Source organism: Brevundimonas sp., from assembly GCF_004210735.1.
In the GTDB taxonomy this organism is placed as follows: Bacteria; Pseudomonadota; Alphaproteobacteria; order Caulobacterales; family Caulobacteraceae; genus Brevundimonas.
Window position 1 is genome coordinate 1 of record NZ_SDZL01000019.1, and the last position, 46,426, is coordinate 46,426.

A 46,426-nucleotide genomic window follows, 5' to 3' on the forward strand; every position below is an offset into this window, starting at 1 on the left:
GGCGTCCTGCCGGGCGAGGCGCCGCTGGACTTCGCCTATGTCGCCGTCGGGGCGCGGGACGACCGGCTGGCCGTCGAGGGCTTCGCCGCCGCCGACCGGGCCACGCCGCTGCGCGGCGCGCAGGCGCTGGACGCCGCCTATGCCGCCCGCCGCGCCGGGCAGGACGCCGAGGCCATCAATTGGCTGGAACAGGGGGCGCGCACCCTGCCCGCCGAACAGCTGACGCCGCAGCGCCGCCATGAGATCGGCCGCGAACTGCAGACGCTGGAACACCGCTGGGGCGGCACGGCCACCGTTTCGACCGGCCCGGCGGACAGCGCCATGACCCTGCTGAACAACGGCGGGGATCAGGTGACGCAGGTCGGCGGCGAGGTCTGGGCCCGCGTCGGCGGCGACCACAACGGCCGCCCGGTGCAGGTCTTCGCCCGCGCCTATCAGACGCTGGACGCCGACACCGGTCCGACCGGCGGGGACAGCACCCAGGGCTGGGTGGGCGTGCGCTGGAAGCCGCTGACGCAGACCAATCTGGTGCTGGAGGCCAGCCGCCTGATCGCCATCGGCGAAGCGGCGCGGGACGACACCATGCTGCGCGCCGCCTGGTCGGCGGACGTGGGCGGCGACCTGCGTTACGACCGCGACAGCTGGCCCTCGGCCCACGTCTATGTCGACGCGGCCCGCCTGATCGAGGACGAACAGACCTATGTGGTGGCCGACGCCAACCTCGGCTGGACCTGGGTCGCCAGCGAAAGCCGCCGCGACACGGTGACGGCGGGCGTCGGCGTGAGGGCCGACTACGACAGCCTGCGCGATGAAGACTGGGCCGTCGCGGCAGGCCCGCGCGTCGCCTGGCGCCACTGGATGGGCGGCGACGATGTGCGGGCGCCGGGGCGGTATCTGGATCTGTCGCTGGGGTATTATGCGCCAATCGGCGACGGCCCGCGGGATGCGGGGGTGGTGGCGGCGGTGACCTTCGGGTTTTAGGTCAACAGCTCGGTTCGACCACAGACCTTACGCGGGGATGGCGGCCGCGCGGTCCACTTCTCGCGCCGCGTAGGCGAGGCAGGCGGAGATATCCTCCGGCTGGAGGTCCGGATGATGTTCGAGGATCGCGGCAGGCGCTTCGCCCGCCGCCAGCATGCCCAACACATCGCTGACACGCATCCGCAGGCCCCGGATGCAGGGCCGGCCACCGCACTGGTCAGGCCGGATCGTGACGCGCGTCAGGAGCTCGGACATAGCGGGAATGTAGCGGAAATGCGGGCGCGCCGGAATCGGGGGCAGCCCAAAGAAAGCCTCGGCTGGATCGGCTTGAGGTCTGGCGTGGGGCCACGAGCCTGCTAACCTCCGGTAGGTGGAGGGCCGGGGCATACTAATCCAGAATGGGAACAAACCCGCCGGCCCGCCACGCATCAAGGTGCGCGACGACGCTGGCGTGGAGCTGAATGCCGAGTTTTCGGTCGAGCCGACCACGACAGGAGCCGACGTTATCCTCCAGTCGCGTGGCGGCGTGGATGCGTCAGGCAAGAAGCGAAACACGGACTACAACGCTGCGCTGATCTTGCTCTTGGCGCGGATGGCCGGCCTCGACCTAGCGATTCAGCAGGCTTACATCGCCAGTTCCAAGACCGATGGACTGGCGCTTAAAAAGCGACGGCTGGAACTGCGGGGGCACTCCTATCCCGTCCAACTGGGCAGCCTGACGGATTTCGAACAATTGCGGCTCGACCTAGGTTTCGCACTAGGTGCCTTCAAGTCCGGACCTGACAGCAAGGGCAAGGGAACTTCCGCTAAACGCGTGCGTCTGTCGGTCGTCGGGCCGGGGCTGGATCAACTGCCGGGTGACGCGTTCCAGAACATTCTGGCAGGAGCGGCTGATGACGCGCCGCAAGGCGCAACCGACAAACCGCTCAAATACGCCCCCATCGGCGACTTTCTTCGCGCCCAGTCCATGTCGGAAGTGCGCCTGTCTCTGGACGAGGTTGCGCAACTGGTCGGCCCGCTAGCGCCGTCGGCGGCAACGCATCAGTTCTGGGCGAACGCCCGGGATCATCAGTTGTCGCGACGGAAACACTGGTTCGACGCCGGGTTCGACGCCTTCTTCGAGCCGGCCAGTCAAAGCGTCCGGTTCGTGCGCTCGGAGGGCCGCCGGTTTGAGGGCGCTCCGCCCCCTGTCTGGACTGAACCGCCGACGACCGACCCGGACGAGTTGGCGAGGAGCGTCCGCGCCCTCCGCGAAAAGCTGAAGGGGCGCAGCGGCCCACTGCCGCCTCCGCCGGGATCGACCGACGTCCAGAAGGTCATGGGCCAGACAACCCGATACAATCGCGACCCCAACGTCATTGCCTGGGTAATCGAGCAGGCGGACGGCGTCTGCGAGGTCTGCGAAAAGCCCGCGCCCTTCGCCCGCGCGGACGGAACCGCATATCTGGAAGTACATCACCTTCGGCCATTGGTCGAAGGCGGACCGGACACCACCGACAACGCGGTGGCGGCCTGCCCGAACTGCCATCGAGCCCTTCATTATTCGGCGAAAAGCACGGCCCTCCGGGCGGCCGTCATTGTACGGCTTGAGCGCATGGTTGATCACCCCTGCAAGCTGAACGCGGCAATGCAGCCTATTCCAACTCAGTGATCAGGACGGCGACTCGGCCTACGGTCGCGGCATGGTGGACGACCTCAGCAAACCTCTCGAAGTGCTGCCGGGATTTCTGTCCACCATCTCGATGGTCGAGGATGATCAAGCGGCGGTCATAAAGGGTTTCATCGGGGCTGAGCGGAAATCTCCGCCCCGGTACGATGTCGCCCGACAACTGATCTTCAAGGTTCTTGAGGGGCAGATCAGCCTTCAACAAGCGCAGGATTATGCTGACAGCGTCAGCGATCCCGTGGATCGCCGTTGCGCCCGACAAGTCCTGCGTGCGGGCCAGCCCTTTCTGAAGACCGCCTCCGTCGCGCCGGTATCTGCGCTGCCGTCAATGACAGTCGAAGTCCGAGCCGGTCTCTCTTTGAGCGTCGGCCCCATCTGGGTTCGGCAACTGGAAGAGCCGCGCCTGCTGTTGTTGCACGTGTGGGACCGGCCGCTGAACGAACGTCAGGTTCGGGCCGCGCTTGCGGTTCTGAGGACTGCGTTGGCCACGCAGCAGCCAGCTTGGTCCTATCGGGAGATTGATTTCGTTTCCGTCGCGACGCCTGAGTTGGCGGCTGAGCGGCACTGCCGGGTGCACGGCTGGCGGACGCTCGCTCCGATGGAGGACGACGAACTCGCACGGTTCTTCAGAGACATGCTGTCAGCCTGGGACGCGTACCTCAAGATAGGCCCACGGCCGGTCAAGCGGAGAGGCCCGCCGGGATTGTTCGACTGAACAGGCGACCTTACCCTCCAACGGCAGCGCGGCTAGGGGCGACCCAAGCCGACAGCGCCGCCAAGCGGCCTACCACGAACGCGGAGGCAAATATGTACTGCGCGACCACTGAAAGGGCGAGCCTTGGGCAGTTTAACCGCGCTCACCGCCCTCAATCCTCATCCATCTTCAGCGCCGCGATGAAGGCTTCCTGCGGGATCTCGACCTTGCCGAACTGGCGCATGCGCTTCTTGCCGGCCTTCTGCTTCTCGAGGAGCTTCTTCTTGCGGGTGGCGTCGCCGCCGTAGCATTTCGAGGTCACGTCCTTGCGGAGCGCGCGGACGGTTTCGCGGGCGATGATCTTGCCGCCGATGGCCGCCTGGATCGGGATGACGAACATGTGGGGCGGGATCAGCTCCTTCATCTTCTCGACCATGCCGCGTCCGCGCGTCTCGGCGCGGCCGCGGTGGACCAGCATGGACAGGGCGTCGACCGGCTCGGCGTTGACCAGGATGCTCATCTTGACCAGATCGCCGGTCTTGTAGTCGGTCAGCTCATAGTCGAACGAGGCGTAACCCTTACTGATCGACTTCAGCCGGTCGTAGAAGTCGAAGACAACCTCGTTCAGCGGCAGCTCATAGACGACCAGGGCGCGGGAGCCGACGTAGGACAGCTCGATCTGCGAGCCGCGACGGTCCTGACACAGCTTGATGACGCCGCCCAGATATTCGTCGGGGGTCAGGATGGTGGCCTTGATCCACGGCTCGGCGATGCTTTCGATCTGCATCACGTCGGGCAGGTCGGCCGGGTTGTGCAGGTCGATCTCTGACCCGTCGCGCAACTGGATCTTGTAGACGACCGAAGGGGCCGTCGCGATCAGGTCCAGGTTGAACTCGCGGCTCAGCCGCTCCTGAATTATCTCAAGGTGCAGCAGGCCCAGGAAGCCGCAGCGGAAGCCGAAGCCCAGGGCGGCCGAGCTTTCCATCTCATAGGTGAAGGAGGCGTCGTTCAGGCGCAGCTTGCCGATGGCGGCGCGCAGGTCCTCGAAGTCGGCGGCGTCGACCGGGAACAGGCCGCAGAAGACCACGGACTGGACGTCCTTGAACCCCTTCAGAGGTTCGGCGGTCGGCTTCTTTTCATCCGTGATGGTGTCGCCGACGGCGGCGTGGGCGACTTCCTTGATCTGGGCGGTGATGAAGCCGACCTCGCCGGGGCCGAGCTGATCGACGGGCGTGTTCTTGGGCAGGAAGACACCGACGCGATCCACCAGATGGGTCGTGCCGTGCTGCATCATCTTGATGCGCTGGCCCGCCTTCAGCGTGCCGTCGAAGACGCGGACCAGCAGCACGACGCCCAGATAGGGGTCGTACCACGCGTCGACCAGCATGGCCTTCAGCGGGGCGTCGATGTCGCCCTTGGGCGCCGGCAGGCGGGTGACGATGGCCTCCAGCACCTCTTCGATGCCGATGCCGGACTTGGCGCTGGCCATGACGGCGTCGGAGGCGTCGATGCCGATGACGTCCTCGATCTGGCTGCGCACCCGCTCGGGTTCGGCGGCGGGCAGGTCGATCTTGTTCAGGACCGGCACGATCTCGTGGTTGTTGTCGATCGCCTGATAGACGTTGGCCAGGGTCTGGGCCTCGACCCCCTGCGACGCATCGACCACCAGCAACGAACCCTCGCACGCAGCCAACGAGCGGCTGACCTCATAGGCGAAGTCGACGTGCCCCGGCGTGTCCATCAGGTTCAGGACATAATCGAGCCCGTCCTTGGCCTTGTAGTGCAGGCGCACGGTCTGCGCCTTGATGGTGATGCCGCGCTCCTTCTCGATGTCCATATTATCAAGGACTTGCGCCGACATTTCCCGCGCGGTCAGGCCGCCGGTGAACTGAATCAGCCGGTCGGAGAGCGTGGACTTGCCGTGGTCGATGTGGGCGACCACCGAGAAATTGCGGATGCGTTCGATAGGGGGCGTCGTCATGGTCCGGCGCGCTTAGCATCCAGCGCGCCGGAACGCCATCGGGAGGGGCTGCGTCAGTCGATCATCCGATCCTCGATCCAGTAGGCTACGCCGGCACGCACTTGCTGGAGCCTGGCCTCGGCCTGGGAGACGCGGCGCACGATGCGGGCCATGAAACCGGGGTCCTCAGGACGCACCAGCGGCGCCAGGAAGCCGTCGTCACCGCCAGCGGAATCGGAAGACGGGCGCACCAGCGGGGCCAGGAAATCATCGCGGACCAGCGGGGCCAGGAAGTCGTCTGAATTGGTGTTGGATTCCAGCGGCGCCAAGAAATCGTCGTCCTCCTTCATCTGCTCGTCGCGCGCCCAGCGGACCAGGGCGCGACGGGTGGATTGGCGCAACCGATACAGGGCGTCCATCTGGCGGGCGGCCAGGACGTCCTCCGGCTCGTTCACCAGCACGACGTGCTGATAAAGCTCGACGGCGTGAATGGCCTGGCTGGCGGCCAAAGCCTTGCGGCGCCTGGCGCCTTCGTCCTCCTCCTCAGCGATGACCTCCTCAGCGATCTCGCGCAGCTCCTCGATGTACGCCGTGCCGGCGCCCAGCAGCAGGCCGCGCTCGTGCACCGAGCTGGCGGTCCAGTAATTGACCACAGATTGGGTGAAGGCGTTGGGACCGCGCACTTCAAAGCCGCGCTGCTGCACAGGCGGCACGGGCAGGACGGGAGTCTCGGCCACCCGGCGCGCGCCCTGGGTCTCGATCGTGGCCCGCCCCCCCGCGTGCTGCTCTCCGGTCGCGGAACCCGCGCCGGCCCTGCCACTGGATCCCGCCGCGCCGCGTCCGGCCAGCAGGGCTTCCATCTGGATCACCACGGCCAGGCAGCGCGCGGGCTCGACCTCTTCCAGGGCCAGGGCCTCGTCGTACAGTTCGTTCAGGTGGTCATGCAGCGTGCCCGACGACTGTGCAGGCAGTTCGCTGACCCGCTGGGCCACGGCCTGCAAACGAGGCTGGCAACTGGCGGCCGCCTCGCCCGAGGCGAAGACGGTCAGAAGCGCGCCAGCGGCGGCGATCAGGGAACGGGACATGGGGGGCTCCATCGGACAAGCGGGCATCCCTGAAACCTCACGCGACCGCCCGAAACATGATTGCGACGAAGACAGGGTTTCCTGCGGCGAAAAACGGGAGCGCCGCGTGCGGGATTAACTCGGCGTAATGGCGCCGAGTCGCATTTGAGACGTTACGCCGGACCCGCTATGCAGCACGGTGAAATTCCAGCGTCGCACGGACTCCTGTGACAGAGAGCCGTTCGCGCATTCGACAGGGGTAGATTGTGGCGACTTCGACGCGAACGACCGGATGGATCGGGACCGGACTGCTGGGCGCCGCCCTGCTGACTCTGGCCGCCTGTGGCGGCGGTGACGGCAAGGAGAAGGCGGAAAAGGCCGGCGGCGGCGCCTCGCGCCAGACCGTGTCGGCCGCGACCGTCAGCGTCATCGACATGCCGCGCACCGTGACAGCGTCGGGTACCGTATCCGCCTGGGAAGAGGTTCCGGTCGGCGCCGAAACCGGCGGCCTGACCGCCACCGCCGTCTATGTCGATGAAGGCAGCTATGTCAGGCAGGGCCAGCCGCTTGTCCAGATGAACGACGTGCTGCTGCGGGCCCAGTTGCGTCAGCAGCAGGCCTCGGTCCAGACCGCCGAGGCCAACGCCGCCCGCGACGATGCGGCCCTGTCCCGCGCGCAGGAGCTGAAGGAGCGCGGCTTCCTCAGTCAGGCTTCGCTGGACACGGCCCTGGCCAACCAGAAGGCGTCGCAGGCGCAACTGGCCTCGGCGCGCGCGTCACTGTCCGAGACCCAGACCCGCCTGTCGCAGGCGACGATCCGCGCGCCCGTCTCGGGCCAGATCATCAGCCGCAATGTCACCAAGGGCCAGATCATCACGGCCGGCGACGAGATGTTCCGCATGGTGCGTGACGGCCGGCTGGAGCTGGACGCCCAGATCACCGAGACCGACCTGCCCCTGATCCGTGCCGGGATGCGAGCCACCGTCTCCTCGAACGAAGCCAACGCCACCCCCGGCACAGTCCGCATCGTCACACCCCAGGTCGATGCCCAGACCCGCCTCGGCTTGGCCCGTATCTCGCTGGCGCCCGGCGCAGGGCTGAAGCCCGGCATGTTTGGTCGCGCGGTGATCGAGGCGGGGGCCCAGCCCTCGACCGTCGTGCCGACCGGCGCGATCCTCTATCGCGAGAACAAGGCCGGCGTCTTTGTCATCGACGCCAGCAGCCAGGTGCATTTCCAGCCCGTGACAGTGCTGTCCCGCAACGACGCCCAGACCGCCGTCACCGGCGTCCAAGCCGGGGTGCGCGTGGTCGTCGACGGCGCCGGCTTCCTGAGCGAGGGGGACCGCATCACCATCGCGCCCGCTCGCGCCGCTGCGCGTACCGCTCCTGCGGCGGCGGCTCCCGCCGCCGCGCCCGCCCGCAAATAGGACCCGATCATGAACCAGATCTCGTCCTGGGCGATCCGCAATCCCATTCCAATCATCCTGCTGTTCGTGCTGCTGACTATCAGTGGTGTGATCGGCTTCATGGGGATGCGGATCAACAACAACCCCGACATCGACTTCCCCCTGGTCGCCGTGACCGCCGCTCGCCCCGGTGCGGCGCCCAGCGAGATGGAGGTTCAGGTCACCCGCCTGATCGAGGATTCGATCGCAGGCCTGTCGGGTGTTCGCCACATCTATTCCAACATCTCGGACGGCGTCTCCTCGACGACGATCGAGTTCGAACTGGGCACCGACACCGAGCGCGCCACCAATGACGTGCGCAACGCCATGAGCGGCCTGCGCTCGGCCCTGCCGCAGGACATGCAGGAGCCGGCGGTCCAGCGCATCGACATCACCGGCGACGCCCTGATCACCTATGTGGTCCGTTCGCCGACGATGACGCCGGAACAGATCAGCTGGTTCATCGACAACGAGATGAGCCGGTCCCTGCTGGCGCTGGGCGGCGTGGGCGAGGTCAACCGTTCGGGCGGCGTCGATCGCGAAATCCGGGTCGAACTGGATCCGCAGCGACTGGCTTCGTACGGCGTCACCGCGGCGGCGGTCAGTCAGGCCCTGTCCAGCGTCAACTCCGACCTGCCCGGCGGACGCGTCACCATTTCCGGCTCGGAGCGGGCCATCCGCACCCTGGGTTCGGCAGGCTCCATCGAACAGCTGCGTCAGACCCTGATCCCGCTGGGTGACGGCCGCAATGTCCGCCTGGGCGAACTGGGTCGTGTCGAAGACAAATGGACCGAGCCGCGCCGCCTGGCCCGCTATAACGGTCAGGAGGCGGTGACCTTCAACTTCCTGCGCTCGCGCGAGGCCAGCGAGGTCAAGGTCGCCGAGAAGGTCCGCGAAGAGGTCGCGCGCATCGACGAGGCCCATCCGGAGCTGATGGTCGAACAGGTCACCTCGTCGGTTCAGTATATCGAGGAAAGCTACATCGCCTCGATCGAGGCCCTGCTGCTGGGCGCGGTGCTGGCGGTGATCGTGGTGTTCATCTTCCTGCGGGACTGGCGGGCGACGCTGATCGCGGCGACGGCCATGCCGATGTCGCTGATCCCGGCCTTCGCCATCCTGGGGCCGATGGACCAGTCCCTGAACGTCGTCACCCTGCTGGCCCTGTCGCTGACCATCGGCATTCTGGTCGATGACGCCATCGTGGAGATCGAGAACATCGTCCGGCACATGCGGGACGGAAAATCACCCTATGACGCCTCGATGGAGGCGGCGGACGAGATCGGCCTGGCCGTCGTGGCCACGACCTCGACCATCATCGCCGTGTTCGCGCCGGTCGGCTTCATGCCGGGGATCATCGGCCAGTTCTTCAAGGCTTTCGCCCTGGCGGCCTGCGTGTCGGTGGCCTTTTCGCTGATCGTGGCGCGGACGCTGACGCCGCTGATGGCGGCCTATCTGCTGAAGCACACCAAACATGAAGACCGCGATCCACCGTGGATGGCCGGTTATCTGCGCGCGCTGAAATGGTGCCTAGGCAACCGGTGGAAGGTGTTCGCAGGCGGGGCGCTGATCCTGATCGGCTCCTTCGCCATGATCCCGACCCTGCCGTTCGAATTCAGCCCGTCCGGCGACCAGTCGCGCGCTGCCTTCTCGGTCGAGCTGCCGCCGGGATCGACCCTGCGCCAGACGGACGCGGTCGTGCAGCGGGTGACGCGCGAACTGCAGGCCCGTCCCGAGGTCACCTCGGTCTATGCCGCCGTCGGCGGTCAGGAGGTCAATCAGGCGAACGTCTATGCCGACATGGTCAAGAAGGGCGAGCGCAAGCTGAGTCAGCAACAGTTCGCCCGCGAGATGGTCGATCAATTCAAGACCATCCCCGGCGCCCGCATCGGCGCCGGCGTCGCCCAGCAGGGCGGCGGACCCAGCGACGGGACGCGCTACACCTTCGCCTTGCTGGGCGACAATCCCGCCGCGCTGAACGCCGCCGCCCGCAAGGTCGAGGAAGAAATGCGCGGCGTTCCCGGACTGGCCAATGTCGTCAACACGGCCGCCATCGCGCGCCCGGAAATCCTGGTGACGCCGCGTCCCGACGAAGCGGCCCTGGCGGGAGTCTCGACCGGCGCCCTGTCACAGGCGGTGCGCGTGGCGACCCTGGGCGACATCGACCAGAACCTGCCGAAGTATAATCTGGGCGACCGTCAGGTGCCGATCCGTCTGCAACTGACCGAAGAGGCCCGCTCGGACCTGTCGGTTCTGCAGACCCTGAGGGTTCCGACCGCCTCGGGCGCCGCCGTGCCGCTGAGCGCCGTGGCCGACATCGCCTTCGGCGCCGGTCCGGCCAGCGTCAGCCGGCAGGACCGCTCGCGCATCGCCTCGATCACGGCGGAACTGGACGGCATTCGCACCGGTGAGGCGGCCCAGAAGGTCCAGCAACTGCCCTCGGTCAAGAACCTGCCCGAGGGCGTGCGTCAGGTGCCCGCCGGTGACCAGGAGTTCATCCAGGAGATGATCACCGGCTTCGCCATCGCCTTCGGCACCGGCATCCTGCTGATGTATGCGGTGCTGGTGTTGCTGTTCAAAAGCTTCGCCTATCCGATCACCATCATGGCGGCCCTGCCGCTGGCCATCGGCGGCGCCTTCGTGGCGCTGAAAATCGGCGGCTCCAGCTTCTCGATCTCGTCGCTGATCGGGGTGCTGATGCTGATGGGCATCGCGGCCAAGAACTCCATCCTGCTGGTCGACTACGTCATCATGGCCGAAAAGGACGGGATGCCGCGCCTGGAGGCCATCATGGACGCCGCCCACAAGCGGGCGCGCCCGATCCTGATGACGACCTTCGCCATGGGCGCGGGCATGGTGCCCGTGGCCATCGGCTGGGGCGCGGACGTCGAGTTCCGCTCGCCCATGGCGATCGCCGTGCTGGGGGGGCTGATCTCCTCGACCTTCCTGTCGCTGCTCTACATCCCGGCGATCTTCACCATCGTGGACGACATCGCCGGCTGGGGTCGCCGGGGTCTGGGCAAGGCCTTCGCGGGCCAGCGCCGCGTTCAGGGCGAGGCGCCGGCCGAGTAAGCCGCCCTCCCTTAAGGCCGCCCTCCCTTAAGGAAGAGACCCGACGCCCGGATCGCAAGGTCCGGGCGTTTTCCGTTGGCGTTCCCGGCGTTTGCAGGCGTCGCACGAACCCGCTCCGCCACCTGCCGCCCTCATGCCCTGGCGGGCTCCACAGGCTCGGGGCGGCAGGGAAGAGACGGTCCCGTCGTTCAGCAACCGAACACGCAGGCAAGAAAAAGCCGGCCGGGGTTTTCCCCGGCCGGCTCACCGCTCCGCCGAAGCGGGTCAGTCGATCAGTATTTGACCCGCAGCGTGACACCATAGGTGCGCGGCGCGCCCAGGAAGGCGTCGATCGTCTGGCTGTCGCCGGCCGGGCTGTAGTAGGTGCCGTCAGCCTGCTGGGTGTTCTGGAAGCCCGAGCCTTGCAGGAAGCCGTTGTAGGCGACCTGGACGTACTCTTCGTCCAGCAGGTTCTGGGCCCAGATGTCCATGGTCCAGCGATCGTCAGCCGAACCGAACGAAATCCGGCCGTTCACCACCGTATAGGCGTCCTGCATCTTGTAGGGCAGCAGGTCCGAACCGGTGTTGTATTCGGTCTGGTATTTGGCCGAGAGCGCGAAGCCCGCCTTGAGGCCGTTGCCGATCTCGCGGTCGAAGTTGACACCGCCGGTCAGCGACCACTCCGGCGCGAACGAGGCGCGGGCGCCCGGCAGCAGCGACAGGCCCGGGAAGTTGTCCGGGTTGACCAAGTCGGCCCGGGTGAAATCGCTGTACTTGGCGTCCGTGTAGGTGGCGCCGGCCTGGATCGACAGGCCCTCCAGCGGAGTGAACCACATGAAGTCGGCGTCGACGCCGCGTGCGGTCAGCTCGGGAATGGACTCCACCACAAAGGCGGTGCCCAGGAAGGTGTTCAGCTGGAAGTCCGTGAACGTCTGGTCGAAGTAGGTGACGTTCAGCAGCACCGTGCGATCGAACAGGGTGGTCTTCAGGCCGGCTTCATAGCTGTCGACCACTTCCGAGGGGAACAGCAGCGAGGCGTTCGGCACGACCGGCAGCGGGTTGGTCGTGGTCGACCCCTGCACGCGGTCCATGTTGTAACCGAAGCTCTTGTAGCCGCGGGCGTACGAGGCATAGGCCATGACGCTGTCGTTCAGGCGATAGCTGCCCTTGATGGTGCCGCTCAGCTCACCGTCGCTGAATTTCTCGGAGATGGTGCGGTTGTTGTAGAACGGGTTCGACCAGGGCAGGCACAGGCGCGCCAGGATCGGACCGGCATTGGCGGCGCCCAGAACACCCGAGACCGTCGCGGCGTTGCCCAAGGCAGCGGCGCAGGTCAACTGGTTCGGGCCGACGTTGGTTTGCAGGCCCTGCAGACGCTTGCTGTCATGGGTGTAGCGAAGACCCATGGTGATGTCGAAGGCGTCGGTCACCTTGAAGGTGTTGTTGGTGAAGACGGCCACCGATTCCGAACGCTGGCTGTAACGGTCGCGCAGCGACTGGCCAGCCGAGAACGACGGACCTGTTGCGCCCACGCCGCCGCTCACCAGACAGCCTTGCAGACCCAGGGCCGTCTGGCCCGGCTGGGTGAAGCAGGGGATGATGTTCGGGCTGATGGCGAAGGCCGGCACCGCCGCGTTCAGCGCCGCCGACAGTTGGTAGGACAGCACCGGCGCATAGTCGGCGCCGAAGTAGAAGGTGTCGCCGCGGCCGACGTTCTCACGCGTGGCGAAGAGGCCGACCAGCCAGTCGAGGCGATCCGTGGCGCCGGCCAGGCGGAATTCCTGGGTGATGCTGTCGATCTCGGCGTAGAATTCGCCGTCGTTGTTGCGATACGCGATGTCCGCGCCGGTGTAGTCGACATCCATGCCGTTCTGGGTCGACCAGTCGCGGAACGAGGTGACCGACGTCAGGGTCGAGCCGCCGAACAGGCCCAGGTCGAGGTTGGCCTCGGCCGACAGACCCATGTCCTCGATCTGCTGACCGGTGTCGCGGTTGGCGTAGGCCAGGCGGCTGAACGGCACGAAGCCGAAGCCGGGGGTCGGCGCCGCGGTGCCGGGGCCGTTCGGGGCCGTCTGGGCGGCGATGAACGGATAGGTCGGACCGACGCGGCGCTGAACGCCCACGCAGCAGTATTCATCGCGCTTGGAATAGTCGGCGATGATGCGGATCGAGGCGGTGTCGCTGGGCAAGATCAGCAGCTGACCGCGCGCGGTCCAGAAGTCCTGGTTGGCGTCGTCGGTCAGAGTGCGGGGGCCGTCGCCGACATTGACGTCATACAGGCCGTCGCGCTCGCGCTTGGCCATGTACAGGCGGCCGGCGATCTGTTCGCTGATCGGGCCGGTGACCGAACCGGCCACGCCCCAGGCGCCGTAGTTGCCGCCGGTCAGTTCGGCGCCGAAGCCCGGCGTGAACGAAGGCTGTTCGGTGATGATGTTGATGACGCCGGCCGAGGTGTTCTTGCCGAACAGGGTGCCCTGCGGGCCCTTCAGCACTTCGATGCGGCTCAGTTCGCCCAGGTCGCCGAAGCCGACGCCGTTGCGCGAGCGATAGACGCCGTCGATCACGACGCCGACCGAGCTTTCCAGGCCGGGGTTGTCGCCGACGGTGCCGACGCCGCGGATACGGGCGGTGGTCGAGGCCTCGGTCGTCGTCGAGGTGACGGTCATGCCCGGGGTCAGGATCTGCAGATCCTTGATGTCCTTGACGCCCGCGTCCTGCAGCATTTCCTGCGACAGCGAGGTGACCACGATCGGCACGTCCTGAAGGCTCTGTTCGCGCTTCTGGGCGGTGACGATGATGTCGTCGATGGTCGTGGGACCATCCTGAGCGGCGGCGACGCCGGTGAAGCCGAAGACCACGGCGCCGACAACGGCGGTCGAGGCGGTGTGACGAAGAAGGCTAGAAAGACGCATGGGCTGCTCCCGGCTCCAAGGCCCGCCCGCACATGGCGGACGTGGCGTTTCCTGATCCCTGATGTCGCGCCTCGTTGATGGACGCGATCATCCGAACCTTTGGCGTAATCCAAGGCTGAGTCACCGACAAGGACAAGCCCTTGTGAACGCGGGCTTCCGCCCCTTGCCGCACATCAACTGTGACGCAAAAGCGACAAAATCTGATGACGTTAGGTCAATATTCCGCCCCTGAAAGGCGAATTAGCGCGACTACTTTGGCAAGTTCTTGCTGCGACCCGTCATGGCCAGAACAATCGCCGCTGCGATCGCGGACAGCAGCGAACCGCCGATAACGCCCAGCTTGACCTCGACCTGCCAAGGCGAGTCGATGGCGCCCGGGAAGGCCAGGACGCCGATGAACAGGCTCATGGTGAAGCCGATGCCGCACAGCAGGCTGACGCCGTAAACCTGAGCCCAGGTCGCGCCGGTCGGACGTTTGCCGATCCCCAGACGGGTCGCCAGCCAGGCCGCCGCCATCACGCCCGCCTGCTTGCCCAGGAACAGGCCCAGCGCCACGCCCAGCACCAGCGGAGCGAACGCCTGTTCCAGCGACAGGCCGGCGAAGGAGACCCCCGCCTTGGCGAAGGCGAACAGCGGCAGGATCAGGAAGGCGACATAGGGGTGAAGGTCATGCATCGCTTCTTTCAGCGGGCTCTGACCGTCCTCAAGGCGCGGGTTCACGGGCACGATCAGGGCGAAGGCGACCGCCGTCAGGGAGGTGGACAGACCCGACCGGACCGTTAGCCACCAGACCGCCGCGAAGCCCAGGACCCAGAAGGGCGCCGGGATGCGGCGCCAGCGCGCCAGAAGGGCGCCGATCGTCAGCAGGACGGCGACGCCCGCCAGCGGGACCCAGTCGACGCCCTGGCTGAACAGCAGGGCGATCAGGGCGATGGCGCCCAGGTCGTCGACAATGGCCAGGGTCAACAGGAAGACCCGCAGCGACGAGGGCAGATTGCGTCCCACAAGGGCGAAGACCGCCAGGGCGAAGGCGATGTCGGTGGCCAGCGGAATGGGCCAGCCCTGGGTCGGTCCGCCCAGGGACAGGGCGACGGCCAGATAGACCAGACCCGGCGCGATCATGCCGCCCAGCGCCGCCAGAATGGGCGTGGCCAGCTTCTTCGGATCGCTGAGCTCGCCCTTCAGGATCTCGTATTTGATCTCCAGCCCCACCACGAGGAAGAAGACCGCCATCAGCCCTTCCTTGATCCAGCCGGAGACCGTCTCTTCCAGCCGCAGGGGGCCGATCTGCAAGGCGTGGACGCTTTTCAGCCAGGCGAAATAGTCGACGGACCAAGGCGAGTTGGCGATGACCAGAGCGGCCAGGGCCGCAGAGCCCAGCACGGCGCCGGAGCCGGCTGAGGTTTTCAGGAAATCCAGCGTGAATTTGCGCGCCACAAGAGCCTCCGATCGGAAAGGACTGTCGTGGCGTCAGGTTATCGACGGACGCCGGACCGGATTCGCCTGATGGCGCCAGCCTGATCCGGGACGACGCCCGGACCTGATCGCTGCCCGCAGGATAGAGGGCGCGGCCGGGCGGTTCAACCGGGCGACGGTTGCGCCGGCCCTCTCCAGCGCGCATCTGGCGTCCATGCCCGTGACCGCCGCCTATCGCCCCGACCCGCGCTTCTTCGACCTGGGTCCCGAGTTCGGCGACGCCGTGCGGGCGGCGCCGTTTCCGCAGACGATCCTGCGCCATCGCGATGACCGGGCCGCCGCCTCGGTCGGGCTGGACCAGCTGACGGACGCCGAATGGATCGCCGCTTTCGGCCGGTTCGAGCCCCTGCCCGGCCAGCCGGGTCCGGTGGCCATGCGCTATCACGGGCACCAGTTCCGCACCTACAATCCCGAGCTGGGCGACGGACGGGGGTTTCTGGCGGCGCAGATGCGAGAGGTCCCCGGCGCTGAAGCAGCGAGCGACCGCGTCGCGAGCGATAGCGCCCCTTCGTCTCGCCTCATGGACCTGGGCACCAAGGGCTCGGGCCAGACGCCGTGGTCGCGGCACGCGGACGGGCGGCTGACGCTTAAGGGCGGCATGCGCGAGGTGCTGGCGGCGTCGATGCTGGAGAGCCTGGGCGTGCCGACCTGCCGCATCCTGTCGCTGATCGAGACGGGCGAGGATCTGGAGCGGCACGACGAGCCGTCGCCCACCCGGTCGGCCGTGATGGTGCGGCTGTCGCACAGCCATATCCGTTTCGGGACCTTCCAGCGGGCGGCCTATTATGAGCGGACCGACCAGATCGAGACCCTGATCGAGCATGTCCGCAGCCTGTATCATCCGCAGGTCGCGCCGGGCGACGCGCCCGGCCTGTTGCGGGCGATCGTCGAGGCCTCGGCCCGGCTGACGGCGCGGTGGATCGCGGCGGGCTTCGTCCACGGGGTGCTGAATACCGACAATCTGAACGTCACGGGCGAGAGCTTCGACTATGGGCCGTGGCGGTTCCTGCCGCGCTATGAGCCGGGCTTCACCGCCGCCTATTTCGACAACGCCGGCCTCTATGCCTTTGCGCGCCAGCCGGAGGCGGTGTTCTGGAACCTGACGCAGCTGGGCGGGTGCCTGAAGCTGGTGGCCGAGGCGGGGCCGCTGACCGAGGCCCTGAACGGGTTCGGGCCTGCCTATATACGCGAACTGCGGGCCGCTTTCCTGATGCGGCTGGGCGTGAAAAGCCTGGGCGAGGCGGCGGACCAGAGACTGCTGGATGCGACGCTGGCCCTGCTTCGTGAAGGGGGCGAGACGCTGCGGTGGGAGCCGTTGTTCTTTGACTGGTTCGGGGGCTTTTCCTCGTCCGCGCGGGCGTTGGGCGGGGTGCGGGGCAAGACCTATCAGGGCGAGGCGTTCGACGCCTTCCGTTTCGCCCTGCTGGAGCACGAGCCGGATCGGCCCGAGCGGCTGGAGCATCCGATGTTCGCCCGCCCCGAACCGGAAGAGATGCTGATCGAGGAGGTGGAGACCCTGTGGGCCGCCATCGCCGAGGGGAACGACTGGACGCCGTTCAGGGCCAAGCTGGACCGGCTGGACGCCGCGCGGCAGGCCTGGGATCTGGGGTCGAGCTAGGCTGACCCCCGCGATTGCACTGCACGCCCCCGAAAAAAAACAGTGCAATCAGTGCAAGTAGTGCAAGTCGGTGACGCGATTTTCCGGGTCGTTGTTCAGCCGTCTGCCCCCCTGTCTGTAACGTTCGATCCCGCAGCCTAACACCGCCGCGAGACACGGGTGGCCGATCGTGGATTTCGCCCGCCAAAGGCCCGGATTTCCTGGATTGCGACCGCTGGCTGTTTGGTCGAGGCCACAGGGATCGGGATAAGTCATCAGCTGTTGTCATCAGTCGTTGACAGCGCGATCCGGGCGCTCTAAGCCTAGCCGTAGTCGAGTTCAGATTACGCCGATGTATGGAAATCGCCCCGATGGCGCCGCCTGCATCGGCCATACGATCACAGTCGGTTACGGATCTTGAAAAGGTCCGCGCTCGATCTGATGTAGTATCTGTTACTATTCCAGTCCACGCTCCTCCCCGAGCCCTCTCATGACCACATCCGCCTTTCCGACCTCTCCCCGCGATCGCGCCCAGGCGGATCATCTGAACATCGCCCTGTGGACGCTGCAGGGCTGGCTGACGATGTTCTTCGTCGCGGCCGGCTACGGCAAGTTGACCGAGCCGATGGACAATCTGATCGCCCTGATGAAATGGCCGGCGCTGGCGTCCGAGAGCTTTGTGCGCGGCCTGGGCGTGGTCGAGGTGGTGCTGGCGGTGATGGTGCTGGCGCCGCTGGTGTCATGGCGCATCGGCCGTCCGCTGCTGCTGACGGCGGTGACGGGCCTGCTGGCGCTGGAAGTCGTCGCGCTGGGCGTGCACGCGCTGAACCTGGACATCGGCCTGGCGCTGACGAACGTGGCCCTGCTGGCCATAACGGCGCCGGTGCTGTGGTTCCGCCGCCGGGTCTGACGAACGCTCAAACACACAATCGCGAGCGGTCTGCGGAAAGCTTCCCTTTACGTCCGCGTCAAGTTATGAAGTCGGCATGGCGACCGCCGACGATCATCGCACCTATTCGATCCGCCAGTTGTGCCGCGAGTTCGGCGCGACCGCCCGCGCCCTGCGTTTCTACGAGGACAAGGGTCTGCTGACCCCCGCCCGCAAGGGGCAGACGCGGGTCTACGACGCCCGCGACCGGGCGCGGCTGAAACTGATCCTGAGGGGGCGCCGGATCGGTTTCACCCTGCAGGAGATCCAGGAGATGCTGGATCTGTATGACCGCAAGGATCACAACGCCCACCAGATGGCCGTGGCCCTGCGTCGTCACCGCGCCCAGGTCGAGGCGCTGAAACAACAGCTCGAAGACATCGAGGGCGCTATCCAGACGGCCGAAGAGGCCTGCGCCTGGATGGAGTCCAAACTGGGCGAACACCGCCCTGACCTTCTGCCCGGAGCCGAGGAGTACGCGCGTCTGCTGCGCGAGCGCCTGAGCCCCGACAACCAGCACCAGCCCTTCAAAGCGAGAGCCTGACCATGGCCTACAAGGCGCCTGTCCGTGACCTGAGTTTCGTTCTGCACGACGTGCTGCAGGTCGAACGCTACGCCAACCAACTGGGCGACATCGACCTGTCGCGCGACCTGATCGACCAGGTGATCGCGGAAGGCGGCAAGTTCGCCGAAGAGGTCATCGCCCCGATCAACCGGTCGGGCGATCAGGAAGGCTGTCATATCGACGGTGACGTGGTGACCACGCCCAAGGGGTGGAAGGAAGCCTATCACCAGATGGTCGAAGCCGGCTGGCCCAGCCTGGGCTTCAGTCCGGAATACGGCGGTCAGGGCCTGCCCTCGATCGTGTCGATGGCGGTGGGTCAGTTCACGGCCGGTGCCTCGGCCGCCTTTTCCATGTACCCGGGCCTGACGGGCGGCGCCTATCACGGGATCGAGGCCAGCGCCTCGGACGAGATCAAGCAGAAATATCTGCCGAAGATGGCGACGGGCGAATGGACCGGCACCATGAACCTGACCGAACCGCAGTGCGGCACGGATCTGGGCATGGTCCGCACCAAGGCTGTGCCGAACGGCGACGGCTCCTATTCGATCACCGGCCAGAAGATCTGGATCTCGGCGGGCGAGCACGACTTCGCCGACAACATCATCCACACGGTGCTGGCCCGCATCGAAGGCGCACAAGCCGGGATCAAGGGCCTGAGCCTGTTCGTGGTGCCCAAGTTCCTGGTCAATGAGGACGGCTCCATCGGCGAGCGCAACGGCGTGTCCTGCGCCGGGCTGGAGCACAAGATGGGCATTCACGGCAACGCCACCGCCGTCATGGCCTACGAGAACGCCAAAGGCTGGCTCATCGGCGACGAAGGCCGCGGCATGAACAACATGTTCGTGGTCATGAACGAGGCGCGCCTGGGCACCGGTCTGCAAGGCCTGGCCATCGGCGACGCCGCCTATCAGGCTGCGGTCGAGTTCGCCAACGACCGTCTGCAGGGCCGCGCCCTGACCGGCGCCAAGAACCCGGACGGCCCGGCCGACCCGATCATGGTCCATCCCGACGTGCGCCGGATGCTGCTGGAGTCGAAAGCCTTCGTCGAAGGCGGCCGCGCCTTCATCCTGTGGACTGCGCTGCAGGCCGACCTGCAGAAGTCCTCGGACGAGGCCACGGCGACCAAGGCCAAGGACTACATGGGCCTGATCACGCCGGTGCTGAAGGCCTATCTGACCGACAAAGGCTTCCACGTCGCCAGCCTGGCGATGCAGGTGCACGGCGGCTCGGGCTACACCGAACACTTCCCCGCCTCGCAGTATCTGCGCGATGCGCGCATCACCATGATCTACGAGGGCACCAACGGCATTCAGGCGCTGGACCTGGTCGGCCGCAAGCTGCCGTCGAACGGCGGCCGGGCGATCATGAGCTGGTTCGCCGACATCGACGCCTTCGTGTCGGAAAACGGCGCCGAGGGTCCGGTGAAGCCGTTCATCGACGGCCTGGCCGAGTCGAAGAAGAAGCTGCAGGAAGCCACCATGTGGCTGATGCAGAACGGCATGGCCAATCCGGACAACGCCGCCGCCGCCTCGACCGACTATCTGCATTTGTTCGGCCTGAACGCCCTGGCCTATCTGTGGGCCCAGACGGCGAAGGCGGCGCAAGCGAAAATCGACGCCGGCGACACCGATCCTTTCTACGCCACCAAGCTGATGACCGGCCGCTACTTCGTCGAGCGCATCCTGCCCGACGCCGAGGCGCACCTGACGAAGCTGAAAACCGGCGCCGAGGTGTTGATGCAGATGCCGGCCGAGGCGTTTTAGGCGGTCGCTACTCTGGGATCGGCATCAGCCGTGGCAAGTTGAGCCGATCCCTTTCAACCTTATAAGCCGCTTCGTCGAAGGGACCTTTGACCACATCCTGGGTCGATCCAGCAGAAGACCGAACGACGTAAAAATACTGGATCGGCTGTTCAGGATTGTCGGGCTTTCCGTCGAATGGCGCAAAGTCGTCAAAGGGAAGCCGCGCCGCCGCCAGATAGGTTTGATCGAAGCCGACCGCGACGACCGCGTGATCAACCAAGCCGACGCACCCGCCGCCGCCGTCCATTCTGCGGCACAGAGTTTTCATCGCGGGATCATCAACTGCGATGACACGGTAAGGCCCATCGATCTTGGCGTCACTGACATACCCGCAGCCAATCAGTGCAAAGAAAACGACTAACGTTAACGGCAACCGCAAGAACACATCCGACCTCCCATCCAGCTGACTAGATAAACAGAAAATATCGCCCAGGAAACGCGACCATGAACGTCCTCAACAGCCCCGAACCCGACTTCATGCAGGACGAGGAGATCACTCTCTTCTCGGACAGCGTCGCCAAATGGATCGACGAGCATGCGCCGCCCGAGAAATTCGCGCAGTGGATCGCCGACTCCTCGGTGCCGCGCGGCCTGTGGAACGCGGCGGGCGATGCGGGCCTGCTGGGCCTGTCGATGCCGGAGGAGAACGGCGGCTTCGGCGGCGACTATCGCCACGAGGTGGTGCTGATGCGCCAGCTGGGCTGGAAGGGCGCGGACCATTTCGGCATCAGCCTGCACAACGCCATCGTCATGCCCTACGTCTGGCACTACGGATCGGACGAGCAGAAGGCGCGCTGGCTGCCGCGCCTGCAATCGGGTGAACTGGTCGGCGCCATCGCCATGACCGAGCCGGGCGCCGGGTCCGACCTGCAAGGGGTCAAGACCACCGCCATCAGACAGGGCGACCACTATTTCCTGAACGGCTCCAAGACCTTCATCACCAATGGCCAGCTGGCCAATTTCATCATCGTGGTGGCCAAGACCGACCCGGCCGAGGGCGCCAAGGGCACGTCGCTGGTCGTCGTCGAGACCGACGGGCTGGAAGGCTTTGAGCGCGGCCGCAACCTGCACAAGATCGGCATGGAGGCGAACGACACCTCCGAACTGTTCTTCAACGATGTGAAGGTCCCGCTGGAGAACGTCATCGGCGGCGGCGAGGGCATGGGCTTCGTCCAGCTGATGCAGCAGTTGCCGCAGGAGCGTCTGAACATCGCCGTCCAGGGCGTGGCCGCCGCCGAGCGGGGCCTTGAGGCGACGCTGGACTACGTCAAGCAGCGCAAGGCGTTCGGCAAGCGGGTTATCGACTTCCAGAACACCCAGTTCAAACTGGCCGAGGTGAAGACCAAGCTGACCGTGGCCAAGGTCTTCGTCGACCACTGCATCGGCCTGCACCTGAAGGGGCAGCTGGACGCCGCCACGGCCTCGATGGCCAAATACTGGGTCACCGACATCCAGGGCGAAACCATCGACGAGATGCTGCAGCTGTTCGGCGGCTACGGCTATATGAACGAGTACCCGATCGCCCAGCTGTACAAGGACGCCCGCGTCCAGCGCATCTATGGCGGCACCAACGAGATCATGAAGCTGCTGATCGCCCGGACGCTGTAAGGAACACGTGCAGCGCCTTGTCATCCCCGACGAAGCGAAGCGCAGATCGGGGACGGCGGCGCAACGTCTTGACCGCTCCCGGACAACCCGCAAGGGTTGAGCCGGGAGACGGCGCCATGCCCCAATGCTTCTACGTCTATCTGCTTGCCAGCGGCCCCTGCGGCTATCTCTATGTCGGCGTCACGAATGACCTCGTGCGCCGGGTGGCCGAGCATAAGTCCGGACAAATCCCTGGCTACACGACGGAACGTGGCATCGACCAACTGGTCTGGTACGAGACGCATCAATACATCGACCAGGCGATCCTTCGCGAGAAACGCATCAAGCGATGGCTGCGAGAATGGAAGTTCGCGCTGATCGAGAAAGACAATCCACGCTGGCTCGACCTCCACGGCGAGGTGCGTGCGAAATGTGAGCCCGGTTCGGCTGCGCCGACCGGGCCTGGGTAGATTGTCAGCTATGTCCCGTCCCGGCTCTCCTCTTCGCTGCGGCCGGGATGACAAGCACCGTCCGCCAAGTCATGTAGGATCATGATCCGTCTGCACGTCACCTCCGCCCTCGCCCCCGGCGTCGCCGTCGCGCCGACGCTGGACCAGTCGCGCTATCTGACCCAGGTGATGCGGCTGAAGGTCGGGGACGATCTGCTGGTCTTCAACGGCCGCGACGGGGAATGGCGCGCCAGCGTGGCCGAGGTGCTGAAGAAGGGCGTCATCCTGCGCGCCGGCGAACTGGTCCGGCCCCAGACCTATGGCCCCGACCTGGAGCTGATCGTCGCCGTGGTGAAGAAGGCGCGGGTCGAGACCATTGTGGAAAAGGCCGCCGAACTGGGCGCGCGCCGGGTGCGGCTGGTCATCACCCAGCGCACCAATGCCGACCGCATCCGGCTGGACCGGCTGGACGCCATAGCGGAAGAAGCCGCTGAACAGACGGGTCGGCTGGACGTGCCGCAGGTCGATGATCCGGTGAAGCTGGACGCCCTGCTGGATGGCTGGGACGCGACCCGCCGGCTGATGTTCTGCGACGAGACCGGGGGCGCGCCGGCGATCGGGGCGCTGGCGAAAGCGGGCGAAGGCCCGTGGGCGATCCTGATCGGACCCGAGGGTGGATTTTCGCCGGAAGAGGGCGAACGGCTGCGCGCCCTGCCCTTCGCCACCGCCGTATCGCTGGGGCCGCGCATCCTGCGCGCGGACACCGCCGCCATCGCCGCCATGACCCTGTGGCAGGCGGCGGCGGGCGACTGGGAACGATAAGCGCCGCGGGGGGCTTGAGCTTGGCGGCGCGGTCGCCCATCTAGCCGCGACAGCAGGGGTTACAGATGGCCGACACCGCGCCGCTTTCGAGGGATCAACTGATCGGCGCCATGTCGAAAGGCATGAAGCCCAGGGATCAGTGGCGCATCGGCGCCGAGCACGAGAAATTCGGCTTCGACAAATCCACCCTGCGCCGCCCCGCCTATGACGGTCCGAACGGTATCAAGGCGATGCTGGATGGCCTGACCCGCTTTGGCTGGAGCCCGGTCGAGGAGGCCGGCCACGTCATCGCCCTGGAGCGCAAGAACGCCGAGGGTTACGCCGCCTCGATCAGCCTGGAGCCGGGCGGCCAGTTCGAGCTGTCGGGCGCGCCGCTGAAGGACATCCACGACATCTGCAACGAGACCGGCCAGCACCTGATGGAGGTCAAGCAGGTCGCGGACCAGCTGAACCTGGGCTTCCTGGGCGTGGGCTTCGACCCGATGTGGCGGCGCGAGGATGTGCCGGTCATGCCCAAGGGCCGCTATGACATCATGCGGGCCTACATGCCCAAGAAGGGTTCGCTGGGCCTGGACATGATGCTGCGCACCTGCACCATCCAGGCCAATCTCGACTTCGACTCAGAAGCCGACATGGTGCTGAAATTCCGCGCCAGCCTGGCGCTGCAACCCATCGCCACGGCCCTGTTCGCCTGTTCGCCGTTCACCGAGGGCAAGCCGAACGGCTTCCTGTCGGCGCGCGCCAACGTCTGGACCGACACCGATCCGGATCGCACCGGCATGCTGGACTTCGTCTTCGCCGACGGCTTCGGGTTCGAGCGCTATGCCGACTATGCGCTGGACACGCCGATGTATTTCGCCAAGCGCGGCGAGACCTATGTCGATCTGTCGGGCCAGTCGTTCCGCGCCTTCATGGAGGGCCGACTGGACGCCCTGCCCGGCGATCGCGCCACGGCCAAGGACTGGGCCGACCACCTGACGACGCTGTTCCCCGAGGTGCGGCTGAAACAGTACCTTGAGATGCGCGGCGCCGACGGCGGCCCGTGGAGCCGGATCTGCGCCCTGCCCGCGCTGTGGGCCGGGATCCTGTATGACGCGCCGTCGCTGGCCGCCGCATGGGACCTGTGCAAGGACTGGGACATCGCCGATCACGAACGGCTGCGCCGCGACGTGACCCGCCTGGGCCTGAAGGCCGAGGTGGCGGGCCGCAGCGTCCGCGATATCGCCGTCGACATGGTCGCCATCGCCAAACAGGGCCTGAAGAACCGCGCCCGTTTCAGCGGCGGCATGGTCGACGAGCGCGGCTATCTGTCGGAACTGGAAGACATCGCCGACAGCGGGATCACCCCGGCCGACCGCCTGCTGGAGCTGTATCACGGCGACTGGCAAGGCGACGTCAGCCGCGTCTATCGGGACTTCGCCTACTGACAGGCTGATCTTTCGGACTCACCCGTTGCAAGCTTGCGGCATTTCCACCCACAGGCATTATGGGGTGGCCTCTGGAGAGCGCCTGTCATGGAAATCGCCACCGATCGCAGACTGTTCCTTGGCGGCGTGGTGGCGTTCGCCGCCCTGCCCGGCGCATCGCTGACGGAACCGGACCTGACCGATCCAGCGGCGATCCAGGCCCACGTCGAAGGGCTGATCCACGAGTTTCTGGGCCGCATGCCCGGCACGCAAGATCTTGAAGCGCCGAGCGTCAACGTCGCGTTCACGCCGGGGCTTTCCTGGATGTCATCGACGCGGCCCCACGTCATGCATATCGCGGCATGGGAACAGTGCCCGCCCCCGGTCCAGGCCTTTTTCGCTTCCGTGCAGGACAATAGCGCGGGCGGAGACGCTGCAGACTTTTACCGAGCCGGCTTCTACAATTTTCTCATCCCGCACGAGATGTCGCATTTCGTCGACTACCAGCGCGGGCAGGGCCCTACGGCGAGCCAAAGGTATGAGAGCGAACTCAGGGCCAACAGGGTCGCAATCGCCTTCTGGATGGGCCGGCCCGGCGGTCTGGACTGGTTGACGGGCTTCGTACCGCAGATCGAGGCCGCCCTGGCCAGGCTGCCGATCCCCGTGCCGGCCGGCGCGGACGCCACGGCTTACTTCAACGCAAACTATCAGACGTTGCTGGCCAATCCTGTCTCCTACGCCTGGTTCCAGTGGCGGATGGTTCTGGACGCCTGGGCGCGACGCGACGAGGCCGATTTCGCAACCTTGATCGGACGGGGCTGAAGGCCGCCCGACGCACCGTTGCCAGGCCTTCCGGTTTCCTGCGATCCTGCGCGTGCAGGGAGTGAGACATGACAGGGTCTATCAAGGTGGGCGTCGGCGGCTGGACCTATGAGCCGTGGCGCGGGGTCTTTTATCCCGAGGGTCTGACGCAGAAGCGCGAGCTGGAGTTCGCCAGCCGGGCGCTGACCAGCATCGAGATCAACGGCACCTATTATTCGACCTTCAAGCCCGACAGCTGGATGAAGTGGCGGGACGAGACGCCGGACGGCTTTGTCTTTTCGGTCAAGGCCAGCCGCTATTGCACCAATCGCAAGGTGCTGGCCGAGGGGGGCGAGAGCTTTGACCGGTTCCTGTCGCAGGGGCTGACGACGCTGGGCGACAAGCTGGGGCCGATCAACTGGCAGTTCATGGGGACGAAGAAGTTCGATCCGGTCGATTTCGAGGGGTTCCTGAAACTGCTGCCATCGGAGAAGGACGGGGTGCGGCTGCGCCATGCGCTGGAGGTGCGGAACCCGACCTTCGCCTGCGAGGAATTCCATGACCTGGCCCGAAAATACGGCGCGGCCATCGTCTATGCCGTCGACGACGAGGAGCCGACCTGGCCGCAGATCGACGAGGAAACGTCTGATTTTAGATACGCCCGGCTGATGTCCAGTCGCGAGGACGAGCCGACCGGCATGACGGCGGCGGAATTGGACGCGGTGGCGAAACAGGCCAGGGCCTGGGCGGAACGCGGCGATGTGTTCGCCTATTTCATCTCGGGCGCGAAGGTGCGCAACCCGGCGGCGGCCCAGGCGCTGATCGAACGGCTGAAGACCTAGCCGCCGTTCTGGGCGAACCAGTTCACGATGGCCGGCATGTCGCCCTCGAACCCGCCGGGCACATATATGTTCAGGAGACCCGCGCGTTGGTCGGTGCGGTTGGCGAAATCGTGGGTCACCCCTCGCGCCGCGCGAATGAACGACCCGACGCCAGCATCGATCCAGTCATCGCCGATACAGAAGCTGATGACCCCCTCGATGACGTAGAAGATATCATCGTGATCGGCGTGGCTGTGCGGCCCCGGCCCCGGGCTGTGCGGCTCCAGAAACCACTCCGAGATGGCGTAAGCGGCCCCGGTTTCCGCCTCGTCCGCCTTGAACACCGCCCGCATGGAACCCATTGCATAGGCGCGCCCTTCGCCAGGGGTGAGCACGATCGACTGCAGCCGTGCGTCGTCAGTCATGTTCGGCCTCCCTCCGCCCAATCTTGCGTCGAGCGAGAGGAGGGCGCAACGGAAACACAGCCACCCAGGGATTTTGCCATGCCCATCGCCACCCGCGCCTTCGCCGCGACCGCCGCCGACCAGCCGCTGTCGCCCTATCGCTTTGACCGGCGCGAGCCGGGGCCGGACGATGTGGCCATCGCGATCCAGTACTGCGGCGTTTGCCATTCGGACCTTCACATCGCAAAAAACGATCTGGGCAACACCCGCTATCCCATCGTGCCGGGGCACGAGATCGCCGGGGTGGTGACGGCCGTCGGCGCCAATGTGACGCGGTTCAGGCAAGGCGACCGGGTCGGGGTCGGCTGCATGGTCGACAGCTGCCGCACCTGTCCGTCGTGTCTGGCGGGGGAGGAGCAATACTGCGTGCCGGGCATGACCCAGACCTATGGCTCACCCGACCCCAGAGGCGCCGAGGTCGGCCAGACGATCACCCAGGGCGGCTATTCAGACCGGATCACGGTGGATGAGAACTATGTCCTGCGCATCCCGGACGCCCTGCCGCTGGACGCCGCCGCGCCGCTGCTGTGCGCCGGCGTCACTACATATTCACCGCTGCGCCACTGGAAGGTCGGGCCGGGCTCGAAGGTCGCGGTCGTGGGTCTGGGCGGGCTGGGCCATATGGCGGTGAAGCTGGCCGCCGCCATGGGCGCCGAGGTGACGGTGCTGTCGACCTCGGACCGCAAGAAGGCCGACGCCGAGCGGATGGGCGCCAAACATTTCCTGATCAACTCGGACAAGGCGGCGATGAAGGCGGCGGGCGAAAAGTTCGACCTGATCATCAACACCGTGTCGGCCACGCACGAGATCGCGGGCCATCTGAACCTGCTGGCGCGCGACGGGACCATGGTCATGCTGGGCCTGAGCACCGAGGGCATGCCGGTCTTCGCCATGCCGCTGCTGTGGCGCCGCCGCAGCGTGGCGGGCAGCCTGATCGGCGGCATCCGCGAGACGCAGGACATGCTCGACTTCTGCGCCGAGCACGGCATCGCCTGCGACATCGAGGTTATCGCCCCCGACCAGATCAACGAGGCCTATGCGCGGATGGAGAAGTCCGACGTGCGCTATCGCTTCGTCATCGACATGGCGCGAATGGCGGCCTGATCGCCTCCGCTTACTCCTGGTGGCGGGTGAAGGTCCAGGTGACGGTTCCGTCGCTGATGCGCAGGGTCGAGCCGGAACGTGTGACCCGATAGGTCTCGGTCTGGTTCGACCGGTCGCTTTCGCTGACCTCGTCGTTGCAGGAGCGACCGGCCCGTTCCGAACCCTTGGTGATGTTGAAGGTCGCGCTGGAGCCCGACATCGTGACCTGGCCCAGTTTCTCCTGCCGGACCCGTACATCGCAGGTGGCGCTTTCCGGATAGGATTTTTCGGTAATCCAGCTGAACCGGCCGTCCTCGCGCACGATCAGCGCCATCTCCCGGGTGACGCGCGTGGGGGTCGGTGTCGTCGAGATCACTGTATTGCTGGGCGAACCGGCGCCAAAGGTCCCGCCCATGTTGAAGTCGCCGGGCATGGAATAGGACCGGAACTGGATGCTGGAGCGGATGACCAGCTCCTGCTGGGTTCCGGTGTGGACCCAGCCGCCGGTCAATCCGGTCGCCTGGGCGTCGGCGCGCGGCGCGACGGCCAGGCTTGCGAGAACAGCGATGACGGCGAAGGACGGTTTCATGGACAGGGCTCCGGGAGAACGAACCCCAGCCTCCTGCATTTCAATCCAGGGCGCATTTCTTCTGCGGCGAACGAACGACGAAACGACGGGCCTTCTCTGAAGCGGGCGGGACGGCTATCCATTCAACCAAGCCGCGCGTCAGACGCGGCTGAATTCTCAGGGACAGGACAACAGCATGGCGCGCGTGGCACTCGTAACCGGCGGCACCCGGGGCATCGGCAAGGCCATCGTGCAACGGCTCAAGGAGGACGGGCTTCAGGTCGCGGCCGGCTATTCCGGCAATGACGAAGCCGCCCAGGCCACCGCCCGCGAACTGGGCGTCATGGTGGTCAAGGGTAACGTCGGCGCGTTCGAGGACTGCCAGCGCGCCGTCGCCGAGGTCGAGGCGCAGCTGGGCCCCATCGACGTGCTGGTGAACAACGCCGGCATCACCCGCGACGGCTTCTTCCACAAGATGACCGCCGAACAGTGGTCCGACGTGATCCGGGTGAACATGGACAGCGTTTTCAACATGACGCGCCAGGTGATCGGCGGCATGCGGGACCGCAATTTCGGCCGCATCGTCAACATCAGCTCGATCAACGGCCAGAAGGGTCAGATCGGCCAGACCAACTATTCCGCCGCCAAGGCCGGGATGATCGGCTTCACCAAGGCGCTGGCGCTGGAAAACGCGCGCAAGGGCGTGACGGTGAACTGCATCGCGCCGGGCTATATCGACACCGAGATGGTGGGGGCCATGGACGAGAAGGTTCTGGCCGGAATCATCGCCCAGATCCCGGTCGGAAGACTTGGAAAAGGCGAGGAAATCGCCGACATGGTGTCCTGGCTGTCGGGCGAGCGTGCCGGATATGTCACAGGCTGCACCCTATCGCTGAACGGCGGTCAGTATCTGGTCGGGTGAAGCCAAGGTTCGCCCAAAATCCGCCGGGGTGGGGCGTCACCTATCTGAAGATGTTCAATCGGGTCTCGGTCAGGACGGCGTCTGAGCCGCTTTCGACCGCGATGGCGTTCGCCGCCGTCGTGGGCGTGAGCCTGGCTGTCATGACCGGCCCCGCCGTCGCCCAGGCGCGCGCCAACGCCCAGGCCGATCAGGACCGATCCGCCCGTGAGCGCATCTTCACCCGCAACCTGCCGCCGTCCGGCCGGTACGTCGCCGAAAGCGGCCAGACCTTCCTGCTGGACCGGTCGGGCACGCGCATCCTGATGCGGTTCGAGCGCAGCAGCGAAATCTGGGTGCTGCGGCCGACCCCGGCGCCGCGCGGAGACATGATCTATCGCAACGACGCAGGCGATCAGGTGCTGCGGGTGACGCCGGACGGGGCGATGACCCTGTTCACCTCGTCCGCGCCGCAGGGCGCGCCCGTGTCGAACGGCGGGCCGGGGCCGGCCCTGTCCGCGCCGACCCTGACTCCGGTCCAGCTGTGGAACTATATCGTCCGCCAGAGCGGCCGGGCCAGCGCCGCACTGGGCCGACTGGTCCAGGTGGATGTCGATATCCAACCGGGGTCCGAAGCCGTGGCGGCGGATGCGCTGACCACCGCCGTGGATGCGGTGATCCGCATGGCACGATCGTCCAATCTGCGCGAGGAGGCGTCGCAGGTGCGCCGCATCGTCATCACTGACACCGGTCGGCCGGGCGTCGGCTTTGGCGCGGGGACGCTGCGCATCGTCATCAACGCCGAGGCCGGTCTGGCGGGGCGCCCCTCGTCCGCGCGGATCGTGCGCGTGGTCGCGGCGCGCGACTAACCCCGCGACTAGAACGCGTCCTTGGCCGCGCGCCGGGCTGCGAAATCCGCCGCATCGGTCGCCCGCAGGAAGGGATTGAAGGCCCGCTCGATCGCCAGGGTGGTGGGGACAGTCGGCTCGTTCCGCTCACGCGATGTGAAAATCGCCGCCGCATGGGCCGCCATCCCGGGCCGATCGTCCAGCGACAGGGCGAAGCGCGCATTGGCGGCCGTATATTCGTGGGCGCAGTAGATACGGGTCTCGTCCGGCCACTGCGCCAGCCGGTTCAGGCTGTCCCACATCTGGTCGGGCGTGCCCTCGAACAGACGACCACAGCCGAGGGCGAACAGGGTGTCCCCGACGAAGGCGATATCGTCGGCCGCGCTGCGATAGACGACGTGGCCCAGGGTATGGCCGGGCGTGGCCGTCACGGCAAAGGCGGTCTGGCCCAGCATGACCGTGTCGCCGTCCGCCACGACATGATCCAGCGGCGCGACGCGCGTCACCTCTTGCGGGCCATGGATGACGCAGTGGGTTTCGGCCTTCAGCCGGGCGTTGCCGGCCGTGTGGTCGGGGTGCCAGTGGGTGTTCAGGACCAGGTCCAGCCGCCCCCAGCCGGTCGCCGCAAGCGCGGCCAGTATGGCGTCCGCATCGGGCGTATCGACCGTGGCCACCTGGCCGGTCGCGTCGTCGCGAACCAGAAAGCCGTAGTTGTCGGACAGGCAGGGGAACTGGTGAACGGTCAGAGCCATGCCCCGTTGTAGCAGCCGAGGGCCATCCGGGCCTATAGTCGGACCATGCGGCGCGGCATCGACGAGTTGAGACGCTTTTACGGCGAGCCGGCCGGGGCGCTGGTGCGTCGCCTGCTGGCGCGGCGGCTGGCCGACGCCTGGGGCGAGGCCGACAATTGCGACGTGCTGGGGATCGGCTACGCCACGCCGTGGCTGGACGCCTTTGTCGGCGCGCGGCGCGTGATCGCCGCCATGCCGGGCGGTCAGGGCGCCGAGCAATGGCCAGCGGCAGGCAAGAACCGGACCCTGCTGGTCGATGATCGCCGCCTGCCCTTTCCCGCCGGAAGCTTTGACCGGGTGCTGCTGATCCATGCGCTGGAGGAGGCGGACGATCCCTCCGTCCTGCTGACCGAGGCGGTGCGCGCCATGGCCCCGGCGGGGCGTATCATCCTGGCCACGGCGGCGCGCGGGGGGCTGTGGGCCCGGGCCGAGGCGACGCCGTTCGGGCATGGACGACCGTTCACTCGCGGCCAGTTGGAGCGGCTGGTGCGCGAGGTCGGGCTGGAGCCGACCGCCTGGTCCCAGACCCTGTATGCCCCGCCATGGGGGCCGCTGCTGCCGATGGCGGACGGGCTGGAGCAGATCGGCCGGCGGCTGATCCCCGGCGCGGCGGGGGTGATCCTGCTGGAGGCCACCCGTCATGCCTATGCCCGCGCCCGGCCGGTCGGCCAGACCCGACGCGTCCGTGGCGAGACCCCGGGCCTGACGCCGCAACCGGCGGGCCGGGCTCCCGGTCGGACGGTGCGGATCGGGCTGGATGCGCCCGCCAAACGGCCCTAAAGCGGCGTCATGCAGCGACTGATCCTGATGCGACACGCGACCGCCGAGCGCGCGGCGGCTTCCGGCCACGACCGCGACCGACGCCTGTCGCCGGAAGGCCGGGCCGAGGCCGCCCTGATGGGGCGGATGCTGGCCGAGCGCGGCATACGGCCGGACCTGGCGCTGGTCTCGTCCGCCGCCCGCACGCGCGAGACCTGGGACGCGGTTCACGACGCCATGGGCGATGTCGAGGTGCGGCACGAGGCGGCCCTGTACGACGCCACGTCGGACACGCTGCGCCGCTTTGTCGAGGCGGCCGAAGACGAGGCGGGCTGCCTGATCGTGGTGGCGCACAATCCGGGCGTTCACCATCTGGCGATGGAGTATCTGGTCGAGGGCGCAGCCTCGCCGGCGGCGCTGGACCGGATGGCGGGCTTCCCGCCGGGATCGGCCGCCCTGTTCACCGTCGACCCCGCCGGGCGCTGCACCTTCGAGGGCTATCTGGGCCCGCGCAGCGAGGGCGTTCGATGAGCGCCGCGACCGCTTTCAAGATCATCGCCGCCGACGAATGGGCCGCCGCCCGGGTCGCCGGGGCCTATGACGGCTCGGCCGTGGACCGGGCCGACGGCTACATCCACCTGTCGACGACCGAGCAGTTGGCCGAGACCGCGCGGCGCCATTACGCCGGGCGCAACGACCTGCGGCTGCTGGAGGTTGAACTGGCCCTGCTGGGCGAGACGGTGGTGTGGGAGGCCGCGCGTGGCGGGGCCCTGTTCCCGCACATCTATGGCTCACTGCCGACGACTGCGGTGGTTTCGGAGCAGGTGATGACCGTTTCCTCGGCGGGCGAGATGACGCTGGGCGCGGAAGGTTGAGGCGATGAACGATCTGGCGACCTGGGCCCTGCGCCGCCTCGACCCGGAAACCGCGCACCGACTGGCGATCCGGGGACTGGCGCTGGCGCCGCTGATGCCCGCGCCGCCGGTGGACGATCCGATCCTGCACACCGACCTGGCGGGACTGGCGTTGCCGTCGCCGGTCGGGCTGGCGGCGGGTCTGGACAAGAACGGCGAGGCGCTGTCGGGACTGGGCAAGCTGGGTTTCGGCTTTGTCGAATGCGGCTCGGTCACGCCGCTGGCCCAGGCGGGCAATCCGCGGCCGCGCCTGTTCCGCCTGACCGAGGACCGGGCCGTCATCAACCGGATGGGGTTCAACAACGCCGGGCTGGAAGCTTTCGCCGCCCGGCTGGCGCATCGCCCGAAAGGCGTGGTCGTCGGGGCCAATCTGGGGGCCAACAAGGACACCGACGACAAGGCGGCCGACTATGTGCTGGGGCTGAAACGGCTGGCGGGACTGGCCGACTATTTCACCGTCAATGTCTCGTCGCCCAATACGCCGGGGCTGCGCGCCCTGCAGGGACGCGAGGCGCTGGACGACCTGCTGGGGCGGATCGCCGAGGCGCGCGGGGGCGATACGGCGCCGGTCTTCCTGAAGATCGCGCCCGACCTGACGGCGGCCGAAATCGGTATGATCGTCGAGGCGGCCGTGGCCCACCGGATCAATGGCCTGATCGTGTCCAACACCACCCTGGCGCGGCCCGACAGCCTGCGCGCGGCGGGTCGCGAGGAGGCGGGTGGCCTGTCGGGGGCGCCGCTGAAGGCCGGGGCGCGCGCGGCGCTGGCCGCCGCCGCCGAAGCGTCGGGCGGACGACTGACGCTGATTGCGGCGGGCGGGATCGATTCCGGCGAGGAGGCCTATGCCCGGTTGCGGGCGGGCGCGGCGGCGGTCCAGGTCTATTCCGCATTGGTCTATGAGGGGCCGGGGCTGGTGCAGCGGATCAAGCGCGATCTGGCGGCCCGTCTGCGCGCCGACGGTTTCTCCACGGTCGCCGAGGCGGTCGGAACGGGCCGTTGACGGAGCGTTAGGCTAAGCCCGGCATGATTTCCCAAAGCGGGGCATACCCGCGACCGGGGAGCCCCATGCAGGACGCCTACGCCGAAGACAGCACAGGTTGGGCCTACGCCGCGCGTCAGCGGCGTCGGGCGCTGCTTCAGCGTCTGGGTCTCGGCAGCGCCTGCGCCCTGGTGTTCGGGCCGATCCTGGGCTGGACCTTCTCGACCGTCTGGGTTGCGCTGTATTTCGTGATCCAGGCCGCCGAACTGTGGGCCTTTGCGCCCATCAACGGCAATCGCGCGGAACGCCTGCCGACGTGGCGGACCCTCGTCGGCGGCGCGATCCTGTGCCTGAACGGGGCCTTTTTCGGTAGCCTGTCCGTGCCGTTGTGGCTGACGGGCGGGGCTATGGGCGGTATCTGCGCCGCCATCATGCTGGCGTCCGGCGCCATCTATTCGACCGTCAATGCGCCGCGTTCGACAGCGGCGATGCTGCTGACGGTAGCGCCGCAGTTCGCCTATCTGGCGGCGACGCCCTTCTTCATGCACGCCCTGGGCGCGCCGTCGCATTTCGTCACCCCGGTGGCGATCGCCATGTGCGCCTTCATGACCTACTGCGTCTCGACCTGGCAGCGGATGAGCCAGTCGCGCGTGGCCGAGGATCAGGCCCGCCGCGACGCCGAGCGGGGCCGCCGCGCCGCCGAACAGGCCATGGCGGGCCGCAGCGCCTTCCTGGCGGCCGTGGGCCACGATCTGCGCACACCGATCAGCGCCATCCTGACCGGTGCGGCGGAACTTGAACGGACGGCGGGCGATTCCACCTCTCGATCCCACGCCGCGCTGATTTCAGATGCGGGCCTGATGATGAAGGCCCTGCTGGATGACCTGCTGGACCACGCCCGACTGGACGCGGGCCGGATGACGGTCGAGGCCAGTGATTTCAACCTGCGGGTCCTGCTGGCCCAGACCCTGCGCATGTGGCAGGGCCCGGCCCGGGCCAAGGGACTGAAACTGCGGATCGAGGGCGCGCGCGAGGCGCCGTCCCTGGTGCGCGGCGATCCCATGCGACTGCGTCAGGTGCTGAACAACCTGCTGTCGAACGCCGTGAAATTCACCGAGTCCGGTCAGGTCACCCTGAGCATCCGCGCCTGGGACGAGGATCCCGCCGGCCACGCCGTGCTGATCGAGATCGCCGACACCGGTCCGGGTATGACCGCCGCCCAGCGCGCGCGCCTGTTCACCCCCTTTGACCAGACGGCAGAGGGCGTCGGCTCGCGCTTCGGAGGGTCCGGGCTGGGGCTGGCCATCAGCCGTCAGTTGATCGAACTGATGGGCGGCCGGATCACCGTCCGCAGCGAGGTCGGTCAGGGCGCCCGGTTCATTCTGTCGCTGAGCCTGCCCGCCGCCGAGGCTGCGGCGCTGGAGCCGGGGCTGGAATCACCCGGCCACCGCAGCCGCGCCGCCGTCGCCCGCGCCCTGACATCCGCGTCGATACCCGTCCCTGCCCCGAGCACGACCCCCGTCGTGGCCGCTTCGACGCCCAGCGCCGCCGACATTCTGGCGGGCCTGACCGGTGGCGCGCCTGTCGCGGCTCCGGACCCGGTCAGGCCCCCCGCGCCGTCCCCGGTCACCGGGGCCGCTACTCCGCCTGTCCATGCCGAACCCACGTCGATCGCAGCCTTGGCCGAAGCGAGCGCGGAGGAAGACGAGCGGCCGATGCGGGTGCTGGTGGTCGATGATCACGACATCAACCGCCGCGCGGTTCAACTGATCCTGCTGCCGCTGGGCTGCGACGTCAGCATGGCGGCGGACGGGATGGCCGCGCTGCGCGCGTGCGAGACGACGGCGTTCGACCTGATCTTCATGGACGTGCGGATGCCCGAACTGGACGGGCGCGAGACCACGCGGCGGCTGCGCGCGGGTGGTGGGCCCAACGCCAACGCCCCGGTCATCGCCGTCACCGCCGATACGGCCCCCGAGGATATCGCCGCCTGTATGGCGGCGGGCATGACCTATTTCGTGTCCAAGCCGCTGACGCCGCCGTCGTTGCTGGGGGCCGTGTCACACGTCATGGCGGGCGCATCGGCGCCGGGTGCGTCGGCGGGGGGTGCGTCGGCGGGGGGCGCGGCGACCGCCGCCGCCTGACCCCGGACTGACGCCAGCAGGCGCGCGCCGAAGCCGGCGTCCTTCATCTCGCATTCCCAGACGGTCAGGACGCGCCAGCCCGAGGCGGTCAGTTCACCGGCCGTGCGGGCGTCGCGGGCGCGGTTGCGGTCGATCTTGGCGATCCAGTAGGCGGCGTTGGCCTTGGGCTGACGGGCGCCGCGTCGGCAGTCGTGGCCGTGCCAGAAGCAGCCGTGCACGAACAGGGCGATGCGTCGCCCCTTCATCACCACATCGGGGCGCCCCGGCAGGCCGCAACCGCCCAGCCGATAGCCGACGCCGCCCACGCGAAGCAGGCGGCGCACGGCCATTTCCGGCGCGGTGTCCTTGCCCCGGACGCGGCGCATGACGGCGCTGCGCGTCGGGGCGTCGTAGACGTCGGTCATCGACCGACCGCCAGGCTCTAAAGTTCGGTCAGCAGGTGTTCGGCCGAGGAGACCTTGAACTCGCCGCCCTGCTCGACATTCAGCTGTTCGACCACGCCATCCTTGACCAGCATGGAATAGCGCTGCGAACGCTCGCCCATGCCGAAGCCGGTGGCGTCCAGCGCCAGACCCAGCTTGCGGGTGAAGTCGCCGTTGCCGTCGGCCAGCATCAGGATCTCGTCGTTCTTGATCCCCTGGTCCGCGCCCCAGGCGCCCATGACGAAGGCGTCGTTGACCGAGACGCAGGCGATGGTGTCCACGCCCTTGTCGAGGATGGCCTGACGGTTGTCCTTGAAGCCCGGCAGGTGGCGGGCCGAGCAGGTGGGCGTATAGGCGCCCGGCACGGCGAACAGGGCCACGGTCTTGCCCTTGAAGATGTCGTCCGTGGTCATCGGACGAGGGCCTTCCGGCGTCAGGGAGCCCAGGGTCGCCTCGGGAATGCGGTCGCCGATCTTGATGGTCATGAATGCTCCGGAAAAAGAGAGGTCGCCGGCCATAGGCGGGGGACGAGTGGAAGGCAGGGAGTCAGATAGAGACGACGCGCGATATCGCCAAGTGTTCCGGCGCGCCGTCCTGTCGCCTTGCGTCCGGGCGCCGGCGACACGATGATAGAGGGATGGACGATTTCCAATCCCTGGTCGGTCGTCTGCTGGTGGCCATGCCGGGCATCGGCGACGACCGCTTTGACCACGCCGTCATCCTGGTGTGCGCCCACGGGCCGGACCACGCCATGGGACTGCGTCTGGATCAGCCGGTGCGCGGGCTGGACCTGAAGGCGGTGCTGGAGAAGCTGGAGATCGAGGCGCCGGACGACGCGGCGACGGGGCGACCCGTGCTGGTCGGCGGCCCGGTCGAGCGCGAGCGCGGCTTTGTCCTGCATACCGATGACTGGGACGCGGCGGACGCCACCCTGTCGTTCGGCGGCGGTCTGGCCATGACCGGCACGCGCGAGGCGCTGACGGCCATGACCGACGCCCACGACGGCCCCGCGCGGGCGATGCTGCTGCTGGGCTATGCCGGCTGGGGCGAAGGGCAACTGGAGGAGGAGTTGGGCGAGAACGTCTGGCTGACCGCCGAGCCGGACCTGGAACTGATCTTCGACCGCGACCACGAGACCAAATGGAGCCGCGCCCTGGCGGGTCTGGGCGTCGACGCCGGTCGCCTGTCCGGCCAGTCCGGCCGGGCCTGAGACCCTAGGCCGACCGGGCCCGGATCGGGGCCACGCCGTCGGCCAGCGATTCATTCAGGTAAACCTCGGCCTCCTGGGCCGGCAGGGCGGGCGCATAGCCGTAGCCCTGGCCATAGTGGCAGTTGGCGTCCAGCAGCAGCCGCGCCAGCCCGGCGTTCTCGACCCCCTCGGCGACGACCTCCAGCGACAGGTCGCGGCCCAGGTTGACGACCGATTTGACGATCTTGGCCGAGCCCTCGTCCTTGTCCATCGTCAGAACGAAATAGCGGTCGATCTTGAGCGTGTCGAAGGGCAGGCGCGCCAGATAGGACAGCGACGAGAAGCCCGTGCCGAAATCGTCCAGCGCCAGCGAGGCGCCCACGTCGCGCAGCGCCTTCAGCACCTCGGCCGCATGGGCGGTGTCGCGCATGATGTCGCCCTCGGTCACCTCCAGCTTGAGAGCGCCGCGTGGCAGGCCGCTTTCCTTGATGATCCGGGCGACGTCCTCGACCAGATGCGGGCGCTCGATCTCGCCGACCGACAGGTTGACGCTGCAGAACAGGCGACCGGCCGTGGGATGGCGTTTCAGCCATTCCGCCAGCTGGCGCGCGGACTGGGTCATCATCAGCAGGCCCAGTTCGTTCATCAGGCCCATTTCGTCGGCCAGCGGCAGGAACTCGTCCGGCGGGACCAGGCCGCGATGCGGGTGGCGCCAGCGGGCCAGGGCCTCGAACCCGGCCACGGCGCCGCTGTTCAGGTTCACGATGGGCTGGAAGAAGGGTTCGATCTCGCCGCGCACGAAGGCGTTGCGCAGGTCCGCCTCCAGCGCCAGCCGGGACAGGCTGTCGCTTTCCAGCGCGCGGCCATAGGCGGCGGCGCCGCCGCGACCGGCTGTCTTGGCCTGCTCGACGGCCAGTTCGACCCGGCGCAGCAGTTCGGCCACGTCCGGTGCGTCAGGGCCGCCCTCGGCCGTTACGGCGCCGATGGAGACGGTGGGATAGATGTCGAAGCCGGCGACGCGCAGCGGCTGTTCCAGCGCCGCGCGGACACGGTCGGCGGCGGCCGATCCCCCGCGTGGTAGCAGGACGGCGAATTCGTCCTCGCCCACGCGGGCGGGCGAGGCGTCCTGGGAGAAGGCGCCCAGCAGCCGCGATCCCATGGCCGAGATCACCAGATCCGCGCGTTCGTGGCCCAGCGCCTCGTTCAGGCGACGCAACCGGTCCAGATCGGCGACGATCAATTCATAGTCGCCCGGCTGGGTCAGGGTCTCGGCGGCCCGCGACAGGAAGGCGCGGCGATCCAGCAGGCCCGTCAGCGTATCGCGGTCCGAGCCGGCGAATTTGGTTTCCAGCCCGACCATGCCGGCGGCGCGCAAGCCGTCCTCCAGCCAGACGCCGCGCCACAGGCAGGCCTCACCCCCGCGCATGCGCAGGCGGACGGCGACCTCGGCCCCCTCCTCTCGCGGCTTGAGCAGGCGTTCGGCCAGAGTGCGGTCCTGCGGCATGGCCGAGGCGGTGAAGGCAGCGCCCGAACATTCCGGCGCCAGCGGCCCCAGGCCCAAGGCACGGGTGGCGCCGGTGAAACGGATCTGGTCTTCGGCGGGGGTCCACACCCACAGGGCGGCGTCCGCTGCGGCCAGCGCCTCGATCGCCGTCGTCGGGTCCCAGCCCAGGCTCCTCGAACGCGTCGTCACTGGCTGTCGACCTCTGTCAGGACGGCGAAACGCCGGGGCCTTGCCCGACCTCATCGCTGAGTACGCCGAACAGCAGATGATCTGCCCATGCGCCGTTAATTTTCAAATAAGCCTTCGCCATTCCCTCGTGCCGGAAGCCCGCCTTTTCCAGCACCCGGCGCGACGGCAGGTTGGTCGGCAGACAGGCGGCCTCGATCCGATGCAGCTTCGTTTCCCGAAAACCGAAGTCCAGGACGGCCCGCACCGCCGCCGTGGCGTGGCCCCGACCGGCTACCGGCTGGCCGATCCAGTAGCCCAGCACCCCCGTTTCGGCCACGCCGCGCCGGATGTTGGACAGGGTGATCGCGCCCAACATCTGTTCGTCCTCACTCTCGTCGAAGATGAAGAAGGGCCAGGCCGTGCCCTGCTCCATTTCCCGGGCATAGACGCCCAACCGGCGGCGGAAGGCGGCGCGGGACAGGTCATCCTCGGGCCAGGTCGGCTCCCACGGCTGCAGATAGTCCTGACTGGCGCGGCGCAACGCCTCCCATTGAGGATAGTCGGTGGCGCGGGGCGGGCGCAGGCGAACCCCCTCGCCGTCCACCACGGGCCCCGCGTCGCTGATCCAGTCGAAAAGCGCCATGGCCCCAGCCTAACGGCGTCAGCCGCCGGGGAACAGGGCGCGGGCGAAGGCTTCACCGGCGACGCCGGCCGCGCGCGGCCCCAGAACGGCGCTGGCCGCCCGGCTCTGGGTCAGGGCGGAGGCGGCGGCGGCGCGCACATCCTCGACCGTGGCCTCGGCCAGCCGCCCGGCCATGGCCGACGACCCCACGGGGGCGCCGTAGACCAGGGTCTGGGCCGCGTTGCGACCCGCGCGGGACGCCGGGCTTTCGTCCGCCATCCACAGGCCCGAGCTGAGCACCGCCTTGGCGCGCACCAGTTCGACCTCGGTCGGCCCCTGCTCGGCCAGCGACAACACCTGCGCCGCCGCCACCTCGGCCAGCTCGACGGCGCGATCGGCGGCCGCCCCGGCGTAGATGCCCAGTACGCCGATGTCGTCATAGGCCTCGTGATAGGCGTCGATGGCGTACGCCAGTCCCCGCTCCTCGCGCGCGGTCTGGAACAGGCGCGAGGCCATGCCGCCGCCCAGGATCTCGGTCATCAGGCGCAGGGCCGGCAGATTGTCCGCCAGAGCGCCCTCGGTCGGCAGTTGGAACACCAGATTGGCCTGTTCGATGCGCCGGGCCAGTCGCGCATGCCCACCGGTGAAGCGCGCGGGCGCAGGGATCTCTGCCGTCACCGACGGCTGATCGCCGAACCAGCGCTCGGCCAGCGCTAGCAGGCTGTCTTCGTCGACGGCGCCGGACACGGCGATGACCATCCGGTCCGGCGAATAGAGCCGTGCGCGACATTCCGCCATGGCGGCGCGATCGGCCGGGGCCAGACTATCGATCGAGCCCAGGATAGGCCGGCCCAGCGGTTGCCCGGCGAAGGCGCGCGTCTGGGCCATTTCAAAGACGTGGTCGTCGGGCGTGTCGAAGGCCTCGGCGATTTCCTGGGCCACCACATCTTTCTCCCGGGTGATTTCGGCCGGGTCGAGCGTGGGGCGGAACACCAGGTCCGACAGCACCTGCATGGCCAGCGGCAACGAGCCATCCATGGCCCGCACCTCGAAACTGGTGCGCTCATAGCCGGTGGCGGCGTTGATTGATCCGCCCTCGCCTTCGATCCGCTCGACAATGTCGCGGGCCGACATGTCGCCGGCGCCCTTGAACACCAGATGCTCCAGCAGATGCGACCAGCCGGATCGATCCTCGGCCTCCCAGCGGGCGCCGCCGCGCACGGCGACGGTCAGGGCCAGGGTCTTGAGCCCCGGCATCGGGTCACAGACGACCCGGGCGCCGTTCGACAGGGTGTGCAGACGCGGGATCATGCCGAGGGCTCCGCTCGCAGCCGGCGGCGCAGCAGGACGCCGTAGAAGACGACCAGCGCCAGAGCCAGGCCGAACCAGGTCAGGGCGTATCCCAGGTGGTTGTTAGAGAAGGCGGCCGGGGGGGCCGACGGCGTCAGCGCCTGCCAGTCGGGATTGGACGAGGTGACGGCGAACAGGGTCCAGTCGGCGATGGGGCCGTCAGCCTTCAGCGCGGCGGCCATGGCCCGGGGGTCACGGGCGAAGAAGCGGCCGTTCGACGGCGGGGGGCTCATAGCGCCAGGCGCCTCCACGTGACGCAGCACGACAAGCAGGGCCAGCGGCATGGCGTCGTCGGCGCGGACCGGCGGCCGGGCCGAGATGCCGTCCGCGACGAAGCCGCGATCCACCAGGAAGGTCTGGTCCAGACCTTCGGGACGGCAGGCCGAGATCAGGCGCACGCCCGCACCGCCGTCGTGAATGGACTGAAGCTCGACATAGGGGGCCGTGGCCAGGCCGCGACAGACGACCAGGGCGCGCCGGAACTCGGGCGCGGGATCGGCCAGCACCTGATCCAGCGGGGCGGGCGGCTGGCGCTCGGCGGCGGTCGAGGCGGCGATCAGCCCCTCTTTCCACGCCATGCGCTGCACCTGCCAGACGCCCAGCGCGACGAGGACCGCCAGCAGGACGACCGCCAGCAGCGTCAGCACCCAGGGAAAACGCTTCATGCCCGATCCTTCATGGGCGCATCCATGCGCCCTTCGTGGCGGTTACGGAACTGTAGTCCGATCATCAGGCCCTTGCCGGGGCGCATCAGGGCCAGAGACAGCGCCGCCACCAGCGGCAGCCAGACCACCAGATGCAGCCACATGGGCGGGCGCCAGGCGACCTCGACATAGAGGGCCGAGAACCCGACCACAAAGCCGGCGATCTGCATGATGAAGGTGGCTGCACCGTCGCCGGTGTGGATGCCGGCGAGGTCCTGACCGCATTCCGCGCAGACCGGCCGGACCTTGAGGAAGCCCTGAAACAGGGCGCCGCGACCGCAGGCGGGGCAGCGCCCGGCCACGGCGTGTCGGACGGGTCGGGCCGAATGCAAATCGGCGCGGGACTGTTCGTCCCGCGCCGCTTGAAGATCGTTCCGGGCGGAGCCTGAACTCACCCGCGCGAACTCACCCGAAGATGACGTAAACGAAGGCGAAGAGGAACAGCCACACCACGTCCACGAAATGCCAGTACCAGGCGGCGGCCTCGAAGCCGAAATGCTTTTGCGGGCTCATCTGGCCGATCAGCAGGCGCAGCAGGCAGACCGCCAGGAAGATGGTGCCGATCAGGACGTGGAAGCCGTGGAAGCCGGTCGCCATGAAGAAGATCGAACCGTACAGGCCCGAGTTCACGGCCTCTTCGTTGAAGAAGAGGTTCTCGTGGATGATGTGGTAATATTCGTAGGCCTGAACGCCGGTGAACAGCACGCCCAGGGCCACGGTGATGCCCAGGCCGATCTTGGCGGCCTTGCGGTCGCCGACCTGAAGCGCGTGGTGGGCCCAGGTCACGGTCGTGCCCGACAGCAGCAGGATGACGGTGTTCAGCAGCGGCAGGTGCCAGGCGTCCAGCAGTTCGACGCCCTTGGGCGGCCAGGTCGACCAGGCGGCGGCGGTGTCGGCCCAGGCGGCGATCTCCGGCGTGTGGGCGCGCGATTCATTGAACAGCGCCATGTCGAAGAACATCCAGAAGAACGCCGCGAAGAACATGATCTCCGAGGCGATGAACAGGATCATGCCGTAGCGCAGGCCGATCGAGACGACCGGGGTGTGATCGCCCTTCTGGCCTTCCTTGATGACGTCCGACCACCAGCCGAACATCGAATACAGGACCCCCGCGAGGCCGGCGAAGAACATCACCTTGTTGCCTTCCGGCAGGCCGAACAGGCCCTTCATCCAGACGACGGCGCCCAGCATCATGATCATGGTCGCGGCGGACGCGACCAGGGGCCAGGGGCTGGGATCCACCAGGTGGTAGTCGTGGTGCGGAGCGGCGTGGGCGTCGGCCATTCTCGGGTCTCTTGAAACGGCTAGGGTCGTTTGATGAGGGCTATAGCGCCGCCTAGGCGGCGGCGCCAGTGGATTGAGGCGTCGAAGCGGCGGCGGCCTCGAACCCCTTGGTCGGATAGAAGGTGTAGCTGAGGGTGATTTCAGCCACCCCCTTGGACTCGCGGTCGGTCGCCATCTCGGAGGCCACGAAATACTGGACCGGGAAGGCCTTGGTCTCGCCCGGCGCGATTTCCTGCCCCTCGAAGCAGAAGCATTGCAGCTTCTGGAAATAGGGACCGGCGCGTTCGGGCACGACATTATAGGCGGCGGTGGCGTGGATCGGCTGGTCCGAGGTGTTGGTCACGTCGAAATAGGCCATGCCCGTCTCGCCGATTCGCACCCGCTGGCTGACCTGCTCGGCCCGGAAGGTCATCGGCAGGTCGCGGACATTGGTGTCGAAGCGGATCAGCACGGTGCGATCCAGCACCTGGGTCGGGGCGGCCTCGGCCTTCTTCACCGTCCCGTCGAAACCGGTGACCTGACAGAACAGGCGATACAGGGGCACGGCGGCGAAGGCGGCCCCGGTCATGGCCATGACCACGACGCCGCAGATCAGGGCGATGGCGTTCTTGCGGTTCAAGGCGTCATCTCCGCCGGGGGCGGCAGGGCCGGATCGGCGCGATCCAGCGTCGCAGCGGCGGCGGCCTCGGCCGCGTGGCGAGCTTCCGTGTTGCGGCGCAGGTTCATCACCGTCGTCAGGAAGACCAGAACGATGAAACCGATCAAAGCCAAGGCGATGGCCACGTTGCGACGCTTGCGCGCACGCGCCTGCTCGTCGGTCAGCTTGATGAAGTTCGGACGGGTCACGTCAGGCCTCCCAGGCCGGGCAACTGCTCGACCAGCAGGGCCGAGAACAGCGCCATCAGATACAGGATGGAGAAGGCGAACAGGTTCCGGGCCGGTTTGGCCTCGGCCCGGACGTCATACAATGCGGCCTCTCGCCCCACCGCCTCAGCCTTGTCCGGCTGATCGCCGGCGCGCGAGCGCCACAGGCGGAACGCGAGGGCCAGGAAGAACAGGCCGCCGAGCGCCGATACGGCCAGATAGAGGCGCCCGCCCAGACCCGTGAACGCCACGGCCACGGCCACAGGCACGAAGACCAGGCTGTAGATCAGGATCTGCAGGCGCGTGGATTTGGCGCCGCGCGCCACCGGCATCATCGGTATGCCCGCCCTGGCGTAGTCACCCGCCGAATAGAGGGCCAGCGCCCAGCTGTGCGGCGGGGTCCACAGGAAGATGATCAGGAACAGCAGCCACGCCTGCCACGGCGCGTCACCGGTCACGGCGGCCCAGCCGATCACGGGCGGGAAGGCGCCGGCGGCCCCGCCGATGACGATATTCTGCGGCGTCCGGCGCTTGAGCAGCAGGGTGTAGAAGCCGGCGTAATAGACGATGGTCAGGCCCAGCAGCCCGCCCGCCAGCCAGTTGGTCGTCATGCCCAGCAGCATGACCGAGAACACCGACAGGATGACACCATAGGCCATGGCGTCGTTCTTGGGCACCCGGCCGGCGGCGACCGGGCGACCGCGCGTACGGCGCATCAGGGCGTCGGTCTCGCCCTCCAGCGCCATGTTCAGCGCCCCGGCGGCCCCGGCGCCGACGGCGATGCACAGGATGGCGATGGCCGCCTCAAGGATCGCCAGATGGCCGGGCGCGACGGCCAGGCCGGTCACGGCGGTGAACACCACCAGCGACATGACGCGCGGCTTCAGCAGCTGGAAGTAGTCTTCCGGCTGGGCGGTCGAAACGGTCACGTCTGGCTGTTCAGCTTGGGTCATGAAAGGCGAAGGCCGCCCTTCCGGTCAGGAAAGGGCGGCCCCGTGTGCTTCATCCGGTTCGGATCAGTGGTTGTCCGCCTTGACCACCGGCAGTTCGTTGAACTGGTGGTGCGGCGGTGGCGAGGGCAGGGTCCACTCCAGCGTGGTGGCGCCTTCGCCCCACGGATTGGCTTCACCCTTGCGGCGACGGATCGCGGCTTCCAGCAGCATGACCATGAAGACGCCGACACCAACGATGGTGATGACATAGCCCCACGAGGAGACCTGGTTCCACAGGGTGTAGGCTTCCGGATAGTCGATGTAGCGACGCGGCATGCCCTGCAGACCCAGGAAGTGCTGCGGGAAGAAGATCAGGTTCACGCCGACGAACATGATCCAGAAATGGGTCGCGCCGAGGAACTCGTTGTACTTCACGCCAAACATCTTCTCGAACCAGTAGTAGAAGCCCGCGAAGATCGAGAAGATGGCGCCCAGCGACAACACATAGTGGAAGTGCGCCACGACGTAGTAGGTGTCGTGCAGGCTGTAATCCATACCGGCATTGGCCAGAACCACGCCCGTCACCCCGCCGACGGTGAACAGCAGGATGAAGCCCAGCGCCCAAAGCATCGGCGTCTTGAAGCTGATAGAGCCGCCCCACATGGTGGCGATCCAACTGAAGATCTTAACCCCGGTCGGCACCGCAATGATCATCGTCGCGGCCACGAAATAGGCGCGCAGATTGATGCTCATGCCCACGGTGTACATGTGGTGCGCCCACACGATGAAGCCGATGAAGCCGATGGCGACCATGGCGTACGCCATGGCGAGGTAGCCGAAGATCGGCTTCTTCGAGAAGGTCGAGACGATGTGCGAGACGATGCCGAAGCCCGGCAGGATCATGATGTACACTTCGGGGTGACCGAAGAACCAGAACAGGTGCTGGTACATCACCGGATCGCCGCCGCCGGCCGGATCGAAGAAGGTGGTGCCGAAGTTACGGTCCGTCAGCAGCATGGTGATGGCGCCCGCCAGGACCGGCAGCGACAGCAGCAGCAGGAAGGCCGTGATCAACACGCCCCAGGCGAACAGCGGCATGCGGTGCAGGGTCATGCCCGGCGCGCGCATGTTGAAGATGGTGGTGATGAAGTTGATCGCGCCCAGGATCGAGCTGGCGCCCGCCATGTGCAACGAGAAGATGGCCAGATCGAAGGCCGGGCCCGTGTGGCCGGTCGTCGACAGGGGCGGATAGGCCGTCCAGCCCCCGCCAAAGCCCTTGCCCGGCCCGCCATCGACGAACATCGAGACGCACAGCAGGACGAAGGCGAAGAACAGCATCCAGAACGAGATGTTGTTCATGCGCGGGAAGGCCATGTCCGGCGCGCCGATCATGATCGGCGTGAAATAGTTGGCGAAGCCGCCCATGGTCGCCGGCATGACGACGAAGAACACCATGATCAGGGCGTGAGCCGTGACCGTGACGTTGTAGCCGTGCTTGGACGCCTCAACGATCCCCAGTTGCTGGATGATCGTGCCTTCCTTGAACAACTGGATGCCCGGCTCGGCCAGTTCCCAGCGGATCAGGCCCGACAGGGCGCCGCCGATGATGCCGGTAAAGATGGCGAACACCAGATACAGGACACCGATGTCCTTGTGGTTCGTCGACAGGAACCAGCGGGTGAAGAAGCCCGGCTTGTGGTCGTGGTGATCGTCGTGCGTAGCGATTGCGGTGGCCATGGTCTCTCGGGCTCTCGCGCTTACTGGGCCGCGGGCGCGGCGGCGGCCGGCGCGGCGGGAGGGGTCGGGGCGGCGACGGCCGGCGTTTCGGTCGGCGTCGTCGCGGTCTGGGCGGTCGGCGCAGCGTCGGTCGCGGCAGCCGGTGCTCCGGTCACGCCGGCCGTCGCCGCCCCGACCC

44 protein-coding genes and 1 pseudogene are annotated in these 46,426 nt (G+C 67.4%); 24 read left to right on the plus strand and 21 right to left on the minus strand.

Annotation, left to right across the window (positions count from 1 at the left end):
* Positions 1–981 (plus strand): hypothetical protein (locus tag EON91_RS05770; RefSeq protein WP_292092386.1); only part of this gene is annotated, 981 nt, incomplete at its 5' end.
* 27 nt (positions 982–1,008) lie between these two features.
* On the opposite strand, the gene EON91_RS14680 is transcribed toward EON91_RS05770, so the two are convergent.
* Positions 1,009–1,410 (minus strand): DUF433 domain-containing protein, encoded by a 402-nt coding sequence (locus EON91_RS14680; protein ID WP_366250166.1) that lies wholly within the window; start codon positions 1,408–1,410, stop codon positions 1,009–1,011.
* Between the two features lie 22 nt (positions 1,411–1,432).
* Here EON91_RS14680 and EON91_RS05780 point away from each other — a divergent pair, with 22 nt between their 5' ends.
* Both EON91_RS05780 and EON91_RS05785 read left to right on the plus strand, forming a co-directional pair.
* Positions 1,433–2,632, plus strand: a complete 1,200-nt coding sequence (locus EON91_RS05780; protein WP_292092389.1) for an HNH endonuclease signature motif containing protein — start codon at positions 1,433–1,435, stop codon at positions 2,630–2,632.
* A 31-nt stretch (positions 2,633–2,663) separates the two neighbouring features.
* Complete coding sequence (locus EON91_RS05785) at positions 2,664–3,362, plus strand: hypothetical protein (protein WP_292092390.1); 699 nt, start codon at positions 2,664–2,666, stop codon at positions 3,360–3,362.
* Positions 3,363–3,513: 151 nt separating this feature from the next.
* Here the strand turns inward: EON91_RS05785 and lepA are convergent, their stop codons facing one another.
* Both lepA and EON91_RS05795 read right to left on the minus strand, forming a co-directional pair.
* Positions 3,514–5,322: a translation elongation factor 4 gene (lepA, locus tag EON91_RS05790; protein WP_292092392.1), complete on the minus strand. Its 1,809-nt coding sequence runs from the start codon at positions 5,320–5,322 to the stop codon at positions 3,514–3,516.
* A 53-nt stretch (positions 5,323–5,375) separates the two neighbouring features.
* The gene (locus EON91_RS05795; protein WP_292092394.1) at positions 5,376–6,386 is read right to left on the minus strand and encodes a hypothetical protein; all 1,011 of its coding nucleotides are present in this window, start codon (positions 6,384–6,386) and stop codon (positions 5,376–5,378) included.
* A gap of 245 nt (positions 6,387–6,631) precedes the next feature.
* Between EON91_RS05795 and EON91_RS05800 the strand changes: the two genes are divergently transcribed.
* Complete coding sequence (locus tag EON91_RS05800; RefSeq protein WP_292092395.1) at positions 6,632–7,792, plus strand: efflux RND transporter periplasmic adaptor subunit; 1,161 nt, start codon at positions 6,632–6,634, stop codon at positions 7,790–7,792.
* A gap of 9 nt (positions 7,793–7,801) precedes the next feature.
* Positions 7,802–10,879, plus strand: coding sequence for an efflux RND transporter permease subunit (locus EON91_RS05805; RefSeq protein ID WP_292092396.1), 3,078 nt, complete (start codon positions 7,802–7,804; stop codon positions 10,877–10,879).
* A 272-nt stretch (positions 10,880–11,151) separates the two neighbouring features.
* On the opposite strand, the gene EON91_RS05810 is transcribed toward EON91_RS05805, so the two are convergent.
* Both EON91_RS05810 and nhaA read right to left on the minus strand, forming a co-directional pair.
* A complete protein-coding gene (locus EON91_RS05810; RefSeq protein WP_292092397.1) occupies positions 11,152–13,770 on the minus strand; it encodes a TonB-dependent receptor in 2,619 nt (872 codons plus the stop codon).
* A gap of 249 nt (positions 13,771–14,019) precedes the next feature.
* Positions 14,020–15,207, minus strand: coding sequence for a Na+/H+ antiporter NhaA (gene nhaA / locus EON91_RS05815; RefSeq protein ID WP_292092399.1), 1,188 nt, complete (start codon positions 15,205–15,207; stop codon positions 14,020–14,022).
* Positions 15,208–15,400: 193 nt separating this feature from the next.
* Here nhaA and EON91_RS05820 point away from each other — a divergent pair, with 193 nt between their 5' ends.
* From EON91_RS05820 to EON91_RS05835, 4 genes are all read left to right on the plus strand, one after another.
* Complete coding sequence (locus tag EON91_RS05820) at positions 15,401–16,864, plus strand: protein adenylyltransferase SelO family protein (protein WP_292092400.1); 1,464 nt, start codon at positions 15,401–15,403, stop codon at positions 16,862–16,864.
* A gap of 469 nt (positions 16,865–17,333) precedes the next feature.
* A complete protein-coding gene (locus EON91_RS05825) occupies positions 17,334–17,753 on the plus strand; it encodes a DoxX family protein (RefSeq protein ID WP_292092401.1) in 420 nt (139 codons plus the stop codon).
* A gap of 76 nt (positions 17,754–17,829) precedes the next feature.
* Complete coding sequence (locus tag EON91_RS05830; protein WP_292092402.1) at positions 17,830–18,315, plus strand: MerR family DNA-binding transcriptional regulator; 486 nt, start codon at positions 17,830–17,832, stop codon at positions 18,313–18,315.
* A 2-nt stretch (positions 18,316–18,317) separates the two neighbouring features.
* Positions 18,318–20,099 (plus strand): acyl-CoA dehydrogenase C-terminal domain-containing protein, encoded by a 1,782-nt coding sequence (locus EON91_RS05835; RefSeq protein ID WP_292092403.1) that lies wholly within the window; start codon positions 18,318–18,320, stop codon positions 20,097–20,099.
* A gap of 7 nt (positions 20,100–20,106) precedes the next feature.
* Here EON91_RS05835 and EON91_RS05840 read toward each other — a convergent pair whose 3' ends face one another.
* Positions 20,107–20,523, minus strand: a complete 417-nt coding sequence (locus EON91_RS05840) for a hypothetical protein (protein WP_292092404.1) — start codon at positions 20,521–20,523, stop codon at positions 20,107–20,109.
* A 59-nt stretch (positions 20,524–20,582) separates the two neighbouring features.
* Here EON91_RS05840 and EON91_RS05845 point away from each other — a divergent pair, with 59 nt between their 5' ends.
* The 6 genes from EON91_RS05845 to EON91_RS05870 all read left to right on the plus strand — a co-directional run bounded on the left by EON91_RS05845 (position 20,583) and on the right by EON91_RS05870 (position 26,045).
* Positions 20,583–21,746 (plus strand): acyl-CoA dehydrogenase family protein, encoded by a 1,164-nt coding sequence (locus tag EON91_RS05845; RefSeq protein ID WP_292092406.1) that lies wholly within the window; start codon positions 20,583–20,585, stop codon positions 21,744–21,746.
* Between the two features lie 116 nt (positions 21,747–21,862).
* A complete protein-coding gene (locus tag EON91_RS05850) occupies positions 21,863–22,195 on the plus strand; it encodes a GIY-YIG nuclease family protein (protein WP_292092409.1) in 333 nt (110 codons plus the stop codon).
* An 81-nt stretch (positions 22,196–22,276) separates the two neighbouring features.
* Complete coding sequence (locus EON91_RS05855) at positions 22,277–22,996, plus strand: 16S rRNA (uracil(1498)-N(3))-methyltransferase (protein ID WP_292092412.1); 720 nt, start codon at positions 22,277–22,279, stop codon at positions 22,994–22,996.
* Positions 22,997–23,061: 65 nt separating this feature from the next.
* On the plus strand, positions 23,062–24,423 hold the full coding sequence (locus EON91_RS05860; protein WP_292092414.1) for a glutamate--cysteine ligase: 1,362 nt from the start codon (positions 23,062–23,064) through the stop codon (positions 24,421–24,423).
* Positions 24,424–24,510: 87 nt separating this feature from the next.
* Complete coding sequence (locus tag EON91_RS05865) at positions 24,511–25,224, plus strand: hypothetical protein (protein ID WP_292092417.1); 714 nt, start codon at positions 24,511–24,513, stop codon at positions 25,222–25,224.
* 68 nt (positions 25,225–25,292) lie between these two features.
* Positions 25,293–26,045: a DUF72 domain-containing protein gene (locus EON91_RS05870; RefSeq protein ID WP_292092419.1), complete on the plus strand. Its 753-nt coding sequence runs from the start codon at positions 25,293–25,295 to the stop codon at positions 26,043–26,045.
* Here EON91_RS05870 and EON91_RS05875 read toward each other — a convergent pair.
* On the minus strand, positions 26,042–26,449 hold the full coding sequence (locus tag EON91_RS05875) for a cupin domain-containing protein (RefSeq protein WP_292092420.1): 408 nt from the start codon (positions 26,447–26,449) through the stop codon (positions 26,042–26,044). The genes EON91_RS05870 and EON91_RS05875 overlap by 4 nt on opposite strands.
* A 78-nt stretch (positions 26,450–26,527) precedes the next feature.
* Here EON91_RS05875 and EON91_RS05880 point away from each other — a divergent pair, with 78 nt between their 5' ends.
* Positions 26,528–27,592, plus strand: a complete 1,065-nt coding sequence (locus tag EON91_RS05880) for an NAD(P)-dependent alcohol dehydrogenase (RefSeq protein ID WP_292092421.1) — start codon at positions 26,528–26,530, stop codon at positions 27,590–27,592.
* A gap of 10 nt (positions 27,593–27,602) precedes the next feature.
* Here the strand turns inward: EON91_RS05880 and EON91_RS05885 are convergent, their stop codons facing one another.
* Positions 27,603–28,160: a hypothetical protein gene (locus tag EON91_RS05885; RefSeq protein ID WP_292092423.1), complete on the minus strand. Its 558-nt coding sequence runs from the start codon at positions 28,158–28,160 to the stop codon at positions 27,603–27,605.
* 175 nt (positions 28,161–28,335) lie between these two features.
* Between EON91_RS05885 and phbB the strand changes: the two genes are divergently transcribed.
* Entirely contained in the window at positions 28,336–29,061 is a 726-nt protein-coding gene (gene phbB / locus EON91_RS05890; RefSeq protein ID WP_292092424.1) for an acetoacetyl-CoA reductase, read from the plus strand.
* Positions 29,062–29,162: 101 nt separating this feature from the next.
* Positions 29,163–29,906, plus strand: a complete 744-nt coding sequence (locus EON91_RS05895) for a DUF4908 domain-containing protein (RefSeq protein ID WP_292092425.1) — start codon at positions 29,163–29,165, stop codon at positions 29,904–29,906.
* Positions 29,907–29,914: 8 nt separating this feature from the next.
* On the opposite strand, the gene gloB is transcribed toward EON91_RS05895, so the two are convergent.
* Entirely contained in the window at positions 29,915–30,637 is a 723-nt protein-coding gene (gene gloB / locus EON91_RS05900; protein ID WP_292092426.1) for a hydroxyacylglutathione hydrolase, read from the minus strand.
* 45 nt (positions 30,638–30,682) lie between these two features.
* Here gloB and EON91_RS05905 point away from each other — a divergent pair, with 45 nt between their 5' ends.
* The 5 genes from EON91_RS05905 to EON91_RS05925 all read left to right on the plus strand — a co-directional run bounded on the left by EON91_RS05905 (position 30,683) and on the right by EON91_RS05925 (position 35,472).
* Complete coding sequence (locus EON91_RS05905; RefSeq protein ID WP_292092428.1) at positions 30,683–31,456, plus strand: methyltransferase domain-containing protein; 774 nt, start codon at positions 30,683–30,685, stop codon at positions 31,454–31,456.
* A 9-nt stretch (positions 31,457–31,465) separates the two neighbouring features.
* Complete coding sequence (locus EON91_RS05910) at positions 31,466–31,966, plus strand: histidine phosphatase family protein (protein ID WP_292092429.1); 501 nt, start codon at positions 31,466–31,468, stop codon at positions 31,964–31,966.
* Positions 31,963–32,310: a DUF952 domain-containing protein gene (locus EON91_RS05915; protein ID WP_292092431.1), complete on the plus strand. Its 348-nt coding sequence runs from the start codon at positions 31,963–31,965 to the stop codon at positions 32,308–32,310. Before EON91_RS05910 ends, EON91_RS05915 begins: the two co-directional genes overlap by 4 nt.
* Before the next feature lie 4 nt (positions 32,311–32,314).
* Positions 32,315–33,349, plus strand: coding sequence for a quinone-dependent dihydroorotate dehydrogenase (locus EON91_RS05920; RefSeq protein ID WP_292092433.1), 1,035 nt, complete (start codon positions 32,315–32,317; stop codon positions 33,347–33,349).
* 65 nt (positions 33,350–33,414) lie between these two features.
* Positions 33,415–35,472, plus strand: coding sequence for an ATP-binding protein (locus tag EON91_RS05925; protein ID WP_292092436.1), 2,058 nt, complete (start codon positions 33,415–33,417; stop codon positions 35,470–35,472).
* An 11-nt stretch (positions 35,473–35,483) separates the two neighbouring features.
* Here the strand turns inward: EON91_RS05925 and vsr are convergent.
* Both vsr and EON91_RS05935 read right to left on the minus strand, forming a co-directional pair.
* Positions 35,484–35,876, minus strand: a pseudogene (vsr, locus tag EON91_RS05930) (DNA mismatch endonuclease Vsr); the annotation flags it as partial.
* A gap of 17 nt (positions 35,877–35,893) precedes the next feature.
* Positions 35,894–36,379, minus strand: coding sequence for a peroxiredoxin (locus EON91_RS05935; protein WP_292092438.1), 486 nt, complete (start codon positions 36,377–36,379; stop codon positions 35,894–35,896).
* Positions 36,380–36,531: 152 nt separating this feature from the next.
* On the opposite strand from EON91_RS05935, the gene EON91_RS05940 reads away from it, so the two are divergent.
* On the plus strand, positions 36,532–37,104 hold the full coding sequence (locus EON91_RS05940; RefSeq protein ID WP_292092441.1) for a YqgE/AlgH family protein: 573 nt from the start codon (positions 36,532–36,534) through the stop codon (positions 37,102–37,104).
* 4 nt (positions 37,105–37,108) lie between these two features.
* Here EON91_RS05940 and EON91_RS05945 read toward each other — a convergent pair whose 3' ends face one another.
* The 10 genes from EON91_RS05945 to ctaD form a co-directional block, all read right to left on the minus strand.
* Positions 37,109–38,776, minus strand: coding sequence for a bifunctional diguanylate cyclase/phosphodiesterase (locus EON91_RS05945; RefSeq protein WP_292092444.1), 1,668 nt, complete (start codon positions 38,774–38,776; stop codon positions 37,109–37,111).
* Between the two features lie 16 nt (positions 38,777–38,792).
* Positions 38,793–39,398 (minus strand): GNAT family protein, encoded by a 606-nt coding sequence (locus EON91_RS05950; protein WP_292092446.1) that lies wholly within the window; start codon positions 39,396–39,398, stop codon positions 38,793–38,795.
* 18 nt (positions 39,399–39,416) lie between these two features.
* The gene (locus tag EON91_RS05955; RefSeq protein WP_292092448.1) at positions 39,417–40,688 is read right to left on the minus strand and encodes a pitrilysin family protein; all 1,272 of its coding nucleotides are present in this window, start codon (positions 40,686–40,688) and stop codon (positions 39,417–39,419) included.
* The gene (locus EON91_RS05960) at positions 40,685–41,392 is read right to left on the minus strand and encodes an SURF1 family protein (RefSeq protein ID WP_292092450.1); all 708 of its coding nucleotides are present in this window, start codon (positions 41,390–41,392) and stop codon (positions 40,685–40,687) included. Before EON91_RS05960 ends, EON91_RS05955 begins: the two co-directional genes overlap by 4 nt.
* Positions 41,389–41,763 carry a DUF983 domain-containing protein gene (locus EON91_RS05965; RefSeq protein ID WP_292092461.1) on the minus strand — a complete coding sequence of 125 codons (375 nt, stop codon included), beginning with the start codon at positions 41,761–41,763 and terminating at the stop codon, positions 41,389–41,391. Before EON91_RS05965 ends, EON91_RS05960 begins: the two co-directional genes overlap by 4 nt.
* A 73-nt stretch (positions 41,764–41,836) precedes the next feature.
* Positions 41,837–42,715, minus strand: a complete 879-nt coding sequence (locus EON91_RS05970) for a cytochrome c oxidase subunit 3 (RefSeq protein WP_292092452.1) — start codon at positions 42,713–42,715, stop codon at positions 41,837–41,839.
* A gap of 52 nt (positions 42,716–42,767) precedes the next feature.
* On the minus strand, positions 42,768–43,334 hold the full coding sequence (locus EON91_RS05975; protein WP_292092454.1) for a cytochrome c oxidase assembly protein: 567 nt from the start codon (positions 43,332–43,334) through the stop codon (positions 42,768–42,770).
* Positions 43,331–43,561 (minus strand): hypothetical protein, encoded by a 231-nt coding sequence (locus tag EON91_RS05980; RefSeq protein ID WP_292092455.1) that lies wholly within the window; start codon positions 43,559–43,561, stop codon positions 43,331–43,333. The genes EON91_RS05975 and EON91_RS05980 overlap by 4 nt, the downstream gene beginning before the upstream one ends.
* Positions 43,558–44,532, minus strand: a complete 975-nt coding sequence (cyoE, locus tag EON91_RS05985) for a heme o synthase (protein WP_292092457.1) — start codon at positions 44,530–44,532, stop codon at positions 43,558–43,560. Before cyoE ends, EON91_RS05980 begins: the two co-directional genes overlap by 4 nt.
* Before the next feature lie 63 nt (positions 44,533–44,595).
* Positions 44,596–46,248 (minus strand): cytochrome c oxidase subunit I, encoded by a 1,653-nt coding sequence (gene ctaD, locus EON91_RS05990; protein ID WP_292092458.1) that lies wholly within the window; start codon positions 46,246–46,248, stop codon positions 44,596–44,598.
* Positions 46,249–46,426: the final 178 nt, after the last annotated feature.

What these genes read in the sequence shown, in the direction of transcription:
- EON91_RS14680 (WP_366250166.1), bottom strand. Translation starts at nt 1,410, where the DNA reads ATGCGTGGCGGGCCGGCGGGTTTGTTCCCATTCTGGATTAGTATGCCC.
- EON91_RS05785 (WP_292092390.1), top strand. Translation starts at nt 2,664, where the DNA reads ATGGTGGACGACCTCAGCAAACCTCTCGAAGTGCTGCCGGGATTTCTG.
- lepA (WP_292092392.1), bottom strand. Translation starts at nt 5,322, where the DNA reads ATGACGACGCCCCCTATCGAACGCATCCGCAATTTCTCGGTGGTCGCC.
- EON91_RS05795 (WP_292092394.1), bottom strand. Translation starts at nt 6,386, where the DNA reads ATGTCCCGTTCCCTGATCGCCGCCGCTGGCGCGCTTCTGACCGTCTTC.
- EON91_RS05805 (WP_292092396.1), top strand. Translation starts at nt 7,802, where the DNA reads ATGAACCAGATCTCGTCCTGGGCGATCCGCAATCCCATTCCAATCATC.
- EON91_RS05810 (WP_292092397.1), bottom strand. Translation starts at nt 13,770, where the DNA reads ATGCGTCTTTCTAGCCTTCTTCGTCACACCGCCTCGACCGCCGTTGTC.
- EON91_RS05820 (WP_292092400.1), top strand. Translation starts at nt 15,401, where the DNA reads ATGCCCGTGACCGCCGCCTATCGCCCCGACCCGCGCTTCTTCGACCTG.
- EON91_RS05825 (WP_292092401.1), top strand. Translation starts at nt 17,334, where the DNA reads ATGACCACATCCGCCTTTCCGACCTCTCCCCGCGATCGCGCCCAGGCG.
- EON91_RS05830 (WP_292092402.1), top strand. Translation starts at nt 17,830, where the DNA reads ATGGCGACCGCCGACGATCATCGCACCTATTCGATCCGCCAGTTGTGC.
- EON91_RS05835 (WP_292092403.1), top strand. Translation starts at nt 18,318, where the DNA reads ATGGCCTACAAGGCGCCTGTCCGTGACCTGAGTTTCGTTCTGCACGAC.
- EON91_RS05845 (WP_292092406.1), top strand. Translation starts at nt 20,583, where the DNA reads ATGAACGTCCTCAACAGCCCCGAACCCGACTTCATGCAGGACGAGGAG.
- EON91_RS05850 (WP_292092409.1), top strand. Translation starts at nt 21,863, where the DNA reads ATGCCCCAATGCTTCTACGTCTATCTGCTTGCCAGCGGCCCCTGCGGC.
- EON91_RS05855 (WP_292092412.1), top strand. Translation starts at nt 22,277, where the DNA reads ATGATCCGTCTGCACGTCACCTCCGCCCTCGCCCCCGGCGTCGCCGTC.
- EON91_RS05860 (WP_292092414.1), top strand. Translation starts at nt 23,062, where the DNA reads ATGGCCGACACCGCGCCGCTTTCGAGGGATCAACTGATCGGCGCCATG.
- EON91_RS05865 (WP_292092417.1), top strand. Translation starts at nt 24,511, where the DNA reads ATGGAAATCGCCACCGATCGCAGACTGTTCCTTGGCGGCGTGGTGGCG.
- EON91_RS05870 (WP_292092419.1), top strand. Translation starts at nt 25,293, where the DNA reads ATGACAGGGTCTATCAAGGTGGGCGTCGGCGGCTGGACCTATGAGCCG.
- EON91_RS05875 (WP_292092420.1), bottom strand. Translation starts at nt 26,449, where the DNA reads ATGACTGACGACGCACGGCTGCAGTCGATCGTGCTCACCCCTGGCGAA.
- EON91_RS05880 (WP_292092421.1), top strand. Translation starts at nt 26,528, where the DNA reads ATGCCCATCGCCACCCGCGCCTTCGCCGCGACCGCCGCCGACCAGCCG.
- EON91_RS05885 (WP_292092423.1), bottom strand. Translation starts at nt 28,160, where the DNA reads ATGAAACCGTCCTTCGCCGTCATCGCTGTTCTCGCAAGCCTGGCCGTC.
- phbB (WP_292092424.1), top strand. Translation starts at nt 28,336, where the DNA reads ATGGCGCGCGTGGCACTCGTAACCGGCGGCACCCGGGGCATCGGCAAG.
- EON91_RS05895 (WP_292092425.1), top strand. Translation starts at nt 29,163, where the DNA reads ATGGCGTTCGCCGCCGTCGTGGGCGTGAGCCTGGCTGTCATGACCGGC.
- gloB (WP_292092426.1), bottom strand. Translation starts at nt 30,637, where the DNA reads ATGGCTCTGACCGTTCACCAGTTCCCCTGCCTGTCCGACAACTACGGC.
- EON91_RS05905 (WP_292092428.1), top strand. Translation starts at nt 30,683, where the DNA reads ATGCGGCGCGGCATCGACGAGTTGAGACGCTTTTACGGCGAGCCGGCC.
- EON91_RS05910 (WP_292092429.1), top strand. Translation starts at nt 31,466, where the DNA reads ATGCAGCGACTGATCCTGATGCGACACGCGACCGCCGAGCGCGCGGCG.
- EON91_RS05915 (WP_292092431.1), top strand. Translation starts at nt 31,963, where the DNA reads ATGAGCGCCGCGACCGCTTTCAAGATCATCGCCGCCGACGAATGGGCC.
- EON91_RS05920 (WP_292092433.1), top strand. Translation starts at nt 32,315, where the DNA reads ATGAACGATCTGGCGACCTGGGCCCTGCGCCGCCTCGACCCGGAAACC.
- EON91_RS05925 (WP_292092436.1), top strand. Translation starts at nt 33,415, where the DNA reads ATGCAGGACGCCTACGCCGAAGACAGCACAGGTTGGGCCTACGCCGCG.
- EON91_RS05935 (WP_292092438.1), bottom strand. Translation starts at nt 36,379, where the DNA reads ATGACCATCAAGATCGGCGACCGCATTCCCGAGGCGACCCTGGGCTCC.
- EON91_RS05940 (WP_292092441.1), top strand. Translation starts at nt 36,532, where the DNA reads ATGGACGATTTCCAATCCCTGGTCGGTCGTCTGCTGGTGGCCATGCCG.
- EON91_RS05950 (WP_292092446.1), bottom strand. Translation starts at nt 39,398, where the DNA reads ATGGCGCTTTTCGACTGGATCAGCGACGCGGGGCCCGTGGTGGACGGC.
- EON91_RS05955 (WP_292092448.1), bottom strand. Translation starts at nt 40,688, where the DNA reads ATGATCCCGCGTCTGCACACCCTGTCGAACGGCGCCCGGGTCGTCTGT.
- EON91_RS05960 (WP_292092450.1), bottom strand. Translation starts at nt 41,392, where the DNA reads ATGAAGCGTTTTCCCTGGGTGCTGACGCTGCTGGCGGTCGTCCTGCTG.
- EON91_RS05970 (WP_292092452.1), bottom strand. Translation starts at nt 42,715, where the DNA reads ATGGCCGACGCCCACGCCGCTCCGCACCACGACTACCACCTGGTGGAT.
- cyoE (WP_292092457.1), bottom strand. Translation starts at nt 44,532, where the DNA reads ATGACCCAAGCTGAACAGCCAGACGTGACCGTTTCGACCGCCCAGCCG.
- ctaD (WP_292092458.1), bottom strand. Translation starts at nt 46,248, where the DNA reads ATGGCCACCGCAATCGCTACGCACGACGATCACCACGACCACAAGCCG.